Genomic DNA, 57671 nt, shown 5'->3' on the forward strand with positions numbered 1-57671 from the left:
CGCTGGACTCCAGCAGATGGGTGGCAAAAGAGTGTCGCAACTTATGCGGATGGATATGGCTCGCCAGACCCTGTCTGATGCCCCATTCGGCAAAGCGCTTCTGTACGTTGCGGGGCGAAATGCGGTTGCCGCGTGTCGACAGAAACAGCGCATCATCCTGGGCACCGAACGTTTCACGCAGCGGCAGCCAGTGCTGGATCCAGGTGACGGCCGTGCGGCCAATCGGAACCCGGCGCTCTTTGCTGCCCTTACCCACGACCCACACTTCACCGCAATCGAGATCGACATGGCGGCAATCCATATTGACCAGTTCGGAGAGACGCAGACCGCCGCCATACATTACTTCCAGCATCGCCCGGTCGCGCACCGCCAGCGGATCGTCAAGGTCGATCTCCAGCAGCTGATTCACTTCATCAACATCAATATTTTTGGGCAGATGCCGTGCTTTACGTGGCGTCATTACCCCTTTGGCAGGATTAGCGGAGAGCAAACCCTGACTCACCTGCCAGTCGAGGAAACTGCGCAGCGCAGAGAGGCGCAGCGCCAGGCTGCTGGCAGAGAGTCCGGCACGACGGCTACGCGCCGCCATGCTGCGCACCTGCGCGGGTTCCAGCTGTGCCCAGCTGCTGAGCTTCATCTCGTCAGCAATCGCCACCAGCGCGGCAAGCTGTCGCGCATAACTGCTCTGGGTTAACGGACTCAGCTGGCGCTCCACTTTCAGGTAGCGCAGGAATCCGTCGACAGCCTCCAGCAGCGTGCTACTCATGCGCGCTCGACCCAGCGGGAAAGCAGATCAGGCATCATCTGCGACAGGTGCTGCAACAGCAGTGTCCCCATACCCGACTGGTAGTGCTGGCTGTCGCGACTGCTGAACACCAGCACGCCGAGATCGCCCTCTTCGCCCATCAGCGACATGGCCACCGAACCGATCGCTTTTGCCTGCGGCAGCAGCAGCAGCAGTTCCGGGCCATTAATGTTGCCGAGATAGTGATGCTGGTTACCGAAGCGCTGAATACGCAGCGGTTCAAACGCCTGACGCGACAGGCTCAGCTGAAAGAAATCGGAAGGCGCGCCCAGCAGCCATTTATCACTAAACAGCCGCACATTGGCACCTGCCAGGCCCAATTCACGTGCCCAGCGGTGCAGTCGGTTGAGCATATCCTGCAGCGAATCAGCCGCTGCCAGATGACTTTCCAGCGACAGCAGACGGTCAAACAGTTCGTGGTTAGCGCTGGCCTGCTCCATCAGCAGCGTGATCTCTTCTTCCAGCCGCTGAATGTGGTTGCGTTGCCGCGCCATGTGCCACTCGACCAGCGACACGCTGCCGCGCACCGGATGCGGCACCGCCATCTGTTCAACTGCGCGGGCATTGCGGATAAAGAAATCGGGATTCTGCCGCAGATAATCACTGACGGCCTGATCGTCCAGCAGAACCGAACTGTCAGTCTGCTCTTCGATATTTTTCATAGATGAATAAACCCATCGTAGACGTGTGTCGCAGGCCCGGTCATATAGAGCGGCTGACCGGCACCTTTCCAGGAGATATGCAGCGTTCCACCAGGCAGATCGACACGGACGTTAGGTGCCAGAATGCCCTGCTGAATGCCGCATGCAACGGCAGCACAGGCGCCACTGCCGCACGCCTGTGTTTCACCCGCGCCGCGTTCATAGACGCGCAGGCGGATATGTTCGGGATTGATGATCTCCATAAAACCCACATTGACGCGATCCGGGAAACGCTCATGGCTCTCCAGAATCGGGCCCAGCAGTTCAACCTGCGCGGTTTTCACACTTTCAACCTGGATGACGCAGTGAGGATTACCCATCGACACCGCACCCAGCATTACCGTCTGTTCGGCAACGCGCAGCAGATAGAGGTTTTCGGCTTTGTTGGCGCGGAACGGCACCTGCTGAGGCTCAAAGTTGGGCTCGCCCATGTTCACGCGCACCTGGTCATCCGGCGTCACGGTCAGGACCATACGGCCATTTTGCGTACTGACCCGGATATCGGTCTTGTTGGTCAGCCCTTTGAGCTGAACAAAGCGGGCAAAACAGCGCGCACCGTTACCGCACTGAGCCACTTCACTGCCGTCGGCGTTGAAAATGCGATAGTGGAAATCGAGATCGGGATCGTAAGGGGGTTCAACAATCAGCAGCTGATCAAATCCGATCCCCAGATGACGATCGGCCAGCCGGCGGATCAACTCCGGCGAAAAAAAGACGTTTTGTGTCACTGCATCCACAACCATAAAATCGTTGCCGAGACCGTGCATTTTGGAGAACTGCATTTTTTGCTCCGCCGGATAAGCCATCAGATTAGTTCGCTTGTACGCCTGAGTTGCCGGTAACCAGTCCGCCCACATCGGCTTTTTTGGCATCCGCTTTCTGGCGTTCGGTCGGCGATTGTTGTTTCTTCGGCTGATCCTTCGGCGGGAAGTAAAGCGGTCCTTTCAGACCACAACCTGCAAGGCTGGTTAGAGCCAGTGTCACGGCCAACAGGCTTATTACTTTCTTCATTCTTTATGCTCTTCATGTCCTTTACCTGGATGCTTATCATCGCAGTTGAAGGTGGAAAAGCAACAGGAAATCCCCGCTAATAGCGTGAACCGGGTGACAAGCCAGAAAGATAGCGGCCACCTGCAGAGCGCAGGCAGGCCGTCAGCATCAATGCACCTGATAGCGCGGTTGATAGTCGCTGTTGTCGTTGTCAGGCTGCGTCGTACACAGCTGCGTCAGCGTCTGACTACGGAACGGAATCACCTGGAATCGCTCACCCGTGTTCACAATCTGATAGAACTGCGGCAGGTTAAAGTTGATAAAGCTCGACCCATAGGTGAAGCGATCGTGCGATGAGGAGTAGAACCGACTGACGTCGCGCACCAGCTCCTCTTTGCTGCCTTCACAGTGATGATAGACCTCAACCCGATTGGTCTCATCGAGAATGTAGATATTGAAGCCGCGCTCATCCGTGGTGTTTTCAAAGAAGAACTGAATGATGCCTTCGCTGGCATAGCCGTTAACAACGGGTGGCAGCGGCGTCTGATTCGTTTCGACTTTAATAGAGAGTCCATGCAGCTTGTTGTTGGAGATCGCGCCATAAAACTCAACGGCATTTTCCAGCTTCTGCACAGAAACACTCATACGTTCAAAGAACAGACCCCAGGTCTGGCCTGCCATGCGCAGCGCTTTAAAGCGGCCCGGCTCCTGACGTGTGCTGGAAAGGCGCAGCTCAATGCACTCTGAGACCAGCTGCTGCACGCGCGTGCGGATCAGACCGCGCAGGTGCTGGCTGTAGCAGAACACTTCCACCGTATCCGGCGGTGCGGCATCCTGATGCATCTTGCCAAGAATGGTTTTCAGTCCTTCGATCATCGCCTGTTCGCCGCTGAAATGCAGTGTACGCACCTCATTCCAGGAGTTGCGATAGAGCAGATCGATACTGCCAATCAGGCACTGCTGCTGCTGACCAAAGCTAAAAACATCCAGCTTGCGGAAGTCGAAGTGCACCACCTGGTTGCGGAAGGCCGCTGTCGGGTCATGCTCAAGGTTAACAATAATCGCCAGGTGACGAATTTCACACGGGCTGTAGAGCGCTTTTGGTGTCGGCGAAGGCAGACGCAGCGGGAAGTGGCTGGAAACATCGTTGACCAGCTCCTGCAGACGCGCCAGATCGCAAATCTCATTGCCTTTAATATGCAGCCGGGTTTTGCGGGTCAGCAGACCATTAAACCACGCCCACGCCACCAGCTTGTTCAGGTAGCGGTTATATTCCAGCGGCTGATGGCTGATGATCGAATCCATATCCGGTGCCTGGTTATAGAGATACCAGCCGGAACGGTTGGCACGGCCAGGTGGGACATGAATAAAGGTCAGATTCGGTTCAGAGAGATCGGGCGAAATCTGCGGGTTCACCAGCGTCACTTTGCCCGGCAGCGCTTCAAACGCGGCATACAGTTTACGGGTTAATACACCGATATCCTGCGGGCTGGCGCTAACGCTTAAGTTATTGCGGCGGGCAAAGCGGATCAGGTTGCGATAGCTTTGCATCATCGCATCCAGTAATTCGTTATGGGCTTCGCGCACCCGCTCAATTTTCCACTCGGCGCGGTTGTCCAGAACGGCAATCTTCTCTTCGTTCCAGCCCCACTCTTTGACCAGCTGCGATAAAATCTCGCGACGCCAGCCGGTGCGATGATGATGATCTTCGGTGCTGAGCTTTTCACATACTTTGAGATAGAAGCAGCGACGAACCAGATCAAGACGCGGCTGATCGTCAACGCTGGTGAGATAGTGCGTTACGCGTTCCAGCATCATGCAGTAAGGATCGAGTCCGAAGCAGATGATTTCGCCGTCGTGCAGGCGCTGTTTGATATCCATCGCCAGCAGCTGCGTGTTCGGGTATTCCCAGCTATAGGCTTCCAGCAGCAACGTTTTCAGTACGGCTTTATAAGGCGAGTCGATGCTTTTATAGAGCTGCCACAGACTGGCACCAAAATACTCTTCAGCAGACAGCGTACCGAGGCCACCCAGATCGAGCCACTCATTGGGGGTCAGCACGCCTTTCGCGTACAGCGACATCACGTAATCGTCATAGTGATGCTCTTCTTCACCCGGTACCATATTCCACAGGAGACGTTTGCCCGCCATACGAACCGCAGTACGGTAAAACTCATCCAGCAGCAAAATGTGTTGGGTTGAGCCGCAATCTTCACCGCCCAGGCTGCCGCTTTCATTGTGACGGAAGCGGTTCTCATCAATCAGGAAGAAACTGACTTCCACACCCATTGAGACGCACCACTTCTGCAATAACGTACATTTGCGCTGCAGATTCAGGCGCTCTTCATTATCAAGCCAGGATTGATGGCAGACCCAGATATCGAGATCCGAGACGCTATTCTGGCCGACAGACGAGGTGCTGCCCATGGAGTAAATGGCGGTGATTGGCATCTCGCCTTTCGGCGCATCGGCATGGCGCAGGTCGCTGTCGCCGGTGAGATCGGCCAGCAGCTGGCGCTGATTTTCATCAGGCGTGTAGAAGCTGATGCCATATGGAACGCTACCTTCAAGGTAACCCGGCATCTGAGGATGTTGATAATGTAATAAGGTTGGCAGCAGACTGTAGACGCGCTGAAAAGCGGGTCCCATAGCAGCCAGCGCACGATCAACGCGCAGCTGGTTGATTGCATCCAGTCTCTGTTTCAGTGTCTCAATGTAGAGGTACAAGACGTTTCGCCTGATTGTCCCAGTGTTTAAGCACCCTGTTTCCACGCTCTGCCGCTTATTAAAGTAAAAAGTGGGCAGATAATTGCTGGAAACGTGATCAATCTAACACTCGCCAGATTGACCGTAAAGAAAGTTGCGCTACTTAACAGTTTAGCACGTTCTTACCAGCTTCCCGCCTTTTCAGCGCTGGTTCCCACGTTATGGCTTGATAATCCGGGCCTGAAACCGTGCGCAGGCCCTTTTCAATCCGTTGAAACTGACAGTATTCATCCAGAGATGATAGGATATTCAGTGAACGATAAAAATGGTTAACAGCATGTTAGACAAAATTTTCAGAATTGCTACAAGACAAAGCCCGCTCGCATTATGGCAGGCACATTATGTACAGCAACGCCTCATGAGTGCCCATCCGGGACTTCGCGTTGAGCTGGTGCCTATGGTCACGAAAGGTGACATTATTCTTGATACGCCGCTGGCAAAAGTGGGTGGCAAAGGACTGTTTGTCAAAGAGCTTGAGCTGGCGATGCAGGATGGCCGTGCCGATATGGCTGTGCACTCCATGAAAGATGTGCCGGTCAGTTTCCCTGAAGGTCTGGGCCTGGTGACCATCTGCGAGCGCGACGATCCGCGCGATGCGTTCGTTTCCCATCATTATGACTCTATTGACGCGCTGCCACAGGGAGCCATTGTCGGCACCTCCAGCCTGCGTCGTCAGTGCCAGATTAGTGCGCGCCGTCCGGATCTGGTGATCCGTTCGCTGCGGGGTAATGTGGGCACCCGTCTCGGCAAGCTCGATGCCGGAGAGTATGACGCGATCATTCTGGCCGTTGCCGGGCTGAAACGCCTGGGACTGGAAGATCGCATTCGCCAGGCAATGCCTGCCGAAGTTTCCCTGCCCGCCGTGGGTCAGGGTGCGGTCGGCATTGAATGCCGTCTGGACGACAGCGTCTTAATTGACCTGTTACGGGCACTGAACCACGATGACACCGAAGTCTGCGTCAGAGCGGAACGCGCCATGAATACCCGCTTAGAGGGTGGCTGCCAGGTACCCATCGGCAGTTTCGCGGTACTGGAAGGCAATGACCTCTGGCTGCGCGGCATGGTCGGCGCACCAGATGGCCGGGTGATGGTCAGCGGCGAACGCCGGGGTCCACGCGCGCAGGCAGAACAGATGGGCATTTCACTGGCCGATGAACTGCTGAATGGCGGCGCACGTGAAATCCTGAAAGAAGTTTACCAGGGGCAGCCGCCGGCATGACCATCCTGGTGACGCGCCCGGAACCCGCAGCGGCAGAGCTGGTATCGCGCCTGCATGCCCTTGGCAAACAGGCGTGGAGCCTGCCGCTGATCGAGTTCGCACCGGGCGCTGACCTCGCCTCTCTGCCCCAGAAGCTCGCCGGACTTCATGCTGGCGACCTCGTCTTTATCCTTTCTCAGCAGGTTATTCACTACGCGCAGCACGCGATCAAAGCATGGCCCACTGAGCTGGACTATTATGCAATTGGTCGCAGCACCGCACTGGCGTTTCACACCGTCAGTGGCCAGCAGGTGACCTGGCCACATGCTCATGAAACCAGTGAGGAATTGATCCAGATAAACACGCTTCAGCAGATTTCCGGTAAACGTGCGCTGATCCTGCGAGGCGATCCCGGACGCGAGTTGCTGGCAGAGACCTTAACCCGGCGAGGTGCTGAGGTGACGTTTACTGCCTGCTACCAGCGCTGCCAGAAACATTATGATGGACCCGTTGAAGGCCGCCGCTGGCGCGATCGCGGCGTCTCGGTGCTGGTGGTGACCAGCGGTGAAATGTTACAACAGCTCTTTTCGCTGTTCCCCGCGGTTGATCGTGAGGAATGGCTGCTCCACTGCCGACTGATTGTCGTCAGTGAACGTTTGGCTACCCTGGCCGCTGGATTAGGTTGGCAGGATATTCAGGTAGCCGATGGTGCCGATAACGATGCGCTGCTGCGCGCGTTACGCTGAACTTTAACAATGGGATGTGCCACATATGACGGAACAAAAAGACTCCTCCGCCATGGTTGAAGAAACCACCCCAGCGGTTGACCGCTCCTCTTCCAGCAACAGCACACCACCGCGTAATGCGAAAAAGGGTGGCATGGTGTTGGGTGCCGTTGCGATTGTCATCGCGCTGGCGATGGGTGCGGGTTTATACCTTAACGGGAAACATCAGGCTGATTTACAGGCACAAACCAATCAAAAGCTGAGCGACCAGTTAAGCGCGTTGCAGCAGCAGGCCGGCAGCGATAAACAGCAGCTGACACAGCAATTAAGTAGCGCTGAAAAGGCGTTGCAGACTGCGCAACAGCAGCAGAATGCCTCAGCAAAAGAGCTGGAAACCCTGCGTGAAAAAGTAGCCGTGATCTCTGGCAACGACGTGCGCAGCTGGCTGCTGGCACAGGCGGACTATCTGGTGAAACTGGCGGGTCGCAAACTCTGGAGCGATCAGGATGTCACGACAGCCGCGGCACTGCTGAAAAGCGCCGATGCCAGCCTGGCCGACATGAACGATCCCAGCGTGATGAATGTGCGTCGTGCACTGACCCAGGATATCAGCAACCTCTCTTCCGTTACGCAGGTCGACTACGACGGGGTGATCCTCAAGCTGAATCAGTTGTCGAATAACGTTGATAATCTGCGCCTGGCCGATAACGACAGCGATGATGCACCGATGGACAGCGATGGCGGCGAGCTCTCAGGTTCGGTGCGCGAATGGCGTCAGAATCTGGTGAAAAGCTGGCATAATTTTATGGATGATTTTATTACCATCCGTCGCCGCGATAACACCGCACAGCCGCTGCTGGCACCGAATCAGGATGTATATCTGCGTGAGAATATCCGCTCACGTCTGCTGATCGCTGCTCAGGCTGTTCCGCGTCATCAGGATGAGATTTATAAACAATCTATCGATACCGTGTCCGCCTGGGTTCGCGCCTGGTACGACACTAATGATGCCGCCACCAAAGCTTTCCTTGCTCAGCTGGATGAGCTGAGTCAGCAGAACATCAATATGGATCTGCCGGATAACCTGGAAAGTCAGCCGTTGCTGGAACAGCTGATGCAGACGCGGGTGCGCAACCTGTTAGCGCAACCTTCTGCCGCTGCTAATCAGCAGGGGGGCTAAGCATGCTTAAGGTATTTATCCTCTTTATCCTGCTGATTGCGGGCGTGGTGCTGGGACCGATGATTGCCGGTCATCAGGGCTACGTGCTGATTCAGACTGATAACTGGAATATCGAAACCAGCGTCACAGGCCTGGTCATTATCCTTATTCTCAGCCTGCTGGTGATTCTGGCCGTAGAGTGGCTGCTGCGCCGCGTGCTGCACACCGGCGCGCGAACCCGTGGCTGGTTTACCGGACGTAAACGCCGTCGCGCCCAGCGCCATACCCAGTCGGCGCTGATGAAGCTGGCAGAAGGCGACCACCGTCAGGTTGAGAAACTGCTCTCTAAAGATGCCGATCACGCTGATGTGCCTGTAGCCAACTATCTGCTGGCTGCAGAAGCTGCACAACAGCGTGGTGATGAAGCCCGTGCTAATCAGCATCTTGAGCGTGCTGCAGAGCTGTCGGAAAACAATACCATTCCGGTGGAAATCGCCCGCGCACGTATTCAGCTGGCACGTAACGAAGATCACGCTGCGCGTCATAGCATCGACCGCCTGCTGGAAGTGGCACCGCGTCACCCGGAAGTACTGCGCCTGGCCGAACAGGCGTATATCCGCACAGGAGCCTGGAGTGCGCTGCTGGATATTCTGCCGTCGATGCAGAAGTCACAGGTCGGCGATGAGCTGCATCGCGATGCCTTGCAGCAGCAGGCCTGGCTGGGTCTGATGAATCAGGCGATGGCTGATCAGGGCAGTGATGGGCTGAAGCGCTGGTGGAGCACACTGAGTCGCAAGACCCGTCAGGATACGACGTTGCAGGTCGCCATGGCGGATCATCTGATTGAGTGTGACGATCACGACACCGCACAGTCTATCGTGCTGGAAGGCCTGAAACGTCATTATGACGATCGTCTGGTACTGCTGATGCCACGTATCAAAAGCGGCAATCCCGAAGCACTGGAGAAAGCATTACGTCAGCAGATTAAACAGCATGGCGCAACGCCGTTGCTGCACAGTACGCTGGGGCAGTTGCTGATGCGTCATGGGGAATGGCAGCAGGCAGCTGACGCGCTGCAGCAGGCGCTGGCGCAGCGTCCGGATGCGTTCGATTATGCATGGCTGGCAGATGTTTATGACCGTCTGCATCGCCCGGAAGAGGCTGCAAAAATGCGCCGTGAAGGGTTGTTGCTGACGCTGAAGAATAACCCAAACGCCTGATGCGATTGTCAGACAGGATAAAGCCGGGCTCGCCCGGCTTTTTTGTGCCCAAAATCTGCCCTCCGGTTCTCGCAGGCAAAAAAAACACCTGCCAGTGGCAGGTGTAAGATCAGGTCGGTAAGACAACCGGGAGGTACCTGACTCAACGTGGTGTCTGTTAACCCTGTAAGGCTTACGCGATACAGGCAGGCAGACAACAGGTACCGAAAATTGGCTCTGCATCATTCCCAGGTTTATGTAGCATAAGCAGACATAAGAGGTGGAATGAGCATCTACAGCAGAAGTATTGCACAAACCGTGCCAGGTTAAGGTTTATTTTTAAAGTAATTATAAATCAATAACTTAATCACAGTGCCAAATCTGTTCTTAGCCATGTCCGATGTTAAGTGTCGGTATCCGGCGACAGCTTGCATTTTCTCTGTCTCTTAATAGAGACAGCGAGGCCAATCTCTCTGTGAACTTAACAATAACAATGACTTATTTGTCGGCGATTCACGACGCTGCTACTCCTGCTTAAGCAACTTTAACTGACAACTGGCGAAATCAAAGCGGGAGAGCTGGCATCGAAGATTAGCAAACAGCAGCCCGTTCTCACCGCTGTGCCGGCTTCAGGGAGCATACGCCTTTCGCAAAGACGCAAAAGACGCCATCCCTGGCGGCCTCAGCGCGGGCCGTCCGTGGCCCGCGATGCTTTGCTACAGGCGTATGCTCCCTTCGCTTCAAGTCTGGCAGACGCATCGGGAACTTACATGGACGCTTCAGACTGGTGAGAGATCTAAAGCCGGATTCATCTGACGGTGTTCCCTTCGCAGGCTCGCACTCACCGCAACATTGTTCCACAGCCTGCGCCCCTAATCTCTCGCAGAAATTTGCATCCTCTTTCTACAGACGAAAAAAAACCTGTCTTTTCAGACAGGTTTCTAAAAATGGTCGGCGAGAGAGGATTACACTGCTCTATGAGCAGCGCCCTGCGGGCCGTTGCTGAAGCAACGTTGTCTCGCTTCGCTCGGCTCAAACCTCCTTCGGAGGTCCTCATCCTCTTTTATACAGACGAAAAAAAACCTGTCTTTTCAGACAGGTTTCTAAAAATGGTCGGCGAGAGAGGATTCGAACCTCCGACCCACTGGTCCCAAACCAGTTGCGCTACCAAGCTGCGCTACTCGCCGATTTTTTTAACTGTTTTGCATGGTGCGAAGAGAGGGACTTGAACCCTCACGTCCGTTAAGACACTAACACCTGAAGCTAGCGCGTCTACCAATTCCGCCACCTTCGCGTTTCCCAGCAAAATCTGGGGTGGCTAATGGGACTCGAACCCACGACAACTGGAATCACAATCCAGGGCTCTACCAACTGAGCTATAGCCACCACAATTCTTAATGTCACAGATTTAAAACCTGCAGCATTTAAATCTCTACTGCCAACCGCGGTAAATCAACCACCGAAGCTCATGCGCACAAACGATATGGCGCGCCCGACAGGATTCGAACCTGAGACCTCTGCCTCCGGAGGGCAGCGCTCTATCCAGCTGAGCTACGGGCGCGTAGCGCCGTTGCGGATGTGCATACTAGAGATAAGCGCCCATCGTGTCTAGTGCTTTTTAAATAAAAAGACGCGTTTGATTACGCTTTGTGCACTTTCTCGACAAATAGTGCATTTCCTCTCTCACAATGCCTAAAAATGCGGCATTTATCAGCAATATCAGAGATCGCCGCGCCAGTGGTAGCGCAAATATTTAAGCAGTTTTAATTGCCTGCGCAGGCGGCTCGGTTGTCGAATCAGACGATAGAGCCACTCCAGCCCCAGTCGCTGCCAGATTTTAGGGGCGCGCTTCACATGACCGGTAAAAACATCGTAGGTTCCGCCTACGCCCATGTAGAGCGCATCAGGACAGTGCGCACGGCACGCCAGCATCAGCAGCTCCTGACGTGGCGATCCCAGCGCTACAGTGACGAGCTTCGCACCGCTAGCCGCAATCCGGGTAAACAGCGCATCCTGATCGGCTGGCGCAAAATAGCCATCCTGCGCGCCAACAATATTCACATTCCACTGGCGGCGTAACTTATCACAGGTTTCATCCAGCACCCGCTGGCGACCACCGATAAGAAACACCGGCGTCCCTTCACGCCCGGCGCGCTCCATCAACGCTTCCCATAAATCTGCTCCCGCAATGCGCTGCACCGACGCCTGCGGATATTTTTTACGAATCGAACGTACAATGCTGATGCCATCGGCATACGCATATTCAGCCTGCGCTAACAGCGTGCGTAATCCCTCATCCCGCTCAGCGGTCAGGATCTTCTCTGCATTGATCGCTACTAAAATACCGCTGCGAACGCGCTGCGGCGGCATCAGAAAATTCACCGCCGACGGCATGTTTTCGAAGCCATACAAATCAACGCCGCGAATCCGGTACTGCGGCGTCTCAGTTAACGTTGTCATATCTTCCGTCAATCCCAGAGGTTAATCAGAGCGGGCTGTGCAACACCCGCCTGCTGCGGTCGCGAATCAAACCTGCGCGATCCAGTAACCAGAAAAGTAATTTAGCTATGCCCAGACAGGCAGCAAAAATGATGCAGAAAAACACCACGCGAGAACCGAACGCATCGAGACCTTCGCGGGCCAGCACAATCATGTTAAATACCGCGCCAAAACAGAAGCTTTGCAGGATGGCGCCGGTGTACCGGTTGGTCTCAAGGCAGCCACGCTGATAGATCGCATCAAAGGCTTTGATAATCATCCCTACCGCGACAGCACCAACTGGAATCGCCCAGACTCCGCCCATCACCACCAGCGATCCAATTAATGTGGGGGAAATCGCCAGGCCAGAATGGTTATTCAGCACTTCCCAGGTGAAGTAGTTCGCACTGTTTAACACCGCCAGCGGCCGATCCGGCCAGAGCCAGGTCGGAATGAAAACGTAGAAATCACGCCACAGCGGCGCCAGACCCTGGAACTCAATGCGGGCGTAGTTATCCAGCAGAAGAGCCAGATTCTCCCACGGTGAGAACGTATCACGCGTCAGATAGAGGAAGGTATAAAACGCTTCATCGCCCATTACGTCGAGGTTATAGCGGCGCAGCGCCAGCCAGAACATCCCCGCAATTGCCAGTACGCCCGCTGTTGCCAGCATCCACAGAGTGATCCAGCCACGGGTGATCCCGATGAACAGGAACAGGGCAAAAGCAATAATGATATTGGCGCGGGTGCCGCCCACCAGTGCGTAGGTCAGCAAACCAAAGGCCACTGTTACCACCAGGAACAGCAGCCAGTTGCGGCGCGTCGGGCTCAGAAAATAGGGGATCAACATCGCCGGAATAAAGAAGTAGAAGAAGCGCTTGAGCGCCACCCCCGAGACTTCACTGGAGAAGATCTGGTTATAGGCAGTCAGGCGGAACAGCAGAAAACCGTTGTGAATGAAAAACACAGTGACGGTTCCCAGCGCCACCAGCGCCAGAATCACGCAGGTCAGGTGCGTTTCAACCCGATTCATCTGCAGCCAGGGCTTCGCCGGTGGCGCACTGGCGGGCTTCAGCCGCACTTTATAACTGACGTAATAAATGGCGTAAAACGCCGTCGCTGATAGCAACGCCTCCAGCAGATTCTCGACCGGCACCACCTCAACATTAAAGCGAAACACCAGCACCGAGGTCAGTGGGAAGCCGAAGTAAAAGGTCAGTAAGAACAGCAGTGTGAAGAACAGATGGAAGTTAAAACGGACGCGCTTAAACTCCCGCCAGGTCAGGGTCAGAATAAAAACCAGCGACAGCATATAGACCACCAGCAGGCCGCCAAACTGCATAAGACTCATGACAACTCCCCTTCGCTGAGCTGTAACGTGGCCCGCCAGCCTGCGAGATACCCCGGCGCAAAAAAGGCGATCGCCTGTTTATCACAGCTCATCAGCTGGCGGCGTGCCTCGGCAATCACCGCAGGCGACAGCGTATCTTCGCTGAACAATACCGGAAGCTGCTGCTCAGCCACATCACGCCAGAACGGATTTTTGCGGGTCAGGATAAACGGCACGTTGGCCTGGATCAGCAGACAAAGTGTTCCCACTCCCTGCTGACGTTCAAACATAAAATAGCCGACATGACAGCGCGCCAGGAGCGCTAAATAATCATCAAACGCCAGATTTTCACGCATCAGATTCACCTGCCCGTCCGGGAACAGTGTCTCTGCTGCAGCCTGAATCTCACTGATGTACGCCTCGTTGCCTGGCGGATAGCCCAGCGGCACCTCGATACGCACATGTGTGCCAAACTGCGCGCGAATCGCTTTTAAGCCTTCAATGTGCCGGTTACTCGGATCGCCGGAGTTGCCCAGCAGCAGCGTAAACGGCTCTGCGGGATCAGACTCAACAGCGGCGGCGGGCATTCGGGTCGGGAAATAGAGCAGTGAACCCGGCACCCTGCGATGACGCTGCTGGTAGTGATGCAGGTCGCCACGGGTCGCAAAAACCTGAGCAACGCGTCCCTGTGCTAGCCGGCGAACCAGATAGAACAGGCGAAACTTCAGGCTGCGTGAATCTTCATAGAGATCGGCACCCCAGACATGCCAGAAGATTTGGGAACGGCGCAACTTGCCACTGAGTAATGCCAGCCAGATCCACGGGTTAAACTGACCGTGGCAGAAAAAACGCTGCTGACGATGTCTGGCCCGCTGCAGCACCGCCTGCGCCAGCGCTTTCTTGCTGGTAAAGCACTCAATCTGCAATGCACTGAACGGTGCCAGGCTCTCTGGCTGCTGCGTCACTACCATAAAATGGCGTGGCGAAGCCACGGGCTGCTCAACGCTGATTATATCGTTGAAAAAGCGCAGCACCGTAAGATTGTGGTGGGGAATGTCCGATCCCAAAACGTGAATTAAAGTCATTTTTTCCGGCAGTAAACAATAAAAGCGCCACAACACAGGGCAAAATAAGCCATATAGGTAAACATATAGGCCTGCGCCGCACCTGTCGCGCCATGTAACGGGATCAACCAGCGTGAGAAGAGCGTCAGCAACAGAAACTGGCTGATCTCAGTGAGAACATAAAAGCGCAGCGAGGCTTTGGCGATAACCAGATATCCGAAAACATAGGCACCGACTTTAAAAACATCACCGCACAGCTGCCAGACGAAAAGATCGCGCATCCCGCGAAAAGCCTCAGAGAACAACAGGCTGATGGCGAAATCGCGCAGCACCCAGACACTAAAACTGGCAACTGCCACGGCGGGCAGTACAAAACGCAGTGCACGGCCAATCTCGCGTGCAATGTCGCGTTTGCTCTCGAGCCGCGCCAGCGTCGGCAGCAGCCAGACGCTAAAGGTTGCGGTGATAAACTGCAGATAGGCATCCGAAATGCTGGTGACACCCTGCCACAATCCGACCTGCGCCCACCCTTCCTGCTCTGCCAGCAGGTTACGCATCAACACCCAGGCGACCGGCAGGGTCACAGCCGTGATCAGCGCCATCAGGGTATATTTTGCCAGATTACGCGCCAGCTCAGGGTGCCATTGCGGACGCAGCCAGCTCAGCGGCAGCGGTGCGCGGCGTTTCAGCATCAGTAGCGCCGGCAGCAGCAGCAAGGCCGGCACCAGTGCCAGGCCAATCAGCGCCCCCTGATAGCCACCCAGCCACCAGCAGAGCAGATAGCCCGCCACGCCAGTCAGGCTGCCGAGAATCAGTGCCAGCGCATTACCGCGCGCATCGCGATAACCCTTCAGCAGCGCCAGGGTAAAGTTGGCCCAGGCGATACCGAGCTGAAGAAAGGCGACGACGCGGATGACGCCCTGATAGCGATCATGACCAAACAGCGCGGTGCTGATGGGTGCCGCCGCCAGCAGAAACAGCAGCGCCAGCACACCGGAAAAGCCCAGCACCATTGCCGATGCCGTGCCCACCATCGCGCGCAGTTGTCCGGGCTGCTGTTGATACTGCGCCACATAGGTGGTGACGCCATTGAAGATGCCCGCGCCCGCCAGCACACCCAGCACGGTGATCAGCTGACGAAAGTTCCCCGCCTGGCCGACACCCTCGGGTCCGAAACTCACCGCCAGCAGTTTGACCACCAGCAGACCAGCCACAATTTTTACCAGCGTGGACGATGCGGTCCACACTGAGGCTCTGGCCAATGACATCAGGAAAAGAAGCTCAGCAGTGAGCTGATAACCGTGCTCTGATTATTATCGGACAGGTTATAGAACAGCGGCAGGCGCAGCAGACGTTCACTTTCCTGCGTGGTATAGCGATCGTCGCCGACAAACTGCGAGAAACGCTCACCGGCTGGCGAACTGTGCAGCGGAATATAGTGGAACACCGTCAGTATCTCAGCTTCTTTCATCCAGTTGATCAGCGCCTGGCGATCGTCCTGATCGCGCAGTTTGATATAAAACATGTGCGCATTGTGTTCACAGCTGGCGGGGATCACCGGCAGGCTGATACGTCCCTGGGCCGCCAGCGGCTGGAGTGCGTCGTAATAGCGCTGCCAGATGCGTAACCGCTGCTGGTTGATGCGCTCAGCGGCTTCCAACTGCGCCCAGAGATAGGCCGCCTGCAGATCGGCCATCAGGTAGCTCGACCCCATATCGCGCCAGGTATATTTATCGACCTGACCCCGGAAGAACTGGCTGCGGTTGGTGCCTTTTTCCCGCACGATCTCGGCGCGCTCGACCAGGCTGGCGTCGTTAATGAGTGTCGCGCCACCTTCGCCACCGGCGGTGTAGTTCTTGGTTTCGTGAAAACTGAAGCAGCCAATATGACCAATGGTGCCCAGGGCGCGCCCTTTGTAGCGTGACATCACGCCCTGCGCCGCATCTTCAATCACAAACAACTTATGCTTTGCCGCCAGCGCCATAATGGTGTCCATTTCACAGGCCACGCCTGCGTAATGCACCGGCACAATGGCGCGGGTTTTTTCAGTGATAGCGGCTTCGATCAGCGTTTCATCGATGTTCATGGTGTCCGGGCGCACATCGACAAACACGATGCGCGCGCCGCGCAGCACAAAGGCATTAGCGGTCGAGACAAAGGTGTAGCTCGGCATGATCACTTCATCGCCGGGCTGCAGATCGATTAACAGCGCCGCCATCTCCAGCGAAGCGGTACAGGAGGGAGTGAGCAGCACTTTTTTGCTACCGAAACGCTGCTCCATCCACTGCTGACAGCGACGGGTAAATCCGCCGTCACCGCACAGCTTGCCGCTGTTCATTGCCGACTGCATATAGTCAATTTCTGTGCCCACAATCGGGGGCGCATTAAATGGAATCATGACCTTTCCTGTAAAACCAGTAGGCGGTGCTGTCGAGCCGGGCACCGCTGCGTAAATAGAGGCGCATCGCCGTGAGATTACTCATCTGGGTGGCAACCCGAAGCTGAGCCAGCTGTCTTACCCGCGCCCAGTCCGCCGCCGCCAGCAGCAGTCGCTGACCCACGCCCTGGCCCTGCGCGTCAGGCAACACGCCCAGCAGACCGATTCGCGCATCGCCGTCTGCCGCGCGCAGCGAAACAAAACCCTGCAACTGACCGGTGGCGTCACTGGCTACCAGGCACTGGTCGTCAAATGTGCCGCGCACCGCATTTTCAATCCACTGCGCATAGAAGCGACCGCTGGCGTCCGGCGCATACCAGGGCGCGCGAAAACGGCTCTGGCTGAAGAGCTGAGATGCGGCATCGCGCAGTGGCGGAATTTGTGCGTCACGCGCAATGCGAATCCCCGCCTGACGTTCCGTCTCTTTAACCGCCAGCGTCAGGTCTGCTTCGCCTTCTGCCAGCTGAAACTGATGCTGCTGCAGCGTATCAATCAGTGCCGTCTCGCTGGCAGCGACTTTCATCTGTATCAGTGCACAGGGATGCCGCAGCGCCTGCTCCAGCGGCGTCTCGCCCTGCGGCTCCAGCCGCACGGTATCAACACCGAAGAATGTGCTCTCCCAGCTAAGGGGATTAATATTGACGTGGACGGGCATGTAATAAATCCAGCAGGTATTGGCCATAGCCAGTTTTTGTCAGCGCTTCACCCGCGGCGCGCAACTGGTCATCGCTGAGCCAGCTGTTACGCCAGGCGATCTCTTCCAGGCAGGCAATTTTAAAGCCCTGACGTTTTTCTACCGTCTGCACAAACATGCTGGCTTCCACCAGGCTGTCGTGTGTCCCGGTATCCAGCCAGGCAAAGCCTCGTCCCAGCAGTTCGACTGTCAGCTCACCGCGCTCCAGATACATCTGGTTGATGGCGGTGATTTCCAGCTCACCCCGCGATGAAGGCTTAACCTGCTTCGCGAATTCGATAACCTGATTGTCATAGAAGTAGAGGCCGGTGACCGCCCAGCGCGATTTCGGCTGCTGTGGCTTCTCTTCAATCGAGATCGCCTTAAAGTTATCGTCAAACTCCACCACACCGAAACGTTCCGGGTCCATAACCTGATAGCCAAACACCGTTGCACCACGATTCTGTTCGACAACTTTCCGCAGCTTGGGGCTGAAGCCCTGACCAAAATAGAGGTTATCACCGAGCACCAGGCAGCAATTGTCATCGCCGATAAAGGATTCGCCGATGATAAAGGCCTGTGCCAGTCCATCGGGACTGGGCTGCACCGCATAGCTGAGGCGAATACCAAATTCACTGCCATCACCCAGCAGGCGTTCAAACTGCGCCCGATCCTCCGGCGTGGTGATCAGCAAAATGTCGCGAATCCCGGCCAGCATCAGCACGGAAAGCGGATAGTAGATCATCGGTTTGTCGTAGACCGGCAGAAGTTGCTTTGATACTGCCCGGGTTATCGGGTGTAACCGCGTGCCCGATCCTCCCGCTAAAATGATGCCTTTCATCGCTGCTCCTTACGCGGGTTTATTGCGATAAGCCGAGGCGTTCACCCTGATAACGACCATCCAGAATGGCCTGCCACCAGGCGGGATTCGCCAGATACCATGCCACGGTTTTACGCATGCCGCTTTCAAAGGTTTCCTGTGGCACCCAGCCAAGTTCATGCGCAATTTTACTGGCATCAATGGCGTAGCGCTGATCGTGACCAGGGCGGTCAGCGACATAGGTAATCAGGTCGCGGTAATGCGCCAGCCCTGCGGGTTTCTGCTCTGCTGCCAGCTCTTCAAGAAGGCTGCAAATCGTCTCGACCACCTCAATATTGCGACGCTCGTTATGACCGCCAATATTATAGGTCTCGCCGGGCTTGCCATAGCTGACCACCTGGTAGAGTGCACGGGCATGATCTTCAACGTAGAGCCAGTCACGAATCTGCTGCCCGTTACCGTAAACCGGCAAGGCCTTACCGGCCAGCGCATTAATGATGGTCAGCGGGATCAGCTTCTCAGGGAAATGGCACGGGCCGTAGTTGTTTGAGCAGTTGGTGACCAGCGTGGGCAGACCATAGGTTCGTAGCCAGGCACGCACCAGATGGTCGCTGCTGGCCTTGCTGGCGGCGTAAGGACTGCTTGGCGCATAAGGGGTGGTTTCGGTGAAATACGCCTGGCTGTCATGCAGATCGCCAAAGACTTCATCGGTCGAGATATGGTGGAACAGAAAGGCCCTTTTACGCGCGTCATCCAGCGTTTGCCAGTAAGAACGCGCAGCCTCCAGCAATTGCCAGGTCCCGACAATATTGGTTTCGATAAAGGCCGCCGGCCCGTCAATCGAGCGATCAACATGGCTTTCAGCGGCAAGATGCATCACGCAGTCGGGCTGATGACGGGCAAACACCTCATCAAGTGCCGTACGGTCACAGATGTCGACCTGCTCAAAACAGAAGCGGTCCGAGTTGGCCACACTGGCGAGTGACGCCAGATTTCCCGCGTAGCTGAGTTTATCGACAACCACGACCTGATGTTCGGTTTCTGCGATCAGAAAGCGCACCAGAGCCGAACCGATAAAACCGGCACCGCCCGTGATCAAAAAGCGCTTCATCGCCACACGCCTTTGGTATCGACAATCCAGTTCTGCTGAACATCGGCGGCGTTAATCGCGCGGAAGGCACGGTGATCGACCAGCATCACCAGAATATCGGCCTGAGCCAGCGCCTGCTCGCAGGAGACCAGTTCGGCGTTATCAGCCAGCGAGTCCGCAAGCTGCTCGATGTGAGGTTCAACCACCCAGGTCTTGCCACTGTGCCACTCTGCAATTTTCTGGGTCACGCCCACGGCCGGGCTCTCGCGCAGGTCGTCAATGTCAGGTTTAAAGGCCAGACCAAAGCAGGCGATAGTGACCTCGCTGGCGCGCTTGCCGGTTTGAGTCAGGCAATCCGCCAGCGCGGTTTTCACCTGGTCCAGCACCCACTGCGGCTTGGCGTCATTCACCTCACGCGCGGTGCGGATCAGGCGTGCCAGTTCAGGATTCTGCGCCACAATAAACCAGGGATCGACGGCGATACAGTGACCACCCACGCCGGGACCGGGTTGCAGAATATTGACGCGCGGATGACGATTCGCCAGCGCAATCAGTTCCCAGACGTTAATTCCCTGTTCGGCACAAATCAGCGACAGCTCATTGGCAAAGGCGATATTGACGTCACGGAAGCTGTTTTCAGTCAGCTTGCACATCTCGGCGGTGCGGGCGTTGGTCTCAACGCATTCACCTTTTAAAAACAGCCGGTATAACGCGCTGGCGCGGGCGGAACAGGCAGGCGTCATACCGCCAATCACCCGGTCGTTGTTAATCAGCTCAACCATTACCTTGCCAGGCAGTACGCGCTCCGGGCAGTAGGCGACAAAAATATCGGGCGTCTCACCGTGCTGCGGAAAGCGCAGATCAGGACGCGCCGCAGCCAGCCACTCGGCCATCTGTTCGGTACTGCCCACCGGTGAGGTGGACTCCAGGATGACCAGATCGCCCTTCTTCAGAACCGGTGCGATCGACTCCGCTGCGGCTTTCACAAAGCGCAGATCGGGCTGATATTCATCTTTGAACGGCGTCGGTACGGCGATCAGAAAAGCGTCAGCGGGTTCAGGCTGCGTGGTGGCGCGCAGGTCGCCACGCGTAACCGCCGCATGCACCACTTCATCTAAATCGGGTTCTACGATGTGGATTGCGCCACGATTGATGGTTTCAACGGCACGCGCGTTGATATCCACGCCCACCACTTTTTTTCCCTTTGAGGCAAAAACGGCTGCCGTCGGCAGCCCAATGTATCCCAGTCCAATCACGGAGATGGTTTCAAAACTCATAATTCAGCTCTGTTATCTTTTAAGGCTTGTAAAATTCGGCCACAGGCTTTGCCATCGCCATACGGATTATGGGCATGGCTCATCGCCTGCCAGGCATCGTCGTCGCTCAGCAATTCACTGACACTGGCCACGATCCTGTCGATATCCGTCCCTACCAGTTTAACGGTACCCGCATCAACCGCTTCCGGACGCTCGGTCGTGTCACGCATCACCAGCACCGGTTTACCCAGTGAAGGCGCTTCCTCCTGAATGCCGCCGGAATCGGTCAGAATCAGCCAGGCACGGTTCATCAGCCAGACAAAAGGCAGATACTCCTGCGGTTCAATCAGAATGATATTCTCAATGCCGCTGAGAATCCGATTAACCGGCTCGCTGACATTCGGATTGAGGTGCACCGGATAGACGATCTGCGCCTCAGGGTGCTGGCGGGCAATCTGCGCCAGCGCGCTGCAGATACGCTCAAAACCGCCGCCAAAGCTTTCACGCCGGTGACCGGTAACCAGCACCAGTTTCTTATCCGGGTTGATAAAGGGATAGCGCGCCGCTAATTGTGCATTCAGATTGCAGTCATCCAGCACCCGATCGCGAACCCACAGCAGCGCATCAATGACCGTATTACCGGTCACAATGATGCGAGAATCGGGCAGGTTTTCCTGCAACAGGTTCTGACGCGAGCGGGTGGTAGGGGTGAAGTGCAGACGGGCAAGATGACCGGTGAGTTTGCGGTTGCCCTCTTCCGGCCACGGCGAGGCGAGATCGCCGGTACGCAGACCGGCCTCCACATGCCCGACCGGAATTTGCTGATAAAAGGCGGCCAAGCTCGCAGCCAGTGTTGTGGTGGTGTCACCATGCACCAGCACAATGTCTGGTTTGAAATCGAGCAGGACGGTTTTCATGCCCTCTAAAATGCGACAGGTAATCTCAGTCAGTCCCTGCTCAGGGCGCATAATATTAAGGTCATAATCCGGTTCGAGCTTAAACAGACGCAACACCTGATCGAGCATTTCGCGATGCTGTGCGGTGACGCACAGGCGCGATTCAAAAGCAGGATCCTGCGACAGCGCCTGAACCAGTGGCGCCATTTTAATCGCTTCGGGACGAGTACCAAATACGGTCAGAACTTTCACACTGTTTCTCTCACTCATGCGTGTCTGACATCAGACGCGGACGACGTGCCAGCGCCACTCCAGCGCCTGTTAATGCCCCAACGGCACCCCACATAATCATCATGAACAGACGTCGCGGACTGTCACGTGATACCGGCTCTTCCGGTGTGCGCAGATAACGGTAGGTCTGAAACTTGCTGTTCAGTTTTGGTCCGGCCTGCAGCGTGGTCAGCATTGCTCTGTTCTGATCATAGCTGATATCAAAGCTCGGCCCCGTTGCGCGCAGGGTATCCAGCTGGCCCTGTAAAACCGGCTGACCCAGCAGGAACAGATCGCTGTCTGCCAGATTCTCACCCACTTCGCGCGTCTGCTTCTCATTAATGCCCTGCTGGCTGGCGATCTTCAGCGCCTGCTCCAGCCGATGCTGCTGGCGCTGGAACACCGAGTTAGCCACATCTTCCTGACGTTTCACCTGCGCCTGCAGCTGATCGGTACGTACCCGCCAGGCACCTTTTAACTCATCGTTCAGATGACGCGCGGCGCGCTCACTGGCGTAGGCAATGTACTGACGCAGTAAATTATTGGCGTCACCTGCCGTTTCCGCTTTGAGTTTGACGTTATCGGGCAGGTTATGGGCCGCGTCAGCAGGCGTAAACAGGATATTGACGATCATATCGTCGAGCAGCGCAGCATCGTTATGCGCATTGCCGGTTTTGCGGCTCTTGAAGTAATCCGTCTGTTGCCAGAACTCACGACGCGTATCCCACGACGCGAGTTGCATGATGAACTCCTGATAAACCTGATCCATCACTGTCGGTGACGGTGCTGACAGGGTTAAGGTGTTGCTGCGCGCATCCAGATTGGTCAGGAATTGCTGCTGCGAATAGTATGAACCCAGCATGTTCACCGTGGGACGATCGGTGATCGCGGTGGTGCTCCAGACCTGTTTCAGCAACAGCGTGACCAGCCAGGCGACCAGAGCAAACAGCAGTGCCAGCCCGATGATCCAGCGTTTGCCACGCCATAAACGGCCGCTCAGGCCGCGAATATCCAGTTCGTTGTCCACAACGTCAGAAGGCATGGAAGAAGTATCCTTTAATCAGCATCGGGTTCATTTATTTTTTGCTTCGCGGTAATGGCTCAGGCGGCGCTTAATGCGCCGGATACGTCGCGCCACGCGCCACGCATGTTTCAGGCAGTAGCCGTAAACCATGAAGGCGCCAAGGAACAACAGCAGCATCACCCACTCCGGAATGAACGCCAGATATTCACCCAGCACACCGATACCGGCAAGGATGGCCGCTGCAGCAGTGATCAGCACAAAGGCCTGACGTGAGGTGAAACCGGCGCGCATGATCAGATGGTGGATGTGCTGACGGTCAGCCGAGAACGGGCTCATGCCTTTACGCAGACGACGATACATAATCGCCACCATATCCATCAGCGGAATGGCTATAAGCCAGAGTGCGGTGACGGGGGTAATGGGATGGCTCAGGCCCTGCGTTGTTTCCAGCAGAATCCAGATAATGGTGAAACCGATCATGGTACTGCCGGCATCACCCATAAAGACTTTGAAGCGGCGGCCAAGGAAGCCAAGATTAAGCAGAATATAGGGCAGCGTGGCGGCAATCATCGCAAAACACCACATTGCAAGGCTGGTCTGGCCATCTAAGTAGAGGATGATTCCCATGGCGGCAAAGGTGACGGAGGAGAGGCCGCCCAGCAGACCATCGATGCCATCCACCATATTAAAGGCGTTGATTGCAGCCCAGACGGCAAACAGTGTCAGCACATAGCCGAAGGGGCCAACGATAAGCTCGAACGGGCCGACGATAAAGCCCAGGCTGAGCAGATAAAGTTTTGCGCCAAACATCATCACCAGCGCGACAATGGCCTGCACGACCGCGCGGAATTTGACGCTGATATCGAAACGGTCATCCAGTGCGCCAACCAGCACCAGCACCCCTGCGCAGCCCAGATAGAGCATCGCGTGTGGCAGGTAATAGTTGGTAATGGCAAACGTAAAGCAGATACCTGCGAACACAGAAATGCCGCCCACCAACGGAATCGCGCCATGATGGCGTTTACGTGAGTTAGGCTTATCAACTAAACCAATTTTTTTAGCTGCTTTTCGAGCAAAAAAGAGGAAAGCCAGGGAAAAGAGAAAAATTAATCCAAGCTCAGTACTCATAGTGAGTAAATTCACGTTAAACGCTCTCAGCTAACATCCCGCACAACAATACGCGAAAAAACGCGCCGGTCGCTGTGTCGGATTCCGAATTCTGCATTAAGAGACAGACGAACGGTCAAAAGTTCGCCATCACTACCACAGTCATTATAAATGCTCCTGCCAGTGTTCAATCCTATAGCTCACAAATGAAAAACGCCACGTTGAGACGTGGCGTAAGGTCGATTTTCTGCGCATCTGGACTAAAAAAGCCGAATCAGTGCTTCGGCCTGGCAATCCCGGATTAAGAACGCTTCATCATGTCGAAGAATTCATCATTGGTTTTGGTCATCGCCAGCTTGTTGATGAGGAACTCCATTGCGTCGATTTCGCCCATTGGGTGAATAATCTTACGCAGGATCCACATCTTCTGCAGCTCTTCCTGAGAGGTCAGCAGCTCTTCTTTACGCGTACCAGAGCGGTTGTAATCAATCGCCGGGAAGACGCGTTTTTCAGCAATTTTACGGGCGAGATGCAGTTCCATGTTACCGGTACCTTTAAACTCTTCGTAAATCACTTCGTCCATCTTAGAACCGGTATCAACCAGCGCGGTCGCGATGATGGTCAGGCTACCGCCCTCTTCCACGTTACGTGCAGCACCAAAGAAACGCTTTGGACGATGCAGGGCGTTGGCATCCACACCACCGGTCAGGACTTTACCTGAAGCAGGAACCACGGTGTTGTAGGCACGCGCCAGACGTGTGATTGAGTCGAGCAGGATGATGACATCTTTCTTGTGTTCAACCAGACGCTTGGCCTTTTCGATCACCATTTCAGCAACCTGAACGTGGCGTGAAGCTGGCTCATCGAAGGTTGAAGCGATAACTTCGCCTTTCACCAGACGCTGCATCTCGGTCACTTCTTCCGGACGCTCATCGATCAGCAGCACCATCAGCACGCAATCCGGGTAGTTATACGCCAGGCTCTGCGCGATATTCTGCAGCAGCATGGTTTTACCGGCTTTCGGCGGTGCCACAATCAGACCACGCTGACCACGACCGATCGGTGAAGCCAGATCGAGTACGCGTGCGGTTAAATCTTCCGTTGAGCCATTACCCCGCTCCATACGCAGACGTTTATTTGCGTGCAGCGGCGTGAGGTTTTCGAACAGAATCTTATTACGCGCGTTTTCCGGCTTGTCGTAGTTAACTTCGTTAACTTTCAGCAGCGCAAAATAACGTTCACCTTCTTTTGGTGGACGGATTTTGCCAGAGATGGTGTCACCCGTGCGGAGGTTAAAACGGCGGATTTGGCTGGGAGAAACGTAGATATCATCAGGGCCGGCGAGGTAGGAGCTGTCTCCGGAACGGAGGAATCCAAATCCATCCTGAAGGATCTCCAGCACGCCATCACCGAAGATGTCTTCGCCGCTTTTTGCGTGTTGCTTCAGGATTGAAAAGATAATGTCCTGCTTGCGCATACGAGCCTGGTTTTCCAGTCCCATATTTTCGCCGAGAGTAATCAGCTCAGCAACCGGCGTATTCTTTAATTCGGTAAGATTCATAGTGATGGGTTCTTAAACTCGGGGTAATACTCGGAATGTTTGTCGTGAGTGGTATGGCAATTAATCCATGCCGTTAATGGCTCTTTTCGGCTCTTCCCGACGATCATCGTATGGAATGGCGATCGGTATGCAAGAAGGTGTCCGAATGTGATGCCAGAGTTGGAGCTAACCGTAAGATTGCTGAACCGTTCTATCTTTATAAGGTACAGGGCGACAGGGTTCAACAAGGGAAAACTTTAGATGCTAACTACAAGGTAAGTTCGTAATGCAGTATTGGTAACTTAGCACGCCTGAAAGTGAACGTCCAGCAGCAGGAGATAAATTCACCACTGCCAGACATTCAGTCCTGCATTACGCCAGATTGGCGTTCAGGAACTCTTTCAGCTGGCCTTTAGACAACGCGCCCACTTTGGTCGCGGCGACTTCGCCATTTTTAAACAGCAGCAGCGTCGGGATACCACGAATGCCATACTTCGGTGCCGTGCCTGGGTTATCGTCAATATTCAGCTTAGCGATGGTCAGCTTGCCATCATACTCTTCTGCAACTTCATCAAGGATTGGCGCGATCATTTTGCAAGGACCACACCATTCAGCCCAGAAATCTACCAGTGTAACGCCGTCGGCTTTCAGCACGTCGGTGTCGAAACTGTCATCAGTCAGATGAACGATTTTATCGCTGCTCATGTTTTACTCCACAAGATTATGCCTGGCGAATTGGCGTAAAATATACCAATGTTGGTTGACTTTATTTCATCGGATACGCTTTCGTAAAGCGATAGTAAGCTGATATTCTACCACACTATGAGCAAAACACACTTAACTGAACAGAAGTTTTCCGACTTCGCCCTGCACCCAAAAGTGGTGGAAGCCCTTGATACTAAAGGCTTTCAATACTGCACGCCGATTCAGGCGTTAGCTCTGCCTTTTACGCTTTCAGGGCGTGATGTTGCAGGCCAGGCGCAAACCGGTACCGGCAAAACGATGGCGTTTCTGACGTCAACGTTTCATCATCTTCTCTCTCATCCTGCGGCGGAAGGCCGTCAGGTTAACCAGCCACGGGCATTAATTCTTGCGCCGACGCGTGAACTTGCTGTGCAGATTCATGCAGATGCCGAACCCCTTACCGCCTCAACCGGCCTGAAACTGGGTCTCGCCTATGGCGGAGACGGGTATGACAAACAGCTGAAAGTGCTTGAGCAGGGCGTTGATATTCTGGTGGCAACCACCGGTCGCCTGATCGACTACGCGAAACAGAATCACGTTAATCTCGGTGCTATTCAGGTTATGGTGCTGGACGAAGCCGATCGCATGTTCGATCTCGGCTTTATTAAAGATATTCGCTGGCTGTTCCGTCGCATGCCGCCGGCTACCCAGCGTCTGAGCATGCTGTTCTCGGCCACCCTTTCTTATCGTGTCCGTGAACTGGCATTTGAGCACATGAACAGCGCTGAATATGTGGAAGTGGAACCGGAACAAAAAACCGGCCATCGCATTCAGGAAGAGCTTTTCTATCCGTCTAACGAAGAGAAAATGCGCCTGCTGCAGACCCTGCTGGAAGAAGAGTGGCCCGATCGCGCCATTATTTTTGCCAACACCAAGCACCGCTGTGAAGATGTCTGGGGCCACCTGGCTGCTGATGGACACCGCGTCGGCCTGCTGACCGGCGACGTTGCTCAGAAGAAGCGTCTGCGTATTCTGGATGACTTCACCAAAGGCGATTTAGATATTCTGGTCGCAACTGATGTTGCAGCTCGCGGCCTGCACATCCCGGCGGTAACCCACGTCTTTAACTACGATCTGCCAGACGACTGTGAAGATTATGTTCACCGTATTGGCCGTACCGGTCGTGCGGGCGCCAGCGGACACTCTATCAGCCTGGCCTGTGAAGAGTACGCGCTGAACCTGCCTTCGATTGAAGAGTACATTGGCCATAGCATCCCGGTCAGCAAGTACAGCAGTGAAGCGTTGTTAACTGATTTACCGCCGCCTAAGCGCCTGCAACGCAGTCGTTCCGGCAACGGCCCGCGTCGCGGGGGAAATAACGCCAATCGTCGCGGCGCTCCTCGCAACAACAACCGTAAACGTTCAGGTTAGGGCACCATGCTAAGCGCATCGTCACTTTATGCAGCGATTGATTTAGGATCTAACAGCTTTCATATGTTGGTGGTGCGCGAGGTATCTGGCAGTATTCAGACCATCGCAAAAATAAAGCGCAAGGTTCGCCTTGCTGCCGGCCTGGATAAAAATAACCTGTTGTCAGCCGATGCGATGTCGCGTGGCTGGCAATGCCTCAGACTCTTCTCTGAACAACTGCAGGATATTCCCCCCGATCAGATTCGCGTGGTGGCGACCGCCACATTGCGTCTGGCTGCCAATGCGCAGACCTTTCTTGATACGGCTCAACAGATTCTCGGCTGTACTATCAACGTTATCAGCGGTGAAGAAGAGGCGCGCCTGATCTATCAGGGCGTGGCTCACACCACGGGCGGGTCCGACCAGCGTTTAGTTGTCGATATCGGCGGCGGCAGCACCGAGCTGGCCACCGGCGATGGCTCGCATGCTTCGGTGTTGTTTAGTCTGTCGATGGGCTGTGTGACGTGGCTGGAGCGCTTCTTCAGCGATCGTCATCTGGCCAAAGAGAACTTTGATCAGGCCGAACTGGCGGCGCGTGAGATGATCCAGCCCGTGGCAGCGCAACTGCGTGAACAGGGCTGGCAGGCCTGTGTCGGGGCATCCGGCACGGTTCAGGCACTGCAGGAGATCATGGTGGCGCAGGGCATGGATGAGCGCATCACGCTGAATAAACTGCAGCAGTTGAAGCAGCGCGCTATTCAGTGCGGCAAACTGGAAGAGCTGGAAATCGAAGGGCTGACGCTGGAGCGGGCGCTGGTCTTCCCCAGTGGCCTGTCGATCCTGATCGCCATCTTCCAGGAACTCAGCATTGATAGCATGACACTGGCGGGCGGCGCACTGCGGGAAGGACTGGTCTACGGCATGCTGCATCTGCCTATTGACCGCGATATCCGCACCCGCACGCTGCACAACGTCCAGCGCCGTTTCAGCATCGATGTCGAACAGGCAGACCGCGTGCGTCAACTGGCAGAAAGTTTCTTCCGTCAGGTTTCTGCGCCGTGGAAGCTGGATCAGCGCTGCCGTGAGCTGTTGCTCAGCGCCTGCGCGATCCACGAAATCGGCCTGAGCGTCGACTTCCGTCATGCGCCACAGCACGCGGCGTATCTGGTCCGTCACCTCGACCTTCCCGGCTTCACACCGGCGCAGAAGAAGCTGCTGGCCTGTTTGCTGCAAAACCAGAGCGGTAGCATCGACCTGGCGTTGCTGACCCAGCAAAACGCCCTGCCGCCGCGTCTGGCGGAAAGGATGTGCCGTCTGCTGCGACTGGCGATTATTTTCTCCACCCGCCGTCGCGACGACACCCTGCCTGCTGTGCGGCTACAGGCAGACGACGATGCCCTGCATCTGACCCTGCCCGCAGGCTGGCTGGAAGCGCATCCGCTGCGCAGCGAACTGCTGGAGCAGGAAAGCCACTATCAGTCTTACGTCCACTGGTTGTTAACCCTGTCGTAATGGTACCCGTGTGAGGCGAAATGTCTTCGCCTCCTGCACCGGTTTAACTCTTTTTCGCCTTATCCAGCATCGCTCTCAGACCGGCGACACGGCTCTGTCCGGTTTTCATCCGCTCTTCCGCGCTGACCACTTTGCGCTCGGTCTCCCATTGCAAATCGTCCTGCGGCAGCTCCAGCAGAAAACGGCTGGGTTCAGGCCGGATTAACTCGCCATATTGCCGGCGTTCACGACACAGGGTAAAGGTCAGCTCTTTCTGCGCCCTGGTGATCCCGACGTAAGCCAGCCGTCGCTCCTCTTCGATATTGTTCTCATCAATGCTGCTCTGATGCGGCAACAGCCCCTCTTCCATGCCCACCAGGAACACATAGGGGAACTCCAGTCCTTTAGAGGCGTGCAACGTCATCAGCTGTACCTGATCCAGCTCTTCATCACTTTCACCGCGTTCCATCATGTCGCGCAGAGTAAAGCGCGTTACCACCTGCGCCAGCGTCATCGGCTCATCAATATCAGTGCCTTCCAGCATTTCTGTCATCCACTGAAACAGCGTGTTGACGTTCTTCATCCGCATTTCGGCGGCTTTCGGACTGCCGGAGGTTTCGAACAGCCAGCTTTCGTAGTCGATGCCGCGGATCAAATCGCGCACCGCATTCACGGGTTCACGTTCAGTGAGCTGGATAATCTCATTCAGCCAGTGGGTGAAGCGCTGCAGATGCTCCAGACCACGGCCACTTAGCGTCTGCCCCAGGCCGACATCAAAACTGGCATTAAACAGGCTCTTGCTGCGCAGATTGGCCCACTCACCGAGCTTCTGCAGCGTAGCCGGGCCAATCTCACGGCGCGGCGTATTGACGATACGCAGGAACGCGCTGTCATCTTCAGGATTGGTCAGCACGCGCAAATAGGCGAGCAGATCTTTGATCTCGGGTCGCGAGAAGAACGAAGTGCCACCAGAGATGCGATAAGGGATGCGGTTCTGCATCAGAAACTTTTCAAAGGTCCGTGACTGATGATTGCCGCGATAGAGGATCGCGTAATCTTTATACTGCGTCCGGTTGATAAAGTGATGTGCGATCAGTTCGCCGGTCACCCGTTCCGCTTCATGCTCTTCGCTGTTAGCGGTCAGCACTTTCAGCTCGCTGCCCTGCCCCAGTTCCGAAAACAATTTTTTTTCAAAGACGTGCGGGTTGTTAGCAATCAGGATATTCGCCGCCTTCAGGATGCGCTGCGAAGAGCGGTAGTTCTGCTCCAGCTTCACGACCTCCAGCGCAGGGAAGTCCTGATTCAGCAGCACCAGATTCTGCGGCCGCGCACCACGCCAGGAGTAGATGGACTGATCGTCATCGCCGACCACCGTGAAGCGCGCCCGTGCGCCAACCAGCAGTTTAACCAGCTCATACTGACTGGTGTTGGTGTCCTGATACTCATCCACCAGCAGATAGCGGATACGCTGCTGCCAGCGTTCACGCACCTCCTGATTACGCTGCAGCAGCAGCGTCGGCAGCAGAATCAGGTCATCGAAATCGAGCACGTTGCACGACTTAAGATGCTGGCTGTAAAGGGCATAGCAGTGAGCAAAAATATTATCCTGTTGCGAACGCGCCAGCGCGGCGGCCCCCTGCGGATCGATCAGATCATTCTTCCAGTTCGAGATGGTGGAAATGAGTTGCTGTAACAGCGTCTTATCCTCTTCCAGCCACTCTTTGGTCAGCTCTTTCAGCAGCGCAAGCTGATCCTGATCGTCGAACAGGGAGAAGTTGGACTTCATGCCCAGCGCCGCGGTTTCGCGTTTGATGATCTCCAGTCCCAGCGTATGGAAGGTCGAAATCAGCAGGCCGCGCGCCTCTTTGCGGCCCAGGGTTTGCGCCACACGCTCTTTCATTTCGCGCGAGGCCTTATTGGTAAAGGTCACCGCAGCGATATGGCGCGCCTGATAGCCGCATTCACGAATCAGGTGGGCGATTTTATTGGTAATCACGCGGGTTTTGCCCGATCCCGCGCCCGCCAGCACCAGACAGGGACCGGTAACAAATTCGACGGCACGTTGTTGGCTGGGGTTTAAACGCATAGGAGAAATCGCCTGATTAGATCAAAAGAAAGGGGTTTATACTGGGCGGCAATTATACACAACCGAGATACCAACATGGCGAAAACCGCGGCGGCTTTACACATCCTCGTTAAAGAGGAAGCGCTGGCAAAAGAGATTCTGACGAAACTGGCGAAAGGCGGCAATTTTCAGGAGCTGGCAAAGAAGCACTCAACCTGTCCTTCCGGCCGGAAGGGTGGCGATCTGGGCGAGTTCCGGCAGGGACAGATGGTACCGGCCTTTGATAAAGCGGTCTTTACCTGCCCGCTGCTGACGCCTTACGGGCCGGTAAAGACCGGCTTTGGTTATCACATTATCAAAGTGCTCTACCGCAACTAGTTACTTCTTCTGCTTCATCTGCTGCAGGACGGTGCTGCACTGGTTATCTTCGTTATCACTTGGAGAGATCAGTGCCAGCAGCGCCGCTGCAGGACCTACGACCGCGCCCAGCGCCACGGCAGCGGCACCACGCGCCAGCAGTGGCCCCGTTTTCACGCCCGCATCAGGATTTTTAAAGGTGCCGCGCACATAGAGCGGCGAGCGCAGCGTCACGATGCGAATGCCTTTACTCTCCGGATTCACCGACAAATCAAGCCGCTCGCTGGCGAAGTTTGCGTTGCCGGAGACATTGATAATCGCGTTCTCGGTGTCAAACACAAACAGGTTGGGCGTTGCCACACCATTCTGCAGTTTGAGATCGGTGGCGGCGCAGTTGATGCGCACCTGGTCATCGCCAAAAAGTTTACCCACCACATAGTTACCGACATTGAGTCCGGCAATTTCCATCAGGCTACGGCTGATCAGACCGTCATTCATCAGCAGTTTGAGTTGACCGTTACTGGTTCCCAGCAGGTCGGCCACTGAGTTACCGGTGCCGGTAAAGCTGGCATCGCCATTGAGCTGACCACGGCTGTTCTTCATCGCCTCCACCGTCGGGAAGAGCTGACGCAGTTGCAGCTTACGAACATGAAGGTCAACCCGACCGCGCATTGGCGAGTGATCACCCTCCAGCCGGATAGTGCTGTTGAGATTGCCGCCCGCTACACCAAAGCGCAGCGGGTCCAGCAGCAGATCGCCGTTTTTCATCTGTAAGTGGGTATAGAGATCGCTTAACGGCAGTGAATTACTGTGTTCGATCCGTTTGCCGCTGAACTTCACGTCGGCATCCATCACATCCCAGTTTTTGGTCTCGAATTTATCATGCGGCAGCACGCGATCAGCAGGCTGGTTCGATTTCTCACCGCGACGCGCTTTGGCCTGCGCGGTTTTTTCACTGCCTTTACCGGAGTCCACGCCAATGAGTGGACCCAGATCGGCCATACGCAGTTGCTCAGAGGTCATTTCGCCGCTGAGCGTCGGGCGAGGTTTGACCTGGCTGTAGATCAGCGAGCCATGAATATCGCTGTCACCAATGTGACCATTGAATTTCTCATAGCGGTAGACCGCGCCCTTTTTACCATTGAATTTCGCTATCAGATGGCCGTCAGTTTCATAAGGCGGTGTGTCAGGCAACAGAACACCGGTCAGGCCATAAAGATTAGCCAGCGTATCGCCCGAGAAGCGTAGTCGCACGTTAAGCCCGCCGAGGTTCATTGGATCCTGCAAACCGCCAGTCACCTGAACCCGCGTGGTGCCGTTGCGCACATCGGCCTGAATCGGGAAGGGGGTGTTCTGGCTTCGCAATGACAGCATGCCCCCAATCTTGCCGTCGCCAGTGAGTTTCTCGTTGTTGTAGGTGCCGCTGGCCTGCCAGCCAAAGACAAAGTCGCCTGCGCCTTTCTGCTGGTCATCGCCTCCGGCGATCTGCGTATACGGCACCGGTTTGCCCAGTGGATTGACCTGTACCGTGACATCGGCGCGGTTAATGGCGTCGCGATAACGAATCTGGCCCTGATCAAACAGAATATTATCCAGACGGAAGGACCAGGCCGATGGCGCGGCATTCTTCTCATCCTTGTCGCTGTCAGCAAGGGTAAAGGTCCAGTTGTTCTTTTTATCGGCGGTCTGGATCAGTCGCGCATCGGGTCGCTGCAGCTTAATCCACGGGATGAACAGCTCTTTATGCAGTAACGACAGGGGTGACAGCGTGGCGTCGACACGCTGCAGATGCACCATGGTGACGTCAGAAATGTCAGGCGGGTTGCCCAGCATAATATCTTCCGCATGGATCTGCGGCCACGGCACCCAGCGCCGCCAGCCTGCCTCGTCGCGATTTCGTGCCCAGTCGATGCCCAGATCCCCGCGTATCGCAAAGGGACGGTTTAATTCTGTTGAGACTTTCTGATTAATGGTGGGCTTCAGGCGGTTCCAGTCAAAGGTAGCGATCACAACGATAATCACCACAATCAACAGCACCAGAATACCTGCTACCCAGCTGACGATTTTCCCGGTACGCGACATTACGCTTTCTCCTTGCACATTCACGGTCTGCGTTAAAGATAGTCGAGACCACGAGCAACGGCATCAGGGAAGCTGGAGAGTGAGGTGATTCAATTCAGAAAAGGGGACGGGACGCGAAAAGTAATAGCCCTGTGCAGCAATCGCAGGCGACGCTTTGACCTGCTGCCACTGCGCTTCCGTTTCCACCCCTTCAACAATGACACCGTTACAGTAACGATTAATCAGTGCAAGCAGCATCGAAAAGAGACTCCGCCCTTCATCCGTCGTGCCCAGCATAATAAACAGGTCGCGCGACAGCTTGATGTAATCATATTTCAGTTCAGTCAGCGCTGAGAAATTTGCCATACCTGAACCAAAATCATCCAGCCACAGCGGCCCCAGTTCCGATATTTTCGCCACTTTCTCCTCCTGCGGCAGCGCCTGATGCTCGGTGAGCTCAAACCGTATCCAGGGCAGCTGGGCAATCAGGCGGCGAATGGCGGGTCGTTGCTGAATGGCGAGCAGTGAAGGACCGTCTATGTTGACCGAAGCGACCACATCACTGCGCTTAAAAAATGCGCTCCATTCTGCCAGCAGTTCAAGCTGCTCATGCACGACATCCAGGCGCCGGGCGATATCGAGTCCGGCAAACCAGGCTTCAGGCGAAAGATTCCGTTCCGGTTCAGAAGGATGCGACACGGCGGTCAGGAGTTCAATGGCAAGTAATTGACCGGTAACCCGGTAGATGGGCTGAAACCGATAGCGTCGATGACATTGTTGCCAGAAGAGCGGGGTTTCCGGGTGGAGTTTAAGGTCGTTTGAAGACGGCAGCCATTGGCTAATACTCTCCATCACCATGCTATTTCCCTGAGTGGTAACAAGTCCCCAAAATGGGTGACTGAGCGATTATCAAAAGTGCCTGTGATATTAAGATGAACGGCATGGCAATATAAAACGGCGAGTTTATCAGCCGTCTCGCTAACATAATCGGCTAAACAAGCCGACGTTAGCCGCGTTTATCTGCCAGATCGAGGCTGTTTCATGCCTTAAGTTAAATTAAAACGGCGTTTTAAAATCATTGACGTCTGCCATACCAGACGCGAGACTAGGACGATATTTCACTACAGGTCTGAAACCATGACGCACAAGAAAATCGCCATTATTGGCGAATGCATGATTGAGCTGTCCGAAAAGGGTGAGAACATCAAACGGGGCTTTGGCGGCGATACGCTTAACACGGCAGTTTATCTCGCCCGCCAGGTCGATGAGCAGCAGTTGCGGGTCGATTATGTCACTGCGCTGGGAACGGATTCGTTTAGCGATCAGATGATCGCCGCCTGGCAGCAGGAGAAGGTGAATACGGACCTGATCCAGCGCCTCGATAATAAGATGCCGGGCCTGTATGTGATTGAAACGGATGCCGATGGCGAGCGTACTTTCTGGTACTGGCGCAGCGATGCTGCGGCGCGTTACTGGCTTGATAGCCCGCAATCTGAGGAGATAGCTGGGCAATTGTCGCACTACGATTATCTCTATCTCAGCGGCATCAGTCTGGCTATTCTGCCGCCGTCCAGCCGTGAGAAGCTAATGACGCTACTGGCCCGTTGCCGGGCAAATGGCGGCAAGGTGATTTTTGATAATAACTACCGCCCGCGTTTATGGGCCGATCGCGCCAGTGCGCAGGCTGCGTATCGCGCCATGCTGAACTGTACCGATATCGCCTTCCTGACACTGGATGATGAGCATCTGCTGTGGGGCGAAGCGCCGCTGGAAGAGGTTATCGCACGAACCCGTCAGGCGGGCGCCAGCGAAATCGTGATTAAGCGCGGTGCCGACTCCTGTCTGGTGGTCACCGGCGATGCGCCGCTGATTGATGTGCCTGCGGTGCGTCTGGCGAAAGAGAAGGTGATCGATACGACTGCCGCCGGTGATTCATTCAGTGCCGGGTATCTGGCGCGCCGTCTGACCGGGGCTTCTGCGGAGGAAGCCGCGCAGCGTGGGCATCTGACAGCCAGTATCGTGATTCAGCATCGCGGCGCGATAATTCCGGCAGAGGCGATGCCTGAATGATGCTGTAGCCGTTAGCGTCGTGAAGATGGACTGCGAATGCAGATGACGAAAAATGCGCCCGGAGGCGCATTTTTTAGCTTCTGGCATTCACACCTTTTACGCACACAGCGGCTGACTGAACTGCATCTTATAGAGCCGTGTATACGCGCCGTTTTTCTGCAGGAGTTGCTGATGCGAGCCGCGCTCCAGAATCCTCCCCTCTTCTACCAGCAGAATTTCATCGGCCTTTTCAATGGTTGAGAGCCGGTGAGCGATGATCAGCGTGGTCCGGTTCTGCTGCAGCGTCTCCAGCGCAGACTGAATCGCGCGTTCAGATTCGGTATCCAGCGCCGAGGTCGCCTCGTCGAGGATCAGAATTGGACTGTCGCGCAGCAGGGCGCGGGCAATCGCGATGCGCTGGCGCTGCCCACCCGACAACAGCACCCCGTTCTCCCCAATCACTGTATCCAGTCCGTTATCCATTTTATTAATGAATTCCATAGCATGGGCCATCTGTGCCGCCTTTTCGATTGCTTCACGGCTGAAGACGTCGGTACGGGCATAAGCGATGTTGTTGGCGACCGTGTCGTTGAAGAGGTGAACGTGCTGAGAGACCAGTGCCACCTGCTCACGCAGCGAGGCCAGGGTGTAGTCACGCAGCGCATGACCATCCAGCAAAATCTCTCCGCTGTCGATGTCGTAAAAGCGTGTCAGCAGGCTGGCGAGAGTCGATTTACCCGAACCGGAACGGCCCACCAGCGCCACAGTTTTACCGGCGGGAATGGTCAGGTTAATATGCTCCAGCGCGGGCGTTTCCGATCCCGGATAGGTAAAGGTGACATCGCGAAATTCTATATTGCCGGTCGCGCGTTCAACCACGTATGTTCCCTCATCTTTCTCCTGTTCAGTATCCAGGATGGCAAACAGTGTCTGACAGGCAGCCATACCGCGCTGGAACTGGGCGTTAACGTTAGTCAGTGACTTTAACGGACGCATCAGCATCAGCATGGCGGAAAACACCGCACTGATAGAACCCGCTGTCAGTGTGGCCATCACAGAGGGAAAACTCGCCGCATAGAGCACAAAGGCGAGCGCAGAGGAGGCGAGCAGCTGAATAATGGGATCGGAGAGCGAGGTCGCTGAGACCATTTTCATCCCCTGACGACGCATGTTGTTGCTGACCTGTTCGAAGCGGGTCGTCTCGACCTGCTGGCCGCCGAACATCAGTACCTCTTTATGGCCTTTCAGCATCTGCTCTGCATGAGACGTTACCTGCCCCATGGTGTTCTGCATGTTCTTGCTGATACCGCGAAAGCGCCTGGAGACGATGCGAATCGCCATCGACACAATGGGTGCCAGCACCAGCAGGATCAGGGAAAGCTGCCAGCTGTAGTAGAACATCATCACAAACAGGCCAAGAATAGAGGCTCCCTCACGGACCACCGTCACCAGCGAACCGGACGAAGAGGAGGCGACCTGTTCGCAGTCGTAGCTGATACGTGAGAGCAACGTGCCGGTTGATTGCTGATCAAAAAAAGCCACCGGCATGCCCATTATATGGCTGAACAGTCGACAACGCAGCGCCATGACCACTTTGCCTGACACCCAGGAGATACAGTAACTGGAGATATAGCCGCTCACACCGCGGACCAGGATCAGCCCGATAATCACCAGCGGCATCCAGATCAGAATGCCGTGGTTATTCCTGCCAATCACATCGTCAAGCAGCGTCTTCAGCAACGTCAGCATCAATGGATCGATTGCTGCGTTGACGATCAGGGCGACACCCGCAACCACCAGCCCCAGTCTGAAGGGAGAAATCGTCGGCCACAAACGAGAGAAGGTTTGCCGGGTAGAGAGATCGTTATCAAACATGGAATTCATCTTACCGTTGTGAATGAACGGCTGATGTTATGTTAAACCTCATCAACCAACAGGAAACTGCCCGACGCTGAACATTCCCAAATGAGACTGTGGCACTTAAGCCCCTGCAGCGAAGTGAACGTGATTCTGGCGGTAAAATCATTATGCTGTCTGAACAGCACACAGCGTGATATCCGGTAAATTTTGGCTAACAAAGCGAGCCATGCCAGCCATTTACCTTAAGCTGCAAATTCGTGGTTAATAGCGGACTTCCAGCGGCATCCCTCTTCAATCCGCCTTATAATTTATTGATTAAAATTAATCATTTATATAAATAGATCCACCACCAGGCATAGTCCGAATCTGGTCAGATTTGCCCTTTTCGGATGGACGACCGCCTGAAAAAAGACCATCTTTTAATCAAAAGACAGCAGGAAGCTGTTCTCTCCGGCCGCGAACAAAACAATTAAAATATTCCCCGCATCAGGATCTATTTATGCACACAGAAATTATTAATATCTGGCCACACGGTGATGCGCCAGGCGCCAGCGATTCGCGCGCAGAGCCGCAGATCGTCGATATGGCAAAAGAGTATGAGCCTTACGATCGCGCAGCGACCGGCGTACGTTGCCCGGAGATGGCGATCTGGCATCCGGTAGAATCAAACGGGATTACCCTGCTGGTTGCACCGGGTGGTGGCTATCAGCGCGTGATGATTGATCGTGAAGGCAGCGCCCTGGCCACCTTCTTTACATCGATGGGTTACACCCTGGCGGTCATGACCTATCGCCTGCCCTATGATGGACATCATGAAGGTCCCGACGCGCCATTGGCCGATGCGCAGCGTGCGGTTCGCGTCCTGCGTGAACGGGCACAGCGTGGCCTGAACGGTAAATACATTGTGATGATGGGCTTTTCGGCGGGCGGCCACGTGGCAGCCAGTCTGGGAACGCGTTTCGCAGAGAAACTCTATCCGGTGCAGGATGGCGCAGAAAACTTCTCGCCGCGTCCCGATGCGATGGTGCTGGTTTATCCGCTGATCAGCATGCGTGATGGCATTGCCCATGAGGGTGCCAGAACCCGCCTGCTGGGTGCGTGGCCGGATCAGAAAACCATTGAAGCCTATTCAATGGAAACCCGTGTTCATCCGCTGGTGCCACCGACACTGTTGATCCACGCCGCCGACGATGATGATGTCTCGGTGAATCACAGCATGGCGTTTTTTGGCGCGCTGCGTGAGCATAAGGTGCCGGCAGAGGTGCATTTCTATCAGAAAGGCGGGCACGGATTTGGTATCCGTGGCGTGGCAGATTTGCCCCTCGCCAGCTGGCCAATGTTAGTGACCGAGTGGCTCAGGGCAAAAACCTGACGTTAAGCGGCGGGCGGAACGTCTTTGACGTTGCTATCCGGCGGGCTGGCTTCATTGCTGGTCGCCGGTGCCGTTGCCGGTGACATTACTTTGTCCCAGCTCTCCTGCAGGCTCTTCACGTTAGTTTCCGCTTCGCCTTCCGGCTGAATCAGAACCATCATCAGTTCCTGCGTCAGCTGCTGGCGCAGCTCCTGGTTCAACTGTTCACGGGTCAGGCCGGCCAGGAAAGTCTGACGCAGCTTCTGATACTGCTCAGGCGCAATATCGACCACGGCGTTCTGCTGAGATCGCAGGCGCTGGCTCATCAGCACATCGGTATCGGTGCGGGCATAGGTGGTAAAGAGCTTATTCAGCTCCAGCAGCTTCTGCGCCATCAGCGCATCAAACTCCTCCTGCGGAATGCCTTTATCACGCACGTTCGCCAGCTCGCGCGCCACCAGATTCATATTCTGCGCCAGGTTGTCGTTGCGCCCGTCCATGTTGATCGAGCACTGCGCACGCTGATAGAGCACGCGGCAATCAAATCCCACCTGGATGCCCTGCGCCTTGCTGTCGCTGAGCGCACGCTGGACATGCCAGAACAGCGCTTCACGGGCCAGGTCGCCCTGCCAGTAACGTTGCAGATTCTGGGAGTCCCGAATCGGTTGCCACGGCGTATCCCACACCAGTGAGAGACGATCCTGCGTCATGTTGCTGCTCACCAGATTGACCGGCTCGTGCGGCAGCGGCGACAGGGTGGGCAGAGGTGCAGGCGTTTCACGTTTCCCGGTTAGCGCCGAGAAGGTTTTGTTGATCTGCTCAGAAAGGTTCCGGCTATCAACATTGCCAACAACGTAGAGCGTCATCGCATCCGGGGTGTACCACTGATGATAAAAATCGTTGAGCTGGGTTAAATCGACGGGTGCGCGCGGCTGCGCGGCGGGATCATGCGCCAGCAGCGCAGAGCCCTTCAGGCGGTAGCGCCACCAGACATCCTGCGAATCTTTCGGCCAGGTCGCCACCGGATCGGAGGCGGCCAGCGCAGTGTTGACCACCTGTTCGGTGATAGCCATATTGCCCGCCGTGGCCGCCAGCCAGTTCAGTGCTTCTTTCAGCAGTTCGGGACGGTTATTCGGCAGACTCAGATTATATTGGGTGGAGTCATAGGAGGTAATGACAGGCGGCAGCGGACGCTGTGGATCCATCGCCTGTTGCCATAGCGCGCGTTGCTGGTTGTTATCAAGCGCGGTGTTATGCACCATCGCCAGGCGCGACAGCAGATGACTGAAGCCCGTCTGTTGCGCACTCTCTACCAGCGAACCGGTATTCACCACCAGCCGCAGTTCAATGCGGTCGCTGGGGCGTTGCGGTGTGGCCAGTAACTGCCAGTTAAATCCATTATCCAGCTTGCCTTCCTGCCAGGCCGGATCCGGTTGCAGCGTTTCTGCCTGGAGACCAAAGCTGCTTGCCAGCACTAATCCACCAACCAAAAGCCGAATTCTGGTGCCCTGCATGTGAACCCCTACTCAAATAATTCAAATATTGTTATCACTGGCGCATATTGCCGCTGTTATTAACGAATCGGCTGGCGCCGAATCGCGCTGTTATCCAACAACAAAGTGTTTGACCACAGGAAGCTCAGGATGTCGCGTAACGAAGTGAAAAACGTCAAAAAAAACAAGTGGGGTTTATTATGCAAATGCCCGCTGTCAGGGCAAGCGACAGCGGGCATTTGTGGGGATTTAAGTTAAATTCAATGATTAAATTGAAGATTCAGTCGCTTTATTCTCTTTATTTCGGCCTGCCAGCGTATCGGTCAGCTGTTTATGATCCAGCTGGTCGACCCATTTCGCCACCACCACGGTCGCTACACCGTTACCAATCAGGTTAGTCAGCGCACGGGCTTCGGACATAAAGCGGTCAATACCGAGAATCAACGCCAGACCCGCCACCGGCAGATGGCCCACCGCAGAGAGCGTCGCCGCCAGCACGATGAATCCACTACCGGTTACCCCCGCCGCACCTTTGGAAGAGAGCAGCAGCACCACCAGCAGCGTAATCTGATGGAAGATATCCATGTGCGCATTGGTCGCCTGAGCAATAAATACCGCCGCCATGGTCAGGTAAATCGAGGTGCCGTCCAGGTTAAAGGAATAGCCGGTGGGAATCACCAGCCCGACCACCGATTTCTTGCAGCCCAGCTTCTCCATCTTATCCAGCATGCGCGGCAGCGCAGATTCGGAAGAGGAAGTCCCCAGCACAATCAGCAGCTCTTCTTTTATGTAGGCGATAAACTTGAAGATGCTGAACCCGGCAAACAGACGCGCAATCAGCCCCAGCACAATCACCACAAACAGAATACAGGTGATATAGAAACAGATAATCAGCTGGCCGAGTTGCACCAGTGAACCCACGCCGTATTTACCGATGGTGAACGCCATTGCGCCAAATGCCCCTATCGGTGCCAGACGCATGATCATATTGATAATGCCGAAAATCACTTTTGAGAAATTTTCAATCACGTTGAAAATCAGCGTGCCGGTGTTACCCAGACGATGCAGGGCAAAACCAAACAGAATGGCAAACAGCAGTACCTGCAGAATGTTGCCGCTGGCAAAGGCGCCAATCACGCTGTTGGGGATAATATCCAGCAGGAAAGCGACGACACCCTGTTGCTCTGCCTGCTGCGCGTACATCGCCACAGCTTTGGCATCCAGCGTGGCAGGATCAACGTTCATCCCGGCACCTGGCTGCACCACGTTCACCACGATCAGGCCGATAAGCAGCGCGATGGTGCTGACAATTTCAAAATAGAGCAGCGCAACCGCACCGGTCCGTCCTACCGCTTTCATGCTTTCCATGCCAGCGATGCCGGTCACCACGGTACAGAAAATGACCGGGGCGATAATCATCTTGATTAACTTAACAAAGGCATCTCCCAGCGGCTTCATCTGGGTCCCTAACTCCGGGTAAAAATGGCCTAACAAAACGCCGATGCCAATCGCCATCAGCACCTGGAAATAAAGGCTTTTAAAAAGTGAGGTTTTCATAAACAGGTGTCCACTAACGCCGTGAGGTGATGTTGTCGGATTCGTTATTGTGACTGTCAGGCAACAGAGGTAGCGCCTGACAGTAACCCGAAAATAACACTCTGTTTACGTGATTAATACAGGGTGACAAACGCCCAGGAAACCCTGGGATCGTAATTCTGAACTGAAACGCTTCAGCAAGGGGTTTTGTAACTAAAATTCTCGCAAAATCAATGAATCAGGCAATTATTGCGGCAGTGAGGAGTTTTCAATCCACGCCTGATTAAATCGGGTCAGAGGCAGGGCTTCAGCGTAGAGATAGCCCTGCCCGATAGCGATACCGCGCGCCAGAAGCCAGTCGCGCTGCTCGGCTGTTTCCACGCCTTCGGCAATCACTTCAAGGTGGATAATCTCGGCGATAGCCGCGACGATACGGACCATTGTGTCGTCATGCGGTAGCGCCGCCACGAAGCTGCGATCCATCTTCAGCTTGTTTACCGGCAACGCTTTCAGCTGATGCAGATAGTTCAGGTTGGAGTAGCCCATGCCAAAATCATCCAGGGCCACGGCGACGCCGGTCTGCTGCAACAGGCGCAGCATCGACATCGCCTGTTCTGCATCATCAAGCTGAGCGGTCTCTGTCACTTCCAGCACCAGCGTGTCGGGTGCGATGCGGTGGCGCGTCAGCAGGGCTTGCAGATGAGAGACCACGCCGGTGTCCCGCAGTTGCACAGCGGAAATATTCACACTCAGCGGCAGCATAATGCCCTGCCGCTGCCAGCCAGCCAGAATGCGGCACGCCTCTTCAAACACCCAGCGACCTATCGCGCTAATCACGCCAATCTCTTCGGCGCTGGCAATAAATTCTTCGGTAAGACCATAACTGCCGTCTGGCTGGCGCATGCGCAACAGGGCTTCGGCGCCGGTTAACGCGCCGGTCCGCATATCGACCTGCGGTTGCAGGTAAAGCGCGAACTGATCATCATGCAGACCCTGCAGGATGTCATGCTCCTGAGTCAGGCGCTTCTGCGCGCGCTCGGTCAGTGCGGCGTCAAAGAACAGGATCTGATTTTTGCCCTGATGACGGGCCGACATCATCGCCGACGTCGCGCGGTCAAGCAGCTCATTCGCGCTCAGCGGCTGATCCTCACGCAGCGCCAGACCGATACTGAGATTAGGGCGCAACTGCAGCTGATGGAGGTTAACCGGCTGATTCAGGCGAATCATCAGGTTGCGCGCCAGACGCAGTGCGCGGAACGGATTGCTTGCGCGCTTCATTAACAGAACAAAATCGCTGGTTCCGGTCTGCGCCAGCAAAGTATGGTCGTCCAGGGTATTACGGATCTTCTCCACCAGCGTCAGCATCAGTGTATCGCGCTGCTCATCGCTGAGTACGCCGTTAGCTTCCTGGAGGGTTTCAATGCGGATGACCATCAGACCCAGTGACTGTTCAGGCATGCGCATGCACTGATCGACCAGCGCCAGAAACAGAGTGCGGTTGGGCAGATCGGTGACGGGAAAATGGGTCGTCAGCCGGCTCATCTCATCATGGATTGACTCCAGCACCTGCTGATTGCGGTTGTAGCTACGGACCAGCATACCGATTTCATCATCGCGGTGGCTCTGCGGTAGCGACAGCTTGTGCGTCAGAATCGACTGGGGCGGCAGCTCCTGCAGTTCGCGAGAGAGATTGCGCAGCGGATGCACCACCAGCCGGTTAATGCACCAGCTGATCGCCACGGAAAGAATCAGCGCCAGCAACAGATAGGTGATAATCATGGTCGAGAGCGTGCTGAGGATAAACTGGTAGACGCGCGTCGAGTTAGCCTGCAACACCAGATAGGCCAGCGGCTTCGGCATCCCGGTATTTTCGACCGAATAGAGCGGCAGAGTAATCTGCACCGGCAGCTCAAACAGGCGGGCGACCAGACGCGGCACCGGTTTTTCCACCTCGAAATCGGCATGCAGTGCCTGGAACGCATTCGGCAGCACCACATCGGCGCGCGATAAAATACCGGCCGGTTTCAGAGAGTGAAGAATACGTTCGGCCTGAGGAATATCGGCGCGCAGCACCGCTTCCGACAGCGGCTGACGGACGGTGTGCGCGATATTCTCCATCTGCTGGGCGTAGTCAATTCTGCGCTGCTGCACAAAATGAAACAGTTGGATGACGATAAAGATACTGATGGTGATAACCGCAACCAGCGAAACTGTCGCCATCTGCTTTATCGTAAGTGACCGGCTTACGCGCAAAAATTCTCTCCTGACGATGAAAAAAGCCCAGATAGCAGACAGTACAATGCCCGCCAGTATATCCCATAAACTGACTTTTTTACCGTCTGAAAAGTCCGGCTTTTTCCCGGTCGGGATTATTTAAAATCTGCGTAGGGAACCAGCGGCTGTGGCGGCATATCCAGATCCCCTTCCCAGCCCCCGGCAGCATAGCGTACATAGATCAGGCCGTGGCTCGGGGTGTAATCTTTCGCCTGCTGAATATCGACACCTGCTCCTACAAACCACGCCGACGTCAGCCGCCGCTCAACTACTGCCTGCAGCGTGTAGCCGATCCCCCCGCCGGCGCTGCTGGCGGAAGAGGGATTGCTGGCAAGGGTGAAGCCAGGATTGACCGGATAACGCTGCTGCGCATCCGTTTTCGAATGTGACCACGAAACTGAACCGCCCAGATCAAATGACCAGTTCTCCGTACGCTGCCGCCAGGTGACCGGCACAGCAAAGGAGAGATATTGCTGTGGACTGTAGTAGCCGCCCTGGCCGAAGGTGTAATCACTGAGATCCTTCTGATAGTGCCAGAGCATGCTGTTCAGCCCGATGGTCGCACGGCGATTGTCGGTGTTGATCAGCTTGTAGTAATAGCCGCCCATCAGGCGCTCGCGGCTGTTATCAGCGACATTCTTGCCGGTGATCTGATGCGCACTGATGTCGCCCCAGACACCATGCGCACCGCCCTGATCGTAACTCAGCCCGATGCTGCCGCCCGTTGCCACCACACCGCCCCAGCTTTTACTGCCGTTGACTGCCGGATCGCGCGTCCCGGCATAGGAGAGCAGCGAACTGGCAATTGGCCTGCGTGAAGCGGTCAGCGTCACACCGAGCTGCTTCACATCGGTTTTCCAGCTCAGGCCGCCGGTCCAGTTAGTGACTTCAAAACCCAGCGGCGTGGTGCCGAGGTCGGCCGACCAGATCGCATTATGCCAGCCAGCGGCCAGCGCCGTGCCACTGTCACGCTGGTGAGTCTGAGAAGTGCAGCCGCCGGAATTCACATCGTCACAGCTGCCAAATAAATCATTAAAGCTACCGTTTCGGGTGGTAAAGGTCCCTGCGGAAACGTCCACCCGGTCGAGCCGGAAAAAGCCGCGCCCATCGGCAAACGGATGTTCCGCCTGCAGCATGGTGGTGTGCGCCGTAAAGTCAGAGATGCCGCCCGTACCGCTGTTGCGTGAATAGTCCTGCTGCACTGTCAGCGTGGTTTGCTGCTGACGATAGAGATCGGCCGTGTCGCTGCGCAGGCTGCGCTTCAGCCACTCATCCTGCGGATCGTTGCGGGTGGCGCGGCTGATATTGCCACTGCTATCAATACCGCTGGCCGTCATCGCCTGACGATAATCGGCCAGTGCCTGTTCAGGCTGCTGCTGCGAACGTTCAAGTCGTGCCGCATCACGAAACACCAGCGCCTTATCCTGAGAAGGTGGCAGCGAGGCGGCGCGCTGTTTCAGATCGCTAAACAGCACGGCAGCCCGCGTGGTTTCACCCACCGCCTGCCACGCCAGCGCAGCACGCCTGTCCGCATTGACACTCGCCTGAATCGGCGGCTGTTGCTCAAGCGCCTGTAGGGCTTCGCTGTTGCGCTGCAGGGCAACCAGCGCTTCGATTCGTCCCAGCGCCGCATCGCCGTTTTCCGGCTCGCGAGACAGTACCTGCTGATAGCCTGCCAGCGCCTGCAGCGCGTCACCGCGTGCCAGTGCCCAGTCGGCCAGCGTCAGGTCACGTCGGCTGGAAACTGGCTGCTGCTCAAGCAGCGTTACGGCTGCTGGCTCCCGCCCGGCGGCGCGCAGCGCCTCGGACTGGGCATAGATCTGATTCTGTTTCAGGCGGTCAGCCAGCTGACGCATATCGCTGCTCCACTGCGCATCGGGCTGACGATGCAGCGTGGCCAGTGCCTCGCTGTCGTTATCGTTGCCCGAGAACCAGAGTGCGGTCGCGTAAAGTGCAGTCGCATCCTGCGGATGTTGCTGCGCGACCGCGCGCATTATCGTCTGCGCCTGCTGCACGTCACCACTGTTACGCAGCGCGCCAGCCAGCCGGTAACTGAGCCAGACGTCATCCGGAGCCAGCTCCCGTGCCTGGCGATATTTCTCTGCCGCCTGCGGCCAGCGAGCCTGCTGCGCCAGAGCATCTGCTTCCGTGCGCAGGCTATCGCTGCGCAGCAGGCGCAGCGTGTCAGCCAGGGCGCGCTGCTGCCCGGCGGGTAAGGTAGTAATAAATTCCAGCTCGCGTGCAGGCGACACAGCCTGATAAAGCCCCGCCAGCCGACGCACTGCGGTGATATTGGTGCCATCCAGCCGTCGCGCGCGCTGCCAGAACTGTTCTGCGCCCGCCGCATCTTTACGCGCCATCGCCACATCACCCAGGCCAATCAGGGCATAGCTGTCGCTGCTGTCATACTTCTGGGCCGCACGATAGTGCTGTCCGGCCCCTTCAATATCATGCTGCGCCAGCGCTTTATCGCCCTGCTCAATCGCCAGCCAGTAGCGATTGCTCTGCAGCAGCGACTGCCATTTGCCGATTAGCGTGCTCTGCTGTCCCGCTTTGATGGCGCGTTCCAGCCAGAGAATGGCGGCATCACGATGGCCCGCGCGGGCCTGGGTCTGCCCCATCGCCCCCATTAATTCGGCATTATCGGGATTCGCTTTCAGTGCCCGGTTCAGGATCGCCATCGCGTTATTCACATTGCCTGCGTCGACCAGCGCCAGCGCGCGCATCCGTTCGCGATAAGCGGGATCGGCCAGCGTCGTCTGCTGCTTCGAGAGCGCCTCCAGGCCCTGCTGATGCGCATCGCCCTCGGTGAAGACGGTGAGATACTCTTTCAACTGCGCGACGCTACTGTCGCTGACCGGTTGATCGTTAATCTGTTTCAGCCAGAGATCAGCCGCGGCATCACGCCCGCCGCTGCTTTCCGCCAGCCGCTTCAGCTGGACTATCGCCTGCGCCGACTGCTGCCGGGCAAATGCCATTCGGGCAATCTGCAATCCGACGCCAACGTTGCCCGGATAGCGCTGTTCCATCGCCTGCAGCTGCTGCCATACGACCTCTTCCTGGCCAGGAAGGCGCGCCATCAGCCGCCAGTACTCCAGGGCGATGTTGGGATCGGGAAACACGCCGTTGAACAGCGCATCGTACGCGCTTTTTGCTTCCGCCAGCCGCCCTGAGGTAGCAAGCAATCGAGCCTGCTGCAGTTGCTGCCGCCCCTCTGGCGACATCATGCGCAGGCCTGCGGCAGACTCACGCGCCGCCGTCGAGCCGGGCGCCAGCCTGTTGAGCTGATCCAGCAACGTCTGCGCTGCGGTGATATCGCCCTGATGCAGCGCCAGACGCAGACGCGCCGCAAGCACCTGCGGATTATCCGGGTCCATCTTCTCCAGCCGGTAGAGCGATTGCTGTACCAGATCGTATTTGTTAGTCGACTCGCCGGTGCGGACCTGTGCCAGCAGCCACTCGACTGGCGAGACTTCCGGTCCGTCAGTCGGTGCGGCCAGCCCCGGCAGCGCACTTAGCGCACCAAGCAGCATGCCCGCCCGCAGTACCTGAGCGTTATTCATCTTCATCCAGTAAACGACGACGGGTAATAATTCGCATCAGACGCCACGTCATTAGCGCGAACAGCACCACCACAAAGAGTGTGCAGAGTGCCAGCCAGAAGGGATGGGTCGAGAGTAGCGACCAGAGACGCTCCCACCACGGCAGATGACCAACGTAGTAGCTCTCGCCAACCCGCAGACTGTTAACCCCTGACTCGCGGATAATCGCGGTGGAGCCAGACATTGCGCCACGCTTATCGCTGTCACTCATTGCCTCGTTGAGCAGTTGCCAGCCACGCGGCGTGCCATCGGCGAGCAGCGCAACCACGCTGCGCTGATCGTAAAACGGCGACTGGAAGCCAATCACCGTTGCCAGCGGGCCGCGGGAGCTGATGGCAGTGGTGCTTTCTGCCGTCTGATCGCGACCGCTTTGCGGATTCATCTGTGGCGTGACCCGTCGCACGGGTTCTTTCAGCCAGCTGGCGGTGGCGTCGACAAGCGCCGGGATCCGCAGGTCATTCTGAAGATCTTTGGGGATGACACCGATCATCAGCAGATCCACATCCTGCTTTTTCGCCGTGGCCCAGTCGTCGGTCAACTGAACGCGCAGTGCCGGATAGCCAGTCTGTGCACCACTATTGCCCATCGCATTCAACAGTGTGCTGACCTGCTGGACGTCTGGTTTTGGCGGCATCAGCACCAGGGTTTGCGCCAGATCGGCATAACGGCTGAACGGGAAGCCCGCATTTGCCCAGGCACGCAGTGATGGCATTTCGATGTAGTGGCGATAGCCAGAAAAATCGATGCTGGAACTGTCGTCCACCACCACATGATGACCGACCGGCGTCACGGTTTCACAACGCCCGTCAGCATTGCCACCAATAAAGGTGTTGGCATAGTCAAAATCGAAGCGCAGCTGGTTAACCACACCCAGGCGTAACGCCGGAATCAGCAGTTCATGGTTTTTGTCCAGCATTCCCTGAATCAGGGGAATATGCAGCAACTGCTGACCGGCCGTGTTTTTAGGCGGTAGCGGATAATCCTGGATGAACTGATTATTCAGGTTCACCGCCAGCCGTGAGCCATCCGACTGGAAAGGCGCGGTATAGCGATAGCTCAGATCCATGTCGATGCCGCGCGCGCGAACCAGGAAGAGATCGGGCGGCAGATTCAGCGTCAGGCTGATGGGATTGGGCTGCAGGCCGTCAGACTGCAGCTGGTTTTCATACTGAGTCAGTTCAGCAAAGGTGGTGCGGCGATCGGTGCGCACCCAGTTTGGCGCATCATAGGGCTGGCGCGGTGCCAGCAGCGTAACGCGGTCGATGGTCGAGGTGTCCCCGCGTAACAGCAACTCACCCTGCGCAATCCCCTGCACCGCCGTCAGCAAATCGTCGTCGTTGCGTCCCAGGATGAGCAGCATTTTTTCATAGGGACTGTCAGGCTGACTCACTATCTCCACGGTCGGCTTTACAACCGGCGGCAAATCTTTCAGAAAATCCGGGCGCGCATCGTTGGTGGCAAACACCACAGCATGCTGCTGTTGCGGCAGCTGATTGTAGAGCACCTGAAAGCGCTGTCCGCGCCAGGCAGCTTTGCTGCCGAACCAGGAGGCGAGAATCGCGGCAGCCCGCTGCTGCTTTATGTCCGGCTGGGCAGCAAACACCATCGGCAAGGTCAGCGGTCGCGTGTCGCGGGTATCAAAAAAGGGTTCAGGAAAATGGGAGAGGTCATTTTTCAGCGGCAGTTTTTGCAGCGTCAGATCGATGCCGCTCTCTTTGCCGATATCAAGCCAGATGGTGCTGTTGGCCGGATTTTCGCAGATGTTGGCGTAGTGACCAACCAGCTCAAAGCGCACGCGGTTAAAGTCAGCAATATAGTGAGGATCGATTGCCAGCTGCGTCTGAATCTCTTTACCCGGCTGGTCCGGGGTAATGGTGATCAGGCCGATCAGCTCATCGTTGAGATAAACCTTCAGCTGCGACAGCACAGGTAGCAGCGCAGGCGAGGGCCGATAGGTAAGATTAAGCAGCGCACGCGTCACCACCTCATCACTGCGCACACCGAACTCGATCTGCCCGCTGGTACGTGTTCCGCTCAGCGTCATGCTACCCGGCGGTGGTGCCAGCTTAACAAAGCTCAGCTGACTGTTACGCAGCGGTGCAGCAGGCTGTGGCGGCAAAGATTGCACCGCGGTTTCTCCGGGAGTGACCGCCATATTTTCCTGCGCCAGGGCGCAGCTTAGTGTTGTGGAACCCAACAGCAGCGCAGCGACCCACCTGTTTACTCTCGTTATCGTCATATCATCAACTCAATGCGTTTTTTGAAGCTGGCGCACGGATGCCTTGCGGCAACAGCGAAGCCAGCCAGCTCACCCCAACGGTAAGCAGGTTAAACAGCCGACGTAACTGCGGCGGGCCATATTCCGCCAGGCGCAGGTAACCTTTGAAACCGAGGATCATGATATCGGCGAGGCTTTGCACCGGCTTATCTTCCGGAAAACCGTCCTGCCACAGTGCCCAGGTATCGGCGCGAGCGAAGGTACACTGGATAAATTCAATATGCTGCTGGGTGGTCAGCTGATGGAGACGCACGCCAGCCCGGTGGCCAAAGACACGCTGCACCTGGCAGGGGAAGCTGAACTCCTGCTGTCCACGACGCAGCAGCAGCCACACTTTTTCATTCTCCCGCAGCGCATCCGGCTCGCGCATCTCCAGCCCGACGCCGCCATCCGAGTAGTCACGCAGCGTGCAGGGCAGCATATGACCATCTTCGCGTGCGATGGCGGCCGGCATGGCGATCTCTACACGGTGCGCCTCGCGGATCTGCCGGGCTTCAACGGAAACCGCCACCGCACCGCCAAGAATAATCATGTTATAGAGCACCCAAATCAGACTTACGCAGACGGTCAGTATCTCGTTGGCCGGACCGTGCTGCATGCGCCAGAACGCCATCAACACGCCCGCCACATTAAGCAACACCAGCAACATATAGGGTTTGGTTATCACCCAGTCCAGATGCTGCTCCTCGACCAGTCCGCCTTTCGCCGTGACGTTAAACTTACCCTTGTGAGGATTGAACAGCGCCACGGTAGTAGGCCGGGCGATATACCAGGCCAGCACCGTCTCGTAAACTTCGCTCCAGAAAGAGTGACGCCAGCGCCCCTGAATACGCGAGTTGGTCAGGCTGGTGTGCAGCATGTGAGGTAAAACATAGATAGCGATCGCCAGGGCAGGCGCATAGATGATGTAGGCATGGCAGAGTAAAAACGCCAGCGGTGCCAGCAGGAAGATCAGCCGCGGAATACCGGACAAAAAGTGCAGCATAGCGTTGGCATAACAGAGCCGCTGTACCCACTTCAACCCCTTACCAAACAACGGGTTATCAAGGCGGAAAATCTGCACCATCCCGCGTGCCCAGCGAATACGCTGCCCGATATGCGCTGACAGACTTTCGGTCGCCAGCCCGGCCGCCTGAGGAATGCGGATGTAGGCCGAGGTGTAGCCACGCCGGTGCAGACGCAGCGACGTATGGGCATCTTCAGTGACGGTTTCTACGGCAATACCGCCAATCTCTTCCAGCGCAGTGCGGCGCAGAATGGCGCAGGAGCCACAGAAGAAGGCGGCGTCCCAGGTATCGTTACCGTCCTGCACCAGCCCATAAAAGAGCGAACCCTCATTCGGCGTACGGCGAAACCGCCCGAGATTGCGCTCAAACGGATCGGGCGAAAAGAAGTGATGCGGCGTCTGCAGCATCGCCAGCCGGGGATCTTTGATAAACCAGCCCATGGCCATCTGTAAAAAAGCGCGTGTCGGCACATGGTCGCAGTCAAAGATCGACACGAAGTCGCTGCGGCAGTAGTTTTTCAGCGCGTGGTTGATGTTCCCCGCCTTGGCATGTTCGTTAGAGGGACGCGCCACATAGTTAATGCCAATGCTGGTGGCAAACTCGCGGAATTCCGGCCGGTTGCCGTCGTCAAGGAGATAGATATTCAGGCGATCTTTCGGCCAGTCGATACCCAGCGCAGCATAGAGCGTCGGTCTGACAACGCTAAGAGCTTCGTTATAGGTCGGCACCAGCAGGTCCACCGATGGCCACTGCGAACGGTCAGCCGGCATGGAGACGGGTTGCCGGTTAAGCGGCCACAGCGTCTGGAAATAGCCCAGCACCAGCACCACCCAGGCGTAGGTCTCTGCTGCAATAAGCAGCAAACCAAAGATCAGGCTCAGCGGATCGTCCCAGTTCAGCGTCGAGGTATAGCGCCACCAGAGGTAGCGGCACGACACGGTCAACGACAGCACGATCAGCATCATGGTAGGAAAACGACCCGGAATGCGCCGGACCAGCATCGCCAGACCCCAGAGCAGTACGACAAAAATAAACTGCGTCATCAGACCAAAGGGCTGGCTGATACAGAGCAGCGCCAGCAGTGAGGCAAAGAGAGCCGTCACGACAAAGAGGCTGCGTCGCATCGGCGGCGACAGGCGCTTCAGTCGCTGTTCGATGCGCGTATCAATGCCCTGGGTTTGCGAGCGGGCAATAACGTTGTCCAGCCAGCGATAGCCGTGCTGCCGCCAGCCAGAAAGTGCGCTCAGGCCCTTAACGCCATCGCGGGCGCTCGCCTGGGGGAGCCGGATCATAATCAGCCACAGTGTCTGGATCAGATAGCGCAGGATATCCAGCGGACGCGGACGCTCCGGTGAGATGTGCGGATAGAGGCGGCGGCGCTGCTGAATCACACTCTGCCAGCCCGGGCTTTCGAAGCGGAGCAGCATCAGGCCCAGAACAGACCAGAAAAGATGAAGTGCGCTGGCGAAGCGGGAGGCACCATTGCCTCGCGCAGTGGTATAGCCCCGATGCAGCGATTGCCAGGCGGGCGCAGTCAACAGCCAGCGCAACGGATTCAAGAACTTACTCCCTTCAGATTGAGTAACAGCCAGTTAGCCAGCGTGATGATCTCCTCGCTGGCTAACGCATGTGGCCGATATTCACCGACCGGCTGCTTCATCATCAGCGCCTCTGCCAGCGCCTCATCGCGATGAATCAGCAGCGGTATCAGCTGCGCCAGTGAAGCCATCCAAAGCTGATGCAGATCCTGCTGCAGACGGCTGTTAGCATTAAACTGATTGATAACAAAGCGGGTGCGCGCCGGAAAGCGGCGCTGGCTAAGGCGCAAATGACAATTGGCGTCAGGCTGGATGACACAGAGTATGCCGTCCAGCTGTTGATAGAGTGTTTCATGCCACGGCAGGGAGTCGGCAGGCAGATCAAAAATAATCCACTGATAGCGCGCCTGCAGGTCCGGCAATACCTGGAGCAGCGGTGCGGCGACAGACTCATTCTGACGGGTGATAGTCAAAGAATGCTGATGAGAAAGCACACCATGTGGCAGCAAGTCAGGCCCATGGGGATAGCACAGCGCGCTGTGCTGCCAGTCTCCCCCTTCGCACAGGGCTTTCATCCAGCCATTCTCCTGCTGAGCGGGCAGATTGAAATGCATGCCGAGCTGACTAACCGGCGAGCCGTCGATCAGCAACACCCGCTCGCCGAGAGCCGCCAGCGCCCAGCCCAGTCCGGCACAAAGAGACGTTGTGCCGACACCGCCCCGCACGCCCTGAAGCGCTATCTGCGGCATCAGTGAGGTTGCTCAGGCTGGCTGGGGACCGTTTCGGCTAACAGCGTCCAGCGTGACAAAATCTCTTTCAGACGCTCTTCGCGCGCAATATCGACATAGCGAAAAGCGTGCAAAGAAAAGGCGTCACGCAAAGCACTAATATCATCCTGACGATCGCCATCGGCGGCCTCAGGGGTATGAAGATTTGGATTTTTCATTACTGTTCGCCAAAGATAAAACACTGTCAGACTCAGAATAGTCGCCTGCGCATAAAAAGGAGGTTCAAAAAGATTTTCAGCAACGCTGCATTTGCCAGACGTTGTGAGCCAGTTTGTCATTGGCAATGTTTAAATTTCTCAGGTTACATCCTGGCCTGTCTATAATAAGCTAGCCTGGACTGGAAAAATAACGAATTCAATATGAAAAATTCTTTTTCGCTAGGGCTGTTGCATGTTCAGCCTGAATTAACGGCATTGCAAACGCCTGGCTGTTATTGGGTGACGTGTGCACGGCAGGATGACGCCCGCATGTTGATTCGACAGGTGATTTCACATCAGCAGGCCGTCACGCTCATCAGCGCTGATCAACCGCCTCGTGATCTCCTGACGCCCGACCCGATCGGCGGCCCCGACCGTATCCCGCTATTTTCTCTTTCCAAAAGCAAACGGAGTCTTTTGCTGCTGGAAAATGATTTTCTGCGTACGCTTGGCAGTAAAAACGGACTGGTGATATTTAACAGCAGCGCAGCGCAATGGGATAAGCTCGATGACGCCGAATTAACCCGGTGGATAAAGGGTATGCGCCGCACGCTACATAAAAGCAAACTCACACTTTTAATCATTACCTCCGGCACCACCATAATAAACCTGAGTAATAATCTTCAGCGTTATTTTCGTCAGCTGGATGGCGTTGCCCATTTGAGCTTTCAGCAGGACAGCTGGCAGTATCGAATTAACTGGTGGTATGCCGCGGAACGCCTGCTCGCCGATCGTGCAATACGTCTGGGCTGTGAAGAAGATCGTTTCTTTGCCTTAAATGAAAAGCAGGAACCGTTGAGCCTTAATGACGAACAACATTATCTCGCGGACAAAATCGTGCTTGAGGGCGCGCCGCCGCTTTCACGCCAGTGGCAGCTCTTTGATGATAATGAGCAGGTCTGGTTCCAGGCACAGCAGGCTAATGCCGCGACAGTTATTTTTAGTCTGACCCGCAGCGACTATATCGGCGAACTGGCGAAGATGGTTCACAGCCTGCGTCGTGCTCGCGGCAACGGAATGAAAATTGTGGTACGTGAGATGGGGGCCAGCCTGCGTTATAGCGACGAGCGGCTGCTGCTGGCCTGCGGAGTCAACACCATCGTGCCGGCTAACGCAGCTATGTCGCGCTTTCTGACCACGCTGGAAGGTCTTCAGGGACAGGTGTTTAACCGTCGCGTTCCCGCCAGTCTTGAGGCGTTAACCGCCTCATTGCAGCCGCTGCATGAGAAAGGCTACCTGCGGCTTGACGCCTTCTGTCAATCAGTCAGCCAGTTGATCAGTAATACCTTACTGCCGGAAAATGATAAGGGCCTGTTGGTGGCATTGCGGCCAGTGCCGCAGCTTCAACCCCAGCAGATTCTGACGCTCTGTAAACCGCGTCGCTTCGGCGACCTGGTCACGGTGCTGGAAGATCGCGTCATACTATTTCTCTCCTCCTGCCGCTACAACGATCTCGATAAGGCCTTGAAATATATATTTTCATTGCCTCACGATGAGCTATTTGCAAACCGGATGGTCTGGTTCGAGGATAATCATATTCTTGCGGAAGTCAGCAATATTAAAAAACTGACGCCGATGGCGATTCAGGAACTGACGCCGGTTTCAGAATCTCTGCTCGAATCCACCCTCAAGCCAGTGGATGCGCCTGTACGTTCGGCACCGCAGCCCATCACTTTACTGCCGGAGAAAGAATCCCGATGAACCTGATGGACTGGGTACAGATTGCGCTGCTGGCTATTTTTATCCTGCTGATTCTAAAGCCTGTCTGGCAACGCTGGCTGCCGCGTCGCTGGAACGGCCTGCTGAATCGGCTGTTGCCTGCGCGTGCGCTAAAGTCTGAAGGTGACTGGCAGCGTCAATCTCCAAAAACGGATGCAAAAATTAATGAAAAATGATCAACCCGCTGCGGCCCACTCTTCCGGTTTGTGGTCCTGCTGGCGCGGACTGGGCGGCTGGAATTTCTACTTTTTAGTGAAGTTCGCCCTGCTGTGGTATGGCTATCTCAACTTTCACGCGCTGAGCAACCTGGTGTTTCTCGCCTGGCTGCTCTTCCCGCTGCCGACGGTACGCCTGCATCGCCTGCGCCACTGGGTCTCGATCCCCATTGGTGTCGGGCTGTTCTGGCATGACACCTGGCTGCCCGGACTCAGCAGCATCATGAGCCAGGGCGATCAGCTGGCGGGCTTCTCCGCAGCCTATCTTCTCGATCTGGCAGACCGCTTTATCAACTGGCAAATGATAGGTGCGCTCTTTGTCCTGCTGGTTCTCTATCTCTTTGTTGCGCAGTGGATTCGTATCACCGTGCTGGTTTCATTGATGCTGATCTGGCTCAACGTACTCACTATCGCTGGCCCGGCGATGTCGCTGCTACCGACCCGCGCAGCCACTCCGCAGGTGGTCCTGAATCAGACGCCAGCCGCCAGCCAGCCAGCCGCTACGCCGGATGGGCTCGATCAGTCTGCACCCGCGACCAGTACGAATCTGACCGCCTGGCTCAACCGTTTCTATGAGAGTGAGCGCAAGCGCGTTACCCACTTCCCCGACAGCCTGCCTGCCGATTCACAGCCATTCGACATTCTGGTGATCAACATCTGTTCGCTCGCCTGGTCAGATATGGATGCCTCGCAACTGCGTAATCATCCGCTGTGGCATCACTTCGACATCATGCTGACCAACTACAACTCCGCCACGAGCTACAGCGGACCGGCAGGGATTCGTCTGCTGCGTGCCAGCTGCGGTCAGACCTCGCACAGCGATCTCTACAAACCCACTGATTCACGCTGCTATCTGTTCGATAATCTGGCGAAGCTGGGCTTTAAAGAGCAGCTGATGATGGACCACACCGGCGTGTTTGGTAACTATCTCAAAGAACTGCGCGAAGGCGGGGATATTCAGGCACCGCTGATGTCGCAGGCGGGTATTGCGCCGGAGGTGACTTCATTCGACAGCACGCCGGTGTTCAATGATGCCCAACTGATGCAGCGCTGGCTCGACGATCGCAGCAAGAGCAGCGATGCCCGCAGCGCCACCTTCTATAACCTGATCCCGCTGCACGACGGCACCCGCGAACTGGGCAGCACCCAGACAGCCCCATGGAAGCCGCGCGCTCAGTTGCTGTTTGATCAGATCGACGCCTTCCTTACTCAGCTGGAGAAGTCAGGCCGTCGGGTGATGGTGCTGGTGGTGCCGGAGCATGGGGCCGCCCTGCAGGGCGATAAGATGCAGATGTCAGGGCTGCGCGACATTCCCAGCCCGGGTATTACGCATGTGCCGGTCGGGATTAAGTTTGTCGGCATGAAAGCCCCGCATCAGGGACAGCCACTCAATATTGATGCGCCAACCAGTCTGCTGGCAGTCTCAGAGATTGTGTCTCGCGTGGTGGATGGGCAGGTATTTAATGCGCCCAATGTCAATATGTCGGTGCTGACTGACAAGCTGCCGCAGACGCCAGTGGTGTCGGAAAACGACGGTGCAGTGGTGATGATGTATCAGGGCAAGCCCTGGATCAGGCTAAATGGCGGAGACTGGGTGCCCTATCCGGAGTAACGCATCACTGCCGTAAAGCAGAAGTGCGGGTCAGCCGCCGCTTAGCGCCTGACCCATTTTTATCGTGTTACTGTCGGCAGCAGAATAGCGGCCAGCGCCGCCGTTCTGCCTGTTATCAGCGCTTCTCCTGAAACGCCTGCCAGGTCAGCAGCTGCAGACTGGCGGAAAAGTAGTTCTGATCCGCAGCCAGCTTATCGCTCAGATAGCCGGTCTCATTCAGCGTGAGGTCGCGCACCGCCAGCAGACCGCCCTCAAGATGATAAGGTGCAGGTGCATTTGCCAGCACGTCGAACCAGGCGGGAGTCAGCATACGGCTGTAACCCTGCCAGACGCGCTGAAACGGCACCAGCGCCAGACTGTGCGGGTCATACCACCAGATGTTCAGCGGTACGCGAATCGCGTCATAACTGAAGCGGTTTGAGTAACCGACAGCCGGGGCAACCGAACCGTCGGCATTCAGCGCAACCCAGTCCAGCGGCAGACCGGTTTTGCCAAAACTCAGCTTACCCAGCAGCGTAAAACCATCATTAATCAGCTTATCCCAGACCTGCAGATG

General features: G+C 56.0%; 44 protein-coding genes, 4 tRNA genes and 1 other RNA gene (2 of these 49 cut by a window edge). 12 read left to right on the forward strand and 37 right to left on the reverse strand.

Going from position 1 to position 57671, the window contains the following annotated elements:
* The 5 genes from xerC to KTJ90_RS18395 all read right to left on the reverse strand — a co-directional run.
* A protein-coding gene (gene xerC / locus KTJ90_RS18375; RefSeq protein ID WP_499025673.1) for a tyrosine recombinase XerC crosses the window boundary here: on the reverse strand, positions 1–766 show its 5' portion. 140 nt of this gene lie to the left of the window's left edge; only the first 766 of its 906 coding nucleotides appear in the window; it begins with the start codon at positions 764–766; its stop codon lies beyond the left edge, outside the window.
* On the reverse strand, positions 763–1467 hold the full coding sequence (locus KTJ90_RS18380; RefSeq protein WP_003854361.1) for a DUF484 domain-containing protein: 705 nt from the start codon (positions 1465–1467) through the stop codon (positions 763–765). Before KTJ90_RS18380 ends, xerC begins: the two co-directional genes overlap by 4 nt.
* On the reverse strand, positions 1464–2288 hold the full coding sequence (gene dapF, locus KTJ90_RS18385; protein ID WP_008926438.1) for a diaminopimelate epimerase: 825 nt from the start codon (positions 2286–2288) through the stop codon (positions 1464–1466). Before dapF ends, KTJ90_RS18380 begins: the two co-directional genes overlap by 4 nt.
* Positions 2289–2316: 28 nt before the next feature.
* On the reverse strand, positions 2317–2517 hold the full coding sequence (gene lptM, locus KTJ90_RS18390) for an LPS translocon maturation chaperone LptM (protein WP_442844260.1): 201 nt from the start codon (positions 2515–2517) through the stop codon (positions 2317–2319).
* Positions 2518–2664: 147 nt separating this feature from the next.
* Positions 2665–5223, reverse strand: coding sequence for a class I adenylate cyclase (locus KTJ90_RS18395; RefSeq protein WP_003854355.1), 2559 nt, complete (start codon positions 5221–5223; stop codon positions 2665–2667).
* A 316-nt stretch (positions 5224–5539) separates the two neighbouring features.
* Between KTJ90_RS18395 and hemC the strand changes: the two genes are divergently transcribed.
* From hemC to hemY, 4 genes are read left to right on the forward strand one after another with little or no spacing between them, the layout of a single operon-like run.
* Positions 5540–6481 (forward strand): hydroxymethylbilane synthase, encoded by a 942-nt coding sequence (gene hemC, locus KTJ90_RS18400; protein WP_033743361.1) that lies wholly within the window; start codon positions 5540–5542, stop codon positions 6479–6481.
* On the forward strand, positions 6478–7206 hold the full coding sequence (gene hemD, locus KTJ90_RS18405) for a uroporphyrinogen-III synthase (RefSeq protein WP_499025677.1): 729 nt from the start codon (positions 6478–6480) through the stop codon (positions 7204–7206). The genes hemC and hemD overlap by 4 nt, the downstream gene beginning before the upstream one ends.
* A gap of 25 nt (positions 7207–7231) precedes the next feature.
* Complete coding sequence (gene hemX, locus KTJ90_RS18410; RefSeq protein ID WP_003854351.1) at positions 7232–8365, forward strand: uroporphyrinogen-III C-methyltransferase; 1134 nt, start codon at positions 7232–7234, stop codon at positions 8363–8365.
* A gap of 2 nt (positions 8366–8367) precedes the next feature.
* Positions 8368–9564 (forward strand): protoheme IX biogenesis protein HemY, encoded by a 1197-nt coding sequence (gene hemY, locus KTJ90_RS18415; RefSeq protein WP_008926434.1) that lies wholly within the window; start codon positions 8368–8370, stop codon positions 9562–9564.
* 927 nt (positions 9565–10491) lie between these two features.
* Here hemY and KTJ90_RS18420 read toward each other — a convergent pair.
* From KTJ90_RS18420 to trxA, 19 genes are all read right to left on the reverse strand, one after another.
* A non-coding RNA gene (locus KTJ90_RS18420) (RtT sRNA) lies at positions 10492–10621 on the reverse strand.
* 32 nt (positions 10622–10653) lie between these two features.
* Positions 10654–10730 (reverse strand) — tRNA-Pro (locus tag KTJ90_RS18425).
* A 20-nt stretch (positions 10731–10750) separates the two neighbouring features.
* Positions 10751–10837 (reverse strand) — tRNA-Leu (locus tag KTJ90_RS18430).
* A 16-nt stretch (positions 10838–10853) separates the two neighbouring features.
* Positions 10854–10929 (reverse strand) — tRNA-His (locus KTJ90_RS18435).
* Between the two features lie 98 nt (positions 10930–11027).
* A tRNA-Arg gene (locus tag KTJ90_RS18440) sits at positions 11028–11104 on the reverse strand.
* A 158-nt stretch (positions 11105–11262) separates the two neighbouring features.
* On the reverse strand, positions 11263–12003 hold the full coding sequence (wecG, locus tag KTJ90_RS18445) for a lipopolysaccharide N-acetylmannosaminouronosyltransferase (protein WP_375150741.1): 741 nt from the start codon (positions 12001–12003) through the stop codon (positions 11263–11265).
* Between the two features lie 25 nt (positions 12004–12028).
* Positions 12029–13372 (reverse strand): ECA oligosaccharide polymerase, encoded by a 1344-nt coding sequence (gene wzyE, locus KTJ90_RS18450; RefSeq protein WP_078805041.1) that lies wholly within the window; start codon positions 13370–13372, stop codon positions 12029–12031.
* Entirely contained in the window at positions 13369–14436 is a 1068-nt protein-coding gene (wecF, locus tag KTJ90_RS18455) for a TDP-N-acetylfucosamine:lipid II N-acetylfucosaminyltransferase (protein ID WP_499025680.1), read from the reverse strand. The genes wzyE and wecF overlap by 4 nt, the downstream gene beginning before the upstream one ends.
* The gene (gene wzxE, locus KTJ90_RS18460; RefSeq protein WP_033762623.1) at positions 14433–15683 is read right to left on the reverse strand and encodes a lipid III flippase WzxE; all 1251 of its coding nucleotides are present in this window, start codon (positions 15681–15683) and stop codon (positions 14433–14435) included. Before wzxE ends, wecF begins: the two co-directional genes overlap by 4 nt.
* Positions 15683–16813, reverse strand: a complete 1131-nt coding sequence (rffA, locus tag KTJ90_RS18465; protein ID WP_039658617.1) for a dTDP-4-amino-4,6-dideoxygalactose transaminase — start codon at positions 16811–16813, stop codon at positions 15683–15685. Before rffA ends, wzxE begins: the two co-directional genes overlap by 1 nt.
* Complete coding sequence (gene rffC / locus KTJ90_RS18470) at positions 16800–17507, reverse strand: dTDP-4-amino-4,6-dideoxy-D-galactose acyltransferase (RefSeq protein WP_039658618.1); 708 nt, start codon at positions 17505–17507, stop codon at positions 16800–16802. The genes rffA and rffC overlap by 14 nt, the downstream gene beginning before the upstream one ends.
* Positions 17485–18366 carry a glucose-1-phosphate thymidylyltransferase RfbA gene (rfbA, locus tag KTJ90_RS18475; protein WP_008926428.1) on the reverse strand — a complete coding sequence of 294 codons (882 nt, stop codon included), beginning with the start codon at positions 18364–18366 and terminating at the stop codon, positions 17485–17487. The genes rffC and rfbA overlap by 23 nt, the downstream gene beginning before the upstream one ends.
* A 19-nt stretch (positions 18367–18385) precedes the next feature.
* The gene (gene rffG / locus KTJ90_RS18480; protein ID WP_008926427.1) at positions 18386–19456 is read right to left on the reverse strand and encodes a dTDP-glucose 4,6-dehydratase; all 1071 of its coding nucleotides are present in this window, start codon (positions 19454–19456) and stop codon (positions 18386–18388) included.
* Positions 19453–20712, reverse strand: a complete 1260-nt coding sequence (gene wecC / locus KTJ90_RS18485; protein ID WP_312545857.1) for a UDP-N-acetyl-D-mannosamine dehydrogenase — start codon at positions 20710–20712, stop codon at positions 19453–19455. The genes rffG and wecC overlap by 4 nt, the downstream gene beginning before the upstream one ends.
* A complete protein-coding gene (wecB, locus tag KTJ90_RS18490) occupies positions 20709–21839 on the reverse strand; it encodes a non-hydrolyzing UDP-N-acetylglucosamine 2-epimerase (RefSeq protein WP_003851955.1) in 1131 nt (376 codons plus the stop codon). The genes wecC and wecB overlap by 4 nt, the downstream gene beginning before the upstream one ends.
* A gap of 10 nt (positions 21840–21849) precedes the next feature.
* Positions 21850–22899 (reverse strand): ECA polysaccharide chain length modulation protein, encoded by a 1050-nt coding sequence (gene wzzE / locus KTJ90_RS18495; RefSeq protein WP_499025684.1) that lies wholly within the window; start codon positions 22897–22899, stop codon positions 21850–21852.
* Between the two features lie 30 nt (positions 22900–22929).
* Complete coding sequence (wecA, locus tag KTJ90_RS18500; protein WP_476159234.1) at positions 22930–24009, reverse strand: UDP-N-acetylglucosamine--undecaprenyl-phosphate N-acetylglucosaminephosphotransferase; 1080 nt, start codon at positions 24007–24009, stop codon at positions 22930–22932.
* A 280-nt stretch (positions 24010–24289) separates the two neighbouring features.
* Positions 24290–25549 carry a transcription termination factor Rho gene (gene rho, locus KTJ90_RS18505; RefSeq protein ID WP_003851960.1) on the reverse strand — a complete coding sequence of 420 codons (1260 nt, stop codon included), beginning with the start codon at positions 25547–25549 and terminating at the stop codon, positions 24290–24292.
* 351 nt (positions 25550–25900) lie between these two features.
* Positions 25901–26233 (reverse strand): thioredoxin TrxA, encoded by a 333-nt coding sequence (gene trxA / locus KTJ90_RS18510; RefSeq protein ID WP_003851963.1) that lies wholly within the window; start codon positions 26231–26233, stop codon positions 25901–25903.
* A gap of 117 nt (positions 26234–26350) precedes the next feature.
* Between trxA and rhlB the strand changes: the two genes are divergently transcribed.
* The gene (gene rhlB, locus KTJ90_RS18515) at positions 26351–27643 is read left to right on the forward strand and encodes an ATP-dependent RNA helicase RhlB (RefSeq protein WP_499025687.1); all 1293 of its coding nucleotides are present in this window, start codon (positions 26351–26353) and stop codon (positions 27641–27643) included.
* Between the two features lie 6 nt (positions 27644–27649).
* Positions 27650–29134: a guanosine-5'-triphosphate,3'-diphosphate diphosphatase gene (gene gppA / locus KTJ90_RS18520; protein ID WP_003851967.1), complete on the forward strand. Its 1485-nt coding sequence runs from the start codon at positions 27650–27652 to the stop codon at positions 29132–29134.
* 43 nt (positions 29135–29177) lie between these two features.
* On the opposite strand, the gene rep is transcribed toward gppA, so the two are convergent.
* Entirely contained in the window at positions 29178–31199 is a 2022-nt protein-coding gene (gene rep, locus KTJ90_RS18525) for a DNA helicase Rep (protein WP_003851968.1), read from the reverse strand.
* Between the two features lie 75 nt (positions 31200–31274).
* Here rep and ppiC point away from each other — a divergent pair, with 75 nt between their 5' ends.
* A complete protein-coding gene (gene ppiC, locus KTJ90_RS18530; RefSeq protein ID WP_312545504.1) occupies positions 31275–31556 on the forward strand; it encodes a peptidylprolyl isomerase PpiC in 282 nt (93 codons plus the stop codon).
* Here ppiC and KTJ90_RS18535 read toward each other — a convergent pair whose 3' ends face one another.
* On the reverse strand, positions 31557–33617 hold the full coding sequence (locus KTJ90_RS18535) for an AsmA family protein (protein WP_003851971.1): 2061 nt from the start codon (positions 33615–33617) through the stop codon (positions 31557–31559).
* Between the two features lie 63 nt (positions 33618–33680).
* The gene (gene pdeH / locus KTJ90_RS18540; RefSeq protein WP_499025690.1) at positions 33681–34454 is read right to left on the reverse strand and encodes a cyclic-guanylate-specific phosphodiesterase; all 774 of its coding nucleotides are present in this window, start codon (positions 34452–34454) and stop codon (positions 33681–33683) included.
* 279 nt (positions 34455–34733) lie between these two features.
* Here pdeH and kdgK point away from each other — a divergent pair, with 279 nt between their 5' ends.
* Complete coding sequence (gene kdgK, locus KTJ90_RS18545; protein WP_003851975.1) at positions 34734–35666, forward strand: 2-dehydro-3-deoxygluconokinase; 933 nt, start codon at positions 34734–34736, stop codon at positions 35664–35666.
* 96 nt (positions 35667–35762) lie between these two features.
* Here kdgK and msbA read toward each other — a convergent pair whose 3' ends face one another.
* A complete protein-coding gene (gene msbA, locus KTJ90_RS18550) occupies positions 35763–37520 on the reverse strand; it encodes a lipid A ABC transporter ATP-binding protein/permease MsbA (protein WP_499025693.1) in 1758 nt (585 codons plus the stop codon).
* 484 nt (positions 37521–38004) lie between these two features.
* On the opposite strand from msbA, the gene KTJ90_RS18555 reads away from it, so the two are divergent.
* The gene (locus KTJ90_RS18555; protein WP_003851978.1) at positions 38005–38877 is read left to right on the forward strand and encodes an alpha/beta hydrolase; all 873 of its coding nucleotides are present in this window, start codon (positions 38005–38007) and stop codon (positions 38875–38877) included.
* Positions 38878–38879: 2 nt separating this feature from the next.
* Here the strand turns inward: KTJ90_RS18555 and KTJ90_RS18560 are convergent, their stop codons facing one another.
* The 8 genes from KTJ90_RS18560 to bcsR form a co-directional block, all read right to left on the reverse strand.
* Entirely contained in the window at positions 38880–40370 is a 1491-nt protein-coding gene (locus tag KTJ90_RS18560; RefSeq protein WP_008926420.1) for a M16 family metallopeptidase, read from the reverse strand.
* 246 nt (positions 40371–40616) lie between these two features.
* The gene (locus KTJ90_RS18565; RefSeq protein ID WP_003851983.1) at positions 40617–41906 is read right to left on the reverse strand and encodes a dicarboxylate/amino acid:cation symporter; all 1290 of its coding nucleotides are present in this window, start codon (positions 41904–41906) and stop codon (positions 40617–40619) included.
* Between the two features lie 225 nt (positions 41907–42131).
* Entirely contained in the window at positions 42132–44138 is a 2007-nt protein-coding gene (gene hmsP / locus KTJ90_RS18570) for a biofilm formation regulator HmsP (RefSeq protein WP_078805047.1), read from the reverse strand.
* Between the two features lie 116 nt (positions 44139–44254).
* A complete protein-coding gene (gene bcsC / locus KTJ90_RS18575; protein ID WP_499025696.1) occupies positions 44255–47722 on the reverse strand; it encodes a cellulose synthase complex outer membrane protein BcsC in 3468 nt (1155 codons plus the stop codon).
* A complete protein-coding gene (gene bcsB, locus KTJ90_RS18580) occupies positions 47715–50000 on the reverse strand; it encodes a cellulose biosynthesis cyclic di-GMP-binding regulatory protein BcsB (protein ID WP_078805049.1) in 2286 nt (761 codons plus the stop codon). The genes bcsC and bcsB overlap by 8 nt, the downstream gene beginning before the upstream one ends.
* A gap of 4 nt (positions 50001–50004) precedes the next feature.
* Positions 50005–52605 carry a UDP-forming cellulose synthase catalytic subunit gene (bcsA, locus tag KTJ90_RS18585; protein ID WP_154926827.1) on the reverse strand — a complete coding sequence of 867 codons (2601 nt, stop codon included), beginning with the start codon at positions 52603–52605 and terminating at the stop codon, positions 50005–50007.
* Positions 52602–53333 carry a cellulose biosynthesis protein BcsQ gene (bcsQ, locus tag KTJ90_RS18590; RefSeq protein ID WP_039658628.1) on the reverse strand — a complete coding sequence of 244 codons (732 nt, stop codon included), beginning with the start codon at positions 53331–53333 and terminating at the stop codon, positions 52602–52604. Before bcsQ ends, bcsA begins: the two co-directional genes overlap by 4 nt.
* A complete protein-coding gene (bcsR, locus tag KTJ90_RS18595; protein ID WP_039658691.1) occupies positions 53333–53530 on the reverse strand; it encodes a cellulose biosynthesis protein BcsR in 198 nt (65 codons plus the stop codon). The genes bcsQ and bcsR overlap by 1 nt, the downstream gene beginning before the upstream one ends.
* Before the next feature lie 201 nt (positions 53531–53731).
* On the opposite strand from bcsR, the gene bcsE reads away from it, so the two are divergent.
* From bcsE to bcsG, 3 genes are read left to right on the forward strand one after another with little or no spacing between them, the layout of a single operon-like run.
* A complete protein-coding gene (bcsE, locus tag KTJ90_RS18600; protein ID WP_039658629.1) occupies positions 53732–55270 on the forward strand; it encodes a cellulose biosynthesis protein BcsE in 1539 nt (512 codons plus the stop codon).
* Positions 55267–55464: a cellulose biosynthesis protein BcsF gene (gene bcsF / locus KTJ90_RS18605; RefSeq protein ID WP_039658630.1), complete on the forward strand. Its 198-nt coding sequence runs from the start codon at positions 55267–55269 to the stop codon at positions 55462–55464. The genes bcsE and bcsF overlap by 4 nt, the downstream gene beginning before the upstream one ends.
* On the forward strand, positions 55454–57115 hold the full coding sequence (gene bcsG, locus KTJ90_RS18610) for a cellulose biosynthesis protein BcsG (protein WP_039658631.1): 1662 nt from the start codon (positions 55454–55456) through the stop codon (positions 57113–57115). The genes bcsF and bcsG overlap by 11 nt, the downstream gene beginning before the upstream one ends.
* Positions 57116–57230: 115 nt before the next feature.
* Here the strand turns inward: bcsG and KTJ90_RS18615 are convergent, their stop codons facing one another.
* Positions 57231–57671, reverse strand: partial view of a family 8 glycosyl hydrolase gene (locus KTJ90_RS18615; protein ID WP_039658632.1) — the end only. 567 nt of this gene lie beyond the right edge of the window; only the last 441 of its 1008 coding nucleotides appear in the window; its start codon lies beyond the right edge, outside the window — the gene reads right to left on this strand; its stop codon occupies positions 57231–57233.

The organism is Pantoea jilinensis, from assembly GCF_019104105.1.
GTDB lineage: Bacteria > Pseudomonadota > Gammaproteobacteria > Enterobacterales > Enterobacteriaceae > Pantoea > Pantoea eucalypti.

What these genes read in the sequence shown, in the direction of transcription:
- KTJ90_RS18380 (WP_003854361.1), bottom strand. Translation starts at nt 1,467, where the DNA reads ATGAAAAATATCGAAGAGCAGACTGACAGTTCGGTTCTGCTGGACGAT.
- dapF (WP_008926438.1), bottom strand. Translation starts at nt 2,288, where the DNA reads ATGCAGTTCTCCAAAATGCACGGTCTCGGCAACGATTTTATGGTTGTG.
- lptM (WP_442844260.1), bottom strand. Translation starts at nt 2,517, where the DNA reads ATGAAGAAAGTAATAAGCCTGTTGGCCGTGACACTGGCTCTAACCAGC.
- hemC (WP_033743361.1), top strand. Translation starts at nt 5,540, where the DNA reads ATGTTAGACAAAATTTTCAGAATTGCTACAAGACAAAGCCCGCTCGCA.
- hemD (WP_499025677.1), top strand. Translation starts at nt 6,478, where the DNA reads ATGACCATCCTGGTGACGCGCCCGGAACCCGCAGCGGCAGAGCTGGTA.
- hemX (WP_003854351.1), top strand. Translation starts at nt 7,232, where the DNA reads ATGACGGAACAAAAAGACTCCTCCGCCATGGTTGAAGAAACCACCCCA.
- hemY (WP_008926434.1), top strand. Translation starts at nt 8,368, where the DNA reads ATGCTTAAGGTATTTATCCTCTTTATCCTGCTGATTGCGGGCGTGGTG.
- wecG (WP_375150741.1), bottom strand. Translation starts at nt 12,003, where the DNA reads ATGACAACGTTAACTGAGACGCCGCAGTACCGGATTCGCGGCGTTGAT.
- wzyE (WP_078805041.1), bottom strand. Translation starts at nt 13,372, where the DNA reads ATGAGTCTTATGCAGTTTGGCGGCCTGCTGGTGGTCTATATGCTGTCG.
- wecF (WP_499025680.1), bottom strand. Translation starts at nt 14,436, where the DNA reads ATGACTTTAATTCACGTTTTGGGATCGGACATTCCCCACCACAATCTT.
- wzxE (WP_033762623.1), bottom strand. Translation starts at nt 15,683, where the DNA reads ATGTCATTGGCCAGAGCCTCAGTGTGGACCGCATCGTCCACGCTGGTA.
- rffA (WP_039658617.1), bottom strand. Translation starts at nt 16,813, where the DNA reads ATGATTCCATTTAATGCGCCCCCGATTGTGGGCACAGAAATTGACTAT.
- rffC (WP_039658618.1), bottom strand. Translation starts at nt 17,507, where the DNA reads ATGCCCGTCCACGTCAATATTAATCCCCTTAGCTGGGAGAGCACATTC.
- rfbA (WP_008926428.1), bottom strand. Translation starts at nt 18,366, where the DNA reads ATGAAAGGCATCATTTTAGCGGGAGGATCGGGCACGCGGTTACACCCG.
- rffG (WP_008926427.1), bottom strand. Translation starts at nt 19,456, where the DNA reads ATGAAGCGCTTTTTGATCACGGGCGGTGCCGGTTTTATCGGTTCGGCT.
- wecC (WP_312545857.1), bottom strand. Translation starts at nt 20,712, where the DNA reads ATGAGTTTTGAAACCATCTCCGTGATTGGACTGGGATACATTGGGCTG.
- wzzE (WP_499025684.1), bottom strand. Translation starts at nt 22,899, where the DNA reads ATGCCTTCTGACGTTGTGGACAACGAACTGGATATTCGCGGCCTGAGC.
- wecA (WP_476159234.1), bottom strand. Translation starts at nt 24,009, where the DNA reads ATGAGTACTGAGCTTGGATTAATTTTTCTCTTTTCCCTGGCTTTCCTC.
- rho (WP_003851960.1), bottom strand. Translation starts at nt 25,549, where the DNA reads ATGAATCTTACCGAATTAAAGAATACGCCGGTTGCTGAGCTGATTACT.
- trxA (WP_003851963.1), bottom strand. Translation starts at nt 26,233, where the DNA reads ATGAGCAGCGATAAAATCGTTCATCTGACTGATGACAGTTTCGACACC.
- rhlB (WP_499025687.1), top strand. Translation starts at nt 26,351, where the DNA reads ATGAGCAAAACACACTTAACTGAACAGAAGTTTTCCGACTTCGCCCTG.
- gppA (WP_003851967.1), top strand. Translation starts at nt 27,650, where the DNA reads ATGCTAAGCGCATCGTCACTTTATGCAGCGATTGATTTAGGATCTAAC.
- rep (WP_003851968.1), bottom strand. Translation starts at nt 31,199, where the DNA reads ATGCGTTTAAACCCCAGCCAACAACGTGCCGTCGAATTTGTTACCGGT.
- ppiC (WP_312545504.1), top strand. Translation starts at nt 31,275, where the DNA reads ATGGCGAAAACCGCGGCGGCTTTACACATCCTCGTTAAAGAGGAAGCG.
- KTJ90_RS18535 (WP_003851971.1), bottom strand. Translation starts at nt 33,617, where the DNA reads ATGTCGCGTACCGGGAAAATCGTCAGCTGGGTAGCAGGTATTCTGGTG.
- pdeH (WP_499025690.1), bottom strand. Translation starts at nt 34,454, where the DNA reads ATGGTGATGGAGAGTATTAGCCAATGGCTGCCGTCTTCAAACGACCTT.
- kdgK (WP_003851975.1), top strand. Translation starts at nt 34,734, where the DNA reads ATGACGCACAAGAAAATCGCCATTATTGGCGAATGCATGATTGAGCTG.
- msbA (WP_499025693.1), bottom strand. Translation starts at nt 37,520, where the DNA reads ATGTTTGATAACGATCTCTCTACCCGGCAAACCTTCTCTCGTTTGTGG.
- KTJ90_RS18555 (WP_003851978.1), top strand. Translation starts at nt 38,005, where the DNA reads ATGCACACAGAAATTATTAATATCTGGCCACACGGTGATGCGCCAGGC.
- KTJ90_RS18560 (WP_008926420.1), bottom strand. Translation starts at nt 40,370, where the DNA reads ATGCAGGGCACCAGAATTCGGCTTTTGGTTGGTGGATTAGTGCTGGCA.
- KTJ90_RS18565 (WP_003851983.1), bottom strand. Translation starts at nt 41,906, where the DNA reads ATGAAAACCTCACTTTTTAAAAGCCTTTATTTCCAGGTGCTGATGGCG.
- bcsC (WP_499025696.1), bottom strand. Translation starts at nt 47,722, where the DNA reads ATGAATAACGCTCAGGTACTGCGGGCGGGCATGCTGCTTGGTGCGCTA.
- bcsB (WP_078805049.1), bottom strand. Translation starts at nt 50,000, where the DNA reads ATGACGATAACGAGAGTAAACAGGTGGGTCGCTGCGCTGCTGTTGGGT.
- bcsQ (WP_039658628.1), bottom strand. Translation starts at nt 53,333, where the DNA reads ATGCCGCAGATAGCGCTTCAGGGCGTGCGGGGCGGTGTCGGCACAACG.
- bcsR (WP_039658691.1), bottom strand. Translation starts at nt 53,530, where the DNA reads ATGAAAAATCCAAATCTTCATACCCCTGAGGCCGCCGATGGCGATCGT.
- bcsE (WP_039658629.1), top strand. Translation starts at nt 53,732, where the DNA reads ATGAAAAATTCTTTTTCGCTAGGGCTGTTGCATGTTCAGCCTGAATTA.
- bcsF (WP_039658630.1), top strand. Translation starts at nt 55,267, where the DNA reads ATGAACCTGATGGACTGGGTACAGATTGCGCTGCTGGCTATTTTTATC.
- bcsG (WP_039658631.1), top strand. Translation starts at nt 55,454, where the DNA reads ATGAAAAATGATCAACCCGCTGCGGCCCACTCTTCCGGTTTGTGGTCC.